At 38.4% G+C, this 57,671-nt stretch carries 55 protein-coding genes (2 of these 55 only partly in view); 34 read left to right on the top strand and 21 right to left on the bottom strand.

The annotated features are described in order from the left end of the window. Both DS737_RS08740 and gorA read left to right on the top strand, forming a co-directional pair. Window positions 1-22, top strand: the 3' end of a protein-coding gene (locus tag DS737_RS08740) for an alkane 1-monooxygenase (protein WP_113997337.1). It extends 1,217 nt beyond the left edge of the window; only the last 22 of its 1,239 coding nucleotides appear in the window; the start codon falls outside the window, past its left edge; the stop codon is at window positions 20-22. Between the two features lie 184 nt (window positions 23-206). Beyond that, entirely contained in the window at window positions 207-1,559 is a 1,353-nt protein-coding gene (gene gorA, locus DS737_RS08735) for a glutathione-disulfide reductase (protein WP_017394822.1), read from the top strand. 67 nt (window positions 1,560-1,626) lie between these two features. Here the strand turns inward: gorA and DS737_RS08730 are convergent, their stop codons facing one another. The 4 genes from DS737_RS08730 to DS737_RS08715 all read right to left on the bottom strand — a co-directional run bounded on the left by DS737_RS08730 (window position 1,627) and on the right by DS737_RS08715 (window position 6,235). Next, window positions 1,627-2,826, bottom strand: a complete 1,200-nt coding sequence (locus DS737_RS08730; RefSeq protein ID WP_113997336.1) for an acyl-CoA dehydrogenase family protein — start codon at window positions 2,824-2,826, stop codon at window positions 1,627-1,629. A 15-nt stretch (window positions 2,827-2,841) separates the two neighbouring features. Next, window positions 2,842-4,128: an acyl-CoA dehydrogenase family protein gene (locus DS737_RS08725; protein WP_171287611.1), complete on the bottom strand. Its 1,287-nt coding sequence runs from the start codon at window positions 4,126-4,128 to the stop codon at window positions 2,842-2,844. Window positions 4,129-4,364: 236 nt separating this feature from the next. After that, a complete protein-coding gene (locus DS737_RS08720) occupies window positions 4,365-5,738 on the bottom strand; it encodes an ABC1 kinase family protein (RefSeq protein ID WP_113997334.1) in 1,374 nt (457 codons plus the stop codon). A 191-nt stretch (window positions 5,739-5,929) separates the two neighbouring features. Next, window positions 5,930-6,235 (bottom strand): hypothetical protein, encoded by a 306-nt coding sequence (locus DS737_RS08715; protein WP_005080861.1) that lies wholly within the window; start codon window positions 6,233-6,235, stop codon window positions 5,930-5,932. Between the two features lie 166 nt (window positions 6,236-6,401). Here DS737_RS08715 and ybaK point away from each other — a divergent pair, with 166 nt between their 5' ends. From ybaK to DS737_RS08635, 16 genes are all read left to right on the top strand, one after another. Then, window positions 6,402-6,869: a Cys-tRNA(Pro) deacylase gene (gene ybaK, locus DS737_RS08710; protein WP_008941458.1), complete on the top strand. Its 468-nt coding sequence runs from the start codon at window positions 6,402-6,404 to the stop codon at window positions 6,867-6,869. 321 nt (window positions 6,870-7,190) lie between these two features. Further along, on the top strand, window positions 7,191-8,975 hold the full coding sequence (gene acbA, locus DS737_RS08705) for an acinetoferrin biosynthesis protein AcbA (RefSeq protein WP_113997333.1): 1,785 nt from the start codon (window positions 7,191-7,193) through the stop codon (window positions 8,973-8,975). Beyond that, on the top strand, window positions 8,968-10,449 hold the full coding sequence (gene acbB, locus DS737_RS08700; RefSeq protein WP_113997332.1) for an acinetoferrin biosynthesis monooxygenase AcbB: 1,482 nt from the start codon (window positions 8,968-8,970) through the stop codon (window positions 10,447-10,449). Before acbA ends, acbB begins: the two co-directional genes overlap by 8 nt. Next, the gene (gene acbC / locus DS737_RS08695; RefSeq protein WP_113997331.1) at window positions 10,446-12,263 is read left to right on the top strand and encodes an acinetoferrin biosynthesis protein AcbC; all 1,818 of its coding nucleotides are present in this window, start codon (window positions 10,446-10,448) and stop codon (window positions 12,261-12,263) included. Before acbB ends, acbC begins: the two co-directional genes overlap by 4 nt. A 27-nt stretch (window positions 12,264-12,290) precedes the next feature. Next, window positions 12,291-12,929, top strand: a complete 639-nt coding sequence (gene acbD / locus DS737_RS08690) for an acinetoferrin biosynthesis acetyltransferase AcbD (protein WP_113997330.1) — start codon at window positions 12,291-12,293, stop codon at window positions 12,927-12,929. Continuing rightward, entirely contained in the window at window positions 12,926-13,297 is a 372-nt protein-coding gene (gene actB / locus DS737_RS08685) for a protein ActB (RefSeq protein ID WP_113997329.1), read from the top strand. The genes acbD and actB overlap by 4 nt, the downstream gene beginning before the upstream one ends. After that, window positions 13,294-14,529, top strand: coding sequence for a putative ferric acinetoferrin MFS transporter permease subunit ActC (gene actC, locus DS737_RS08680; protein ID WP_005080844.1), 1,236 nt, complete (start codon window positions 13,294-13,296; stop codon window positions 14,527-14,529). Before actB ends, actC begins: the two co-directional genes overlap by 4 nt. A 9-nt stretch (window positions 14,530-14,538) precedes the next feature. Next, window positions 14,539-16,809, top strand: a complete 2,271-nt coding sequence (locus DS737_RS08675; protein ID WP_113997328.1) for a TonB-dependent receptor — start codon at window positions 14,539-14,541, stop codon at window positions 16,807-16,809. Between the two features lie 54 nt (window positions 16,810-16,863). Next, window positions 16,864-18,090 (top strand): putative acinetoferrin export transporter ActD, encoded by a 1,227-nt coding sequence (gene actD, locus DS737_RS08670; RefSeq protein WP_113997327.1) that lies wholly within the window; start codon window positions 16,864-16,866, stop codon window positions 18,088-18,090. A gap of 364 nt (window positions 18,091-18,454) precedes the next feature. Next, a complete protein-coding gene (mtlD, locus tag DS737_RS08665; protein WP_113997326.1) occupies window positions 18,455-20,587 on the top strand; it encodes a bifunctional mannitol-1-phosphate dehydrogenase/phosphatase in 2,133 nt (710 codons plus the stop codon). Window positions 20,588-20,668: 81 nt separating this feature from the next. Next, window positions 20,669-21,265, top strand: a complete 597-nt coding sequence (locus DS737_RS08660; RefSeq protein WP_113997981.1) for a 2'-5' RNA ligase family protein — start codon at window positions 20,669-20,671, stop codon at window positions 21,263-21,265. A gap of 2 nt (window positions 21,266-21,267) precedes the next feature. Then, window positions 21,268-21,786: a bifunctional adenosylcobinamide kinase/adenosylcobinamide-phosphate guanylyltransferase gene (gene cobU, locus DS737_RS08655; RefSeq protein ID WP_113997325.1), complete on the top strand. Its 519-nt coding sequence runs from the start codon at window positions 21,268-21,270 to the stop codon at window positions 21,784-21,786. Window position 21,787: 1 nt separating this feature from the next. Beyond that, a complete protein-coding gene (gene cobT, locus DS737_RS08650) occupies window positions 21,788-22,855 on the top strand; it encodes a nicotinate-nucleotide--dimethylbenzimidazole phosphoribosyltransferase (protein ID WP_113997324.1) in 1,068 nt (355 codons plus the stop codon). Beyond that, on the top strand, window positions 22,845-23,453 hold the full coding sequence (locus DS737_RS08645; protein ID WP_113997323.1) for a histidine phosphatase family protein: 609 nt from the start codon (window positions 22,845-22,847) through the stop codon (window positions 23,451-23,453). The genes cobT and DS737_RS08645 overlap by 11 nt, the downstream gene beginning before the upstream one ends. A gap of 106 nt (window positions 23,454-23,559) precedes the next feature. Next, the gene (locus DS737_RS08640) at window positions 23,560-25,146 is read left to right on the top strand and encodes a histidine-type phosphatase (protein ID WP_113997322.1); all 1,587 of its coding nucleotides are present in this window, start codon (window positions 23,560-23,562) and stop codon (window positions 25,144-25,146) included. Window positions 25,147-25,248: 102 nt separating this feature from the next. After that, window positions 25,249-25,992, top strand: coding sequence for an adenosylcobinamide-GDP ribazoletransferase (locus DS737_RS08635; protein ID WP_113997321.1), 744 nt, complete (start codon window positions 25,249-25,251; stop codon window positions 25,990-25,992). A 64-nt stretch (window positions 25,993-26,056) separates the two neighbouring features. Here the strand turns inward: DS737_RS08635 and DS737_RS08630 are convergent, their stop codons facing one another. The 8 genes from DS737_RS08630 to DS737_RS16280 form a co-directional block, all read right to left on the bottom strand. Next, window positions 26,057-27,520: a PepSY domain-containing protein gene (locus DS737_RS08630; protein ID WP_004639060.1), complete on the bottom strand. Its 1,464-nt coding sequence runs from the start codon at window positions 27,518-27,520 to the stop codon at window positions 26,057-26,059. 3 nt (window positions 27,521-27,523) lie between these two features. After that, the gene (locus DS737_RS08625; protein WP_113997320.1) at window positions 27,524-29,632 is read right to left on the bottom strand and encodes a TonB-dependent receptor; all 2,109 of its coding nucleotides are present in this window, start codon (window positions 29,630-29,632) and stop codon (window positions 27,524-27,526) included. Window positions 29,633-29,707: 75 nt separating this feature from the next. Next, window positions 29,708-30,223, bottom strand: coding sequence for a hypothetical protein (locus DS737_RS08620; protein ID WP_113997319.1), 516 nt, complete (start codon window positions 30,221-30,223; stop codon window positions 29,708-29,710). Between the two features lie 128 nt (window positions 30,224-30,351). Next, entirely contained in the window at window positions 30,352-31,443 is a 1,092-nt protein-coding gene (locus DS737_RS08615; protein ID WP_004639065.1) for a 3-deoxy-7-phosphoheptulonate synthase, read from the bottom strand. A gap of 118 nt (window positions 31,444-31,561) precedes the next feature. Beyond that, window positions 31,562-32,449 (bottom strand): sulfite exporter TauE/SafE family protein, encoded by an 888-nt coding sequence (locus tag DS737_RS08610; RefSeq protein WP_004639066.1) that lies wholly within the window; start codon window positions 32,447-32,449, stop codon window positions 31,562-31,564. Window positions 32,450-32,565: 116 nt separating this feature from the next. Continuing rightward, on the bottom strand, window positions 32,566-32,847 hold the full coding sequence (locus tag DS737_RS16285) for a hypothetical protein (protein ID WP_005080816.1): 282 nt from the start codon (window positions 32,845-32,847) through the stop codon (window positions 32,566-32,568). Next, window positions 32,844-34,400, bottom strand: a complete 1,557-nt coding sequence (locus DS737_RS08600) for a PepSY-associated TM helix domain-containing protein (RefSeq protein WP_113997318.1) — start codon at window positions 34,398-34,400, stop codon at window positions 32,844-32,846. The genes DS737_RS16285 and DS737_RS08600 overlap by 4 nt, the downstream gene beginning before the upstream one ends. Beyond that, the gene (locus DS737_RS16280; protein WP_080592148.1) at window positions 34,400-34,696 is read right to left on the bottom strand and encodes a hypothetical protein; all 297 of its coding nucleotides are present in this window, start codon (window positions 34,694-34,696) and stop codon (window positions 34,400-34,402) included. Before DS737_RS16280 ends, DS737_RS08600 begins: the two co-directional genes overlap by 1 nt. 249 nt (window positions 34,697-34,945) lie before the next feature. On the opposite strand from DS737_RS16280, the gene lpxB reads away from it, so the two are divergent. Then, window positions 34,946-36,130, top strand: coding sequence for a lipid-A-disaccharide synthase (gene lpxB / locus DS737_RS08590; protein ID WP_017396754.1), 1,185 nt, complete (start codon window positions 34,946-34,948; stop codon window positions 36,128-36,130). 32 nt (window positions 36,131-36,162) lie between these two features. Here the strand turns inward: lpxB and DS737_RS08585 are convergent, their stop codons facing one another. Continuing rightward, window positions 36,163-37,032, bottom strand: coding sequence for a DUF2797 domain-containing protein (locus DS737_RS08585; RefSeq protein ID WP_005090589.1), 870 nt, complete (start codon window positions 37,030-37,032; stop codon window positions 36,163-36,165). Between the two features lie 38 nt (window positions 37,033-37,070). On the opposite strand from DS737_RS08585, the gene DS737_RS08580 reads away from it, so the two are divergent. Then, on the top strand, window positions 37,071-37,532 hold the full coding sequence (locus tag DS737_RS08580) for a DUF6231 family protein (RefSeq protein ID WP_005080811.1): 462 nt from the start codon (window positions 37,071-37,073) through the stop codon (window positions 37,530-37,532). A 147-nt stretch (window positions 37,533-37,679) separates the two neighbouring features. Then, complete coding sequence (locus tag DS737_RS08575) at window positions 37,680-38,279, top strand: YidB family protein (protein ID WP_004639083.1); 600 nt, start codon at window positions 37,680-37,682, stop codon at window positions 38,277-38,279. A 505-nt stretch (window positions 38,280-38,784) separates the two neighbouring features. On the opposite strand, the gene DS737_RS08565 is transcribed toward DS737_RS08575, so the two are convergent. The 3 genes from DS737_RS08565 to DS737_RS08555 form a co-directional block, all read right to left on the bottom strand. Continuing rightward, window positions 38,785-39,879 carry a porin gene (locus tag DS737_RS08565; protein WP_113997317.1) on the bottom strand — a complete coding sequence of 365 codons (1,095 nt, stop codon included), beginning with the start codon at window positions 39,877-39,879 and terminating at the stop codon, window positions 38,785-38,787. 255 nt (window positions 39,880-40,134) lie between these two features. Further along, a complete protein-coding gene (locus DS737_RS08560) occupies window positions 40,135-40,548 on the bottom strand; it encodes an HIT family protein (protein ID WP_113997316.1) in 414 nt (137 codons plus the stop codon). Window positions 40,549-40,619: 71 nt separating this feature from the next. Continuing rightward, on the bottom strand, window positions 40,620-40,889 hold the full coding sequence (locus DS737_RS08555) for a YARHG domain-containing protein (protein ID WP_004639089.1): 270 nt from the start codon (window positions 40,887-40,889) through the stop codon (window positions 40,620-40,622). A 359-nt stretch (window positions 40,890-41,248) separates the two neighbouring features. On the opposite strand from DS737_RS08555, the gene DS737_RS16275 reads away from it, so the two are divergent. Next, a complete protein-coding gene (locus tag DS737_RS16275) occupies window positions 41,249-41,461 on the top strand; it encodes a hypothetical protein (RefSeq protein ID WP_075315572.1) in 213 nt (70 codons plus the stop codon). A gap of 207 nt (window positions 41,462-41,668) precedes the next feature. Then, window positions 41,669-41,950, top strand: coding sequence for a hypothetical protein (locus DS737_RS08545; protein WP_171287581.1), 282 nt, complete (start codon window positions 41,669-41,671; stop codon window positions 41,948-41,950). 78 nt (window positions 41,951-42,028) lie between these two features. Here DS737_RS08545 and DS737_RS08540 read toward each other — a convergent pair whose 3' ends face one another. The 3 genes from DS737_RS08540 to DS737_RS08530 all read right to left on the bottom strand — a co-directional run bounded on the left by DS737_RS08540 (window position 42,029) and on the right by DS737_RS08530 (window position 45,730). After that, on the bottom strand, window positions 42,029-43,438 hold the full coding sequence (locus tag DS737_RS08540; protein WP_113997315.1) for a molybdopterin-binding domain-containing protein: 1,410 nt from the start codon (window positions 43,436-43,438) through the stop codon (window positions 42,029-42,031). 330 nt (window positions 43,439-43,768) lie between these two features. Then, window positions 43,769-44,641 carry an NAD(P)-dependent oxidoreductase gene (locus DS737_RS08535; protein ID WP_113997314.1) on the bottom strand — a complete coding sequence of 291 codons (873 nt, stop codon included), beginning with the start codon at window positions 44,639-44,641 and terminating at the stop codon, window positions 43,769-43,771. A gap of 3 nt (window positions 44,642-44,644) precedes the next feature. Continuing rightward, window positions 44,645-45,730, bottom strand: a complete 1,086-nt coding sequence (locus tag DS737_RS08530) for an alpha/beta fold hydrolase (protein ID WP_113997313.1) — start codon at window positions 45,728-45,730, stop codon at window positions 44,645-44,647. Between the two features lie 190 nt (window positions 45,731-45,920). On the opposite strand from DS737_RS08530, the gene DS737_RS08525 reads away from it, so the two are divergent. From DS737_RS08525 to aroC, 10 genes are all read left to right on the top strand, one after another. Further along, window positions 45,921-47,108, top strand: a complete 1,188-nt coding sequence (locus DS737_RS08525; RefSeq protein ID WP_004639100.1) for an O-succinylhomoserine sulfhydrylase — start codon at window positions 45,921-45,923, stop codon at window positions 47,106-47,108. Window positions 47,109-47,120: 12 nt separating this feature from the next. Further along, window positions 47,121-47,450, top strand: a complete 330-nt coding sequence (locus DS737_RS08520; protein WP_004662103.1) for a YbaB/EbfC family nucleoid-associated protein — start codon at window positions 47,121-47,123, stop codon at window positions 47,448-47,450. A gap of 99 nt (window positions 47,451-47,549) precedes the next feature. Then, the gene (gene recR / locus DS737_RS08515; RefSeq protein ID WP_004639103.1) at window positions 47,550-48,146 is read left to right on the top strand and encodes a recombination mediator RecR; all 597 of its coding nucleotides are present in this window, start codon (window positions 47,550-47,552) and stop codon (window positions 48,144-48,146) included. A gap of 283 nt (window positions 48,147-48,429) precedes the next feature. Continuing rightward, window positions 48,430-49,572, top strand: coding sequence for a ribonuclease D (locus tag DS737_RS08510; protein ID WP_004639105.1), 1,143 nt, complete (start codon window positions 48,430-48,432; stop codon window positions 49,570-49,572). A 185-nt stretch (window positions 49,573-49,757) separates the two neighbouring features. After that, window positions 49,758-50,018, top strand: a complete 261-nt coding sequence (locus tag DS737_RS08505; RefSeq protein ID WP_017394735.1) for a YcgL domain-containing protein — start codon at window positions 49,758-49,760, stop codon at window positions 50,016-50,018. Continuing rightward, window positions 50,011-50,400 (top strand): hypothetical protein, encoded by a 390-nt coding sequence (locus DS737_RS08500; protein WP_004639110.1) that lies wholly within the window; start codon window positions 50,011-50,013, stop codon window positions 50,398-50,400. The genes DS737_RS08505 and DS737_RS08500 overlap by 8 nt, the downstream gene beginning before the upstream one ends. 42 nt (window positions 50,401-50,442) lie before the next feature. Further along, complete coding sequence (locus DS737_RS08495) at window positions 50,443-51,294, top strand: AAA family ATPase (RefSeq protein WP_004639112.1); 852 nt, start codon at window positions 50,443-50,445, stop codon at window positions 51,292-51,294. A gap of 12 nt (window positions 51,295-51,306) precedes the next feature. Next, window positions 51,307-52,494: a vWA domain-containing protein gene (locus DS737_RS08490; RefSeq protein ID WP_004639114.1), complete on the top strand. Its 1,188-nt coding sequence runs from the start codon at window positions 51,307-51,309 to the stop codon at window positions 52,492-52,494. A 162-nt stretch (window positions 52,495-52,656) separates the two neighbouring features. Beyond that, entirely contained in the window at window positions 52,657-53,667 is a 1,011-nt protein-coding gene (gene prmB, locus DS737_RS08485) for a 50S ribosomal protein L3 N(5)-glutamine methyltransferase (protein ID WP_113997312.1), read from the top strand. An 11-nt stretch (window positions 53,668-53,678) separates the two neighbouring features. Beyond that, window positions 53,679-54,770 (top strand): chorismate synthase, encoded by a 1,092-nt coding sequence (gene aroC, locus DS737_RS08480; RefSeq protein WP_113997311.1) that lies wholly within the window; start codon window positions 53,679-53,681, stop codon window positions 54,768-54,770. 95 nt (window positions 54,771-54,865) lie between these two features. On the opposite strand, the gene DS737_RS08475 is transcribed toward aroC, so the two are convergent. Further along, window positions 54,866-56,095, bottom strand: a complete 1,230-nt coding sequence (locus DS737_RS08475; protein ID WP_005080788.1) for a GGDEF domain-containing protein — start codon at window positions 56,093-56,095, stop codon at window positions 54,866-54,868. Window positions 56,096-56,441: 346 nt separating this feature from the next. Between DS737_RS08475 and DS737_RS08470 the strand changes: the two genes are divergently transcribed. Further along, the gene (locus DS737_RS08470; RefSeq protein WP_075315579.1) at window positions 56,442-57,191 is read left to right on the top strand and encodes a TenA family transcriptional regulator; all 750 of its coding nucleotides are present in this window, start codon (window positions 56,442-56,444) and stop codon (window positions 57,189-57,191) included. A 72-nt stretch (window positions 57,192-57,263) separates the two neighbouring features. Here DS737_RS08470 and DS737_RS08465 read toward each other — a convergent pair whose 3' ends face one another. Continuing rightward, window positions 57,264-57,671, bottom strand: partial view of an NAD(P)H-dependent oxidoreductase gene (locus DS737_RS08465; protein WP_113997310.1) — the 3' portion only. 294 nt of this gene lie beyond the right edge of the window; 408 of the gene's 702 nt are visible here — the last part of the coding sequence; its start codon lies off the right edge, out of view; the stop codon is at window positions 57,264-57,266.

Here is a 57,671-nt window from a genome sequence, read left to right as displayed (position 1 = left end):
GTCTACGAAAACTACAGACTAATACTAAAATTTGAGGTCTGTTAATATTTACAGACGCTCATCATGTTCCAAGCACTGTTCAGAAATGATCAGTGCTTTTTTCTTGTATTAAAAAATTAAAAAACCACGGTTTTTGCAAATTCTTATTGTATATCTATATAACCTAGAATCAAAACAGCACTTACAATCGATTTTACGAGGCGATGATGACAAAACATTATGATTATATTGCGATTGGCGGCGGTAGTGGCGGGATTGCATCAGTTAATCGTGCTGCAATGTATGGAAAGAAATGTGCATTGATTGAGAAAAGTGAAATTGGGGGGACGTGTGTAAACGTGGGATGTGTGCCTAAGAAAGTGATGTGGTATGCAGCACATGTTGCGGAGACGATACAGAAATATGCACCAGACTATGGATTTAATGCACATGTTGAATCATTTGATTGGCAGCATTTAATTAAAAATCGGCAAGCTTATATACAAAGAATTCATACGTCTTATCAAAATAGCCTAAGCAGTAATAAAGTGGATCTTATACAAGGTGAGGCGACCTTTATTGATACTCATACGATTGAGGTTAATGGTAATCGACTTACTGCGGATCATATTTTAATAGCTACAGGGACACAGCCATCATTACCTGATATTGAAGGGGTTGAATATGGGATTGACTCTAATGGCTTCTTTGAGTTATCTGATTTACCTAAAAGAGTAGCTGTTATAGGTTCTGGCTATATTGCGGTTGAACTTGCTGGGGTACTCAATACATTAGGCTCCGAGGTCGGGCTATTTATCCGTCAGAATCGACTAGTACGTCGTTTTGAATCATTTATTAGTGAAACACTTATGACTGTGATGCAAACAGATGGTATTACGGTACACACGCAAGCTGTTCCCAAAAAAGTCACAAAAAATGGGGATGGTTCGGTGGTGCTCCATTTAGAAAATGGTGAAAGTCATACGATCGATTGTCTTATCTGGGCAACAGGTCGAGAACCGAATACAGCAAGTTTAGCTCTAGAAAAAGCGAATATTGAGCTTGATGATAGGGGCTATATCTGCGTTGATAAATTCCAGAATACATTGCAAGCGGGCATTTATGCTGTAGGGGATATTACTGGAAAAATGGAACTTACACCTGTTGCTGTGGCGGCAGGACGTCGATTATCAGAACGGCTTTTTAATAATAAACCTGAAGAACATTTAGATTATGAAAATATTCCTACAGTGGTCTTTAGTCATCCGCCTATAGGTACTGTTGGGATCACCGAAGATGAAGCGGTAGATCAATATGGTCAGGAAGCTGTAAAGGTATACAACACCTCTTTTACGGCTATGTTTAGTGCAATTACTGAACATCGTCAACCTACGAAGATGAAGCTAGTTTGCGTGGGTAAGGATGAGAAAATTGTGGGGATTCATGGTATTGGATTTGGGATGGATGAAATTTTGCAAGGCTTCGCTGTTGCTCTAAAAATGGGAGCGACTAAGAAAGATTTTGATAATACCGTTGCGATTCATCCAACTTCTGCCGAAGAGTTTGTGACCATGAGATAAAGTATTAATGAAATGTAAAGGCTAAAGGACGTTATAAAAACGTCCTTTAGCCTGTCAGAAGAGGAAATTATTTTAATTCGCTCGATGATTTGCCCAATTCACGACGCGCGATGATCAATTGCTGAATCTGTTGTGTACCTTCAAAAATATCTAGAATTTTTGAGTCACGTGCCCATTTCTCCAGCAATTCATCTTCGCCATAACCTACACTTGCAGCTAACTCTACACATTTCAGTGTAATTTCATTGCCGACACGACCAGCTTTGGCTTTAGCAATTGAAGCTTCTTTAGAGTTCGGCTTTTTATTGTCTGCCATCCATGTCGCTTTAAGCATAAGTAAACGGGCAGCTTCCCACTCAGCCTCCATACGATAGATTTGTGCAGCCAGATTTGAACTTTGCAAATACGGTGTTTGATAGTCAGGATCAAGTTGGTCTTTGAAAATCTCTTTGATACGTTCTAAAGAGGCTTTTGCACAACCAATTGCCATCGCTGCAACAAGTGGGCGTGTATTATCAAACGTTTCCATCACTCCAGCAAAACCTTTCGCCACGTCGATATCAGGATTACCCAATAGGTTTGCAGCAGGCACACGACAGTCGATGAAACTAATGACTGCTGTATCAGATGCTTTGATTCCAAGTTTATGTTCGAGACGTTCGACTTTCATTCCTTGTGTGCCTTTAGTCACAACAAAAGATTTAATCGCAGCACGTCCAAGTTTCTTATCTAGAGTTGCCCAAACGACAACTGAATCAGCACGTTCACCTGAAGTAACAAAGATTTTTTCACCGTTTAGAATATAATCATCGCCATCTTTGGTTGCAGTCGTACGGATAGCTGCTGAGTCAGAGCCACAACCCGGTTCAGTGATTGCCATTGCAGCCCAAGTGCCTTTGAAACGTTCGAGTTGCTCATCATTGGCAACCGCAGCAATGGCAGAGTTCCCCAAGCCTTGGCGTGGCATACTGAGTAATAATCCAGTATCGCCATAACACATTTCAATAATGCCAAGTGCTGCTGACATATTACCGCCATTTACGATCGAATCTGGATTGGCTGTGCCGCGCTTGCTAGCATTTGCTGCACCTACGCCTTCGCCACTTTCATTCATCCCATCTAGTAAGGCAGCTAACATATCCAGTTCTTTTGGATAGGCATGTTCAGCTTTATCATATTTACGAGAAATTGGACGTAATACATTAATGGCAGTTTCGTGTGCTTGATCAACCAGCATTTTAAATTTTTTCGGATTCTGTAAATTCATTATTATTCTCCAAAATTAAGCGTGTAAGCCAGAATGCAAGATTGCGGTCGCACGTAAATCACGATACCAACGTTCAACAGGATGCTCTTTGGTAAAGCCATGCCCACCCAAGATTTGAACGCCATCCGTACCGATTTTCATTGATTTTTCAGCACAGAGTAGTCGTGCCAAATACGCTTCGCGGTGGAATGGTTGTCCAGCTTCCGCCAAACTTGCTGCGTTGAGTACCAACATGCGCATCGCGTCAATTTCAATGGCCATATCAGCAATCATGAATGCAACGCTTTGACGGTGTGAGATTGGCTCCCCAAAGGCAGTACGTTCGTTTGCATATTTGATGCAATACGCTTTTATGGCTTCACAAGTCCCGATAGCCATTGCACACCACATCAAATTACCTAAATCCACAAACGCAGTGTAATCGAAGTCTGTATCACCTAAGCGAAGAGCAGGAGTTTGATTGAATTGAAGTGTCGCAGTCTCTGCTGCTTTTAAACCCATCGCGGGATTTGCTTTGATTGCAATCGTTTCATCACACTGCACCACAAAGATATCGGGTTTTCCGTTCCATTCAGCACTGACAATAAAGACATCTGATGTATCACCTAAAACAACGAGAGTCTTTTCACCTGTGATATAGAACTGTCCATTTTGCTCAGTTGCTTTTGTTTTCAAATGGAATGGATTAAATGCCGGTGTTGCTTCTTGGAAGGCGAAAGTTGCAGTAACATCTGGATCTTCTGCAAACACAGGTAAATACATAGATTGAACTTGGGTTGAACCCCAACGAGTCATTGCATTGATCACACTAAAGGTACTTAATAGGCCTGCGGTTAAACTGAAATCACCTTTAGCAAGACTTTCTGCAATTAGAATATTACTGACAATATTTTGTTCAGCCGCAACACCGCCCAAAGCTTCGGGTAATGCGTAGTAATTTAAACCAAGATCAGTTAAATGCTGCCAAAGTTCTTCTGGAAATTGGGCATGATGATCTGCATCATGCGCTAAGGTATATAAAACCTCTTCAGCAAATTGTGACATGGCATCGCAGGTCATTTGCTGTTCTTCAGTTAAACTCAGATCAAATAGGTTTTTATTACTTTGATTTGGTAGACGCTGTTTATCTATTGGTTGCGGTTTAAAGGCCTTTTGTGTTTTTGTCAGCACCTTAAAGCCAGTCTTTGAACCTTGGTACAGCGATTTTTCAACAAATTTTCGTAGCTTGAGTTGATCAAGCATTTCGCTTCCTGCGATTTTTGTGATTAGAGATAGCCCGAAACCTTGAGCCTTATTCATCATATTAGACATGACTTTATCCTAGGGGATGATTGTAAATTCATGCTGACATGCCCCAGTTAAAAAAACTATGTCTTCTTTGACACGCTGAATTGAGAACGATAAAGCGTAATTTGAATACCTAAGTGGATTTATCTTATTGTTTTTTAAAATTTTAAAAAAATGATGAAAAATAAAAATTAAAAAAAATTGACCAATCTGACAAATTTGATTGGTCAAGATGACTTTGTATAGGCATGTTATGCAAATTGACGAATCATTTTACGAACGTTTGTCTTTGCATCAATGACGGTCATAAAGGTATATGCACCAATAAATTTACGACTAATAAACATAAATTCTTTTGGAGGAACCGAGAAGTAGCGAGAAGCCATTGATTGCGCTGCTTGTTGCATTACTCGACTATGAAGCTGACTTTTCTTCCAGTCATAGCGATCTTGATCATCCATAATACCAGTAGGCATGTCTGGATTGTTTTCAGGGCAACTAAATGCTTCAGTCGCAATTAAGAAAACATCTGCCATGCCTGGTTTAATACTTTCTGGCATACCATCAAAAAATTCGTAGCCTGTCATCGCTTTGACCATGGCTGCTTTGTCGTGATCATAGCCCGCTTGAATTAGGTTACGCGCAACAGACAGCAAATTCTCATCGAATTGACGTATCGCACCAAAATCAAGTAATACAATTTTATCGCGGACGTCAGTACCGTTCCCTAAACGGACTAAATAATTACCGAAGTTAGGATCGGTTTGCATTTCACCCCATTCAAATAATTCACGTACTGCGATCTCTAATGATGCTTCGCCCAATTGATTTCTACGTTCTTGTGGCAAAGAGAGCATGACAGGGCTGTTTACAGGAACACCACGCTCGAAAGTCATACAGAGCACTTTTTCAGCACAGAATTCATTGACAATCTGAGGGACAATATATCGAGGATCTTCTTTTAAACGTGCAGCAAAGCGACGTGTGGTCGCAGCTTCGATGCCATAATTAACTTCTCGATGCATCATTTCTCTAACTTCATCAAACCATTGATCAAATTCACGGGTCTGCGGAACCATGCGCGTGAGTTTAAGCATGTTTTTGAAAAGATTCATATCTGAATCAATCGCTTCAGCTACACCTGGATATTGGATTTTAAGCACTAATTCTAAACCATCCGATTTACGGATAGCACGATGTACTTGAGCTAATGAAGCTGTACCGATTGGCTCATGGTCGATGGTCAGATCGTCCATTCTAGAACCTAGTTGTTCTTGTAAATGTGCTTTAATAGCAGGCCAAGCCAAAGCAACAGTTTGGTTGTTCAGCGTGTTTAATGCTTGAGTAATTTCTTCAGGCAGGAAATGTTCGCCATATAAGGCCATCATTTGCCCGATTTTTACGATCGAGCCTTTTAACTTTCCAATTTCAGAAACCAAATAATGAGCTTGTTCAGCCATCGCTTTCTTACGTTTCTTTTCTTTATCTTCTTCACTTGAAAACATAGAAGTAGCACTTGCGGTTGCCCAACGTGTTCCAGCAAGTAATGAGGCTTTAGCGATAGATAAGCGACGATCCACAGATGAGGTTTTTAGGTTCTTGAGCTTATCGTTCTGATCTGACATGAAAGAAAAATCCTATGCTGAAATCGGAGGGTTGAAAGCTGAGCGTAAATTGTAGTGGATATTACAGCGTTTGAACGTATTAAAATAGTTCAATCTCTTGAATTATCAGTCTAAATTTGTGAAATAGATCAATATTTATAAAATAGCCTAAGCAGATAATGGAATTTTTTAGACGCTAATGGATCTCTACATTAAATTCTAAACTGAATTTTTAATTCAGATTTTTTCATCAAATAAGTACGGTTACTTTGGATGTGCTGCTTTAACATTTGTTTGACTGAATTATGGTGAAAACCTAATGCATGAGCTTTAACAATAATAATACTGGGCAGGGTAAAGAAAAAATATTTGGTATCTTCTAAAGTCGCGTCTTTAAAGATACCTTCTTCAATTAAGGTGTGTTTAAGCAATTGTTTTTCAGCCTGTACGATACTTGAAGACTCATCATTCCAGTAGTTTTGGCGCATTGCCATTAGATTATTATGTTTGTAGCTCATTTGATTGCAGGTCCTATTTTTGATCCACATTGAAGAATATATGCGGGTAGTTGAGTAATTATCAAGAATAGATTTATATCAAAAATAGCCTAAGTAAATTTAAACATTTAACCTAAAATGCTACACTATTCCCACTTTAAAATTTTTATAACATCACTGAGTAATCATGACGCCAGCTTGTAAATTGCTTGAAAAACACAAAATACCTTTTTCAATTCATGAATATGAGCATGATGTAAATGCTAAAAGTTTCGGTCTAGAAGCTGCTGAAAAACTAAATTTGAATGTTGAAGAAGTATTTAAAACGTTGATGGTTACTGATGAAAAAAACTTCTTTATTGCGATATTACCTGTGAATCATCAACTCAATCTAAAAAAAGTTGCGGCAGCAGTGGGGTGCAAGAAATTACAAATGGCAAACCCGAAAGACGCTGAGCGTTTGACTGGCTATCTGGTTGGAGGAATCAGCCCCTTGGGTCAAAAGAAACGCTTAAAAACTGTGATCGATAAAAGTGCACAAGCATTTGATAAAATTTACGTTAGTGGTGGAAAGCGTGGACTTGATATTGGACTAAAACCGCAAGATTTGGCAAGTTTATTAAATGCTTCATTTTTTGACATATTAGATTTTTGATGTGGGGAAATATTACATTTGAGACTATTTAAAAATTTTATACATCTATAAAAACTATTGATGGCTACAAGCTGATCATTTTATTTAATGAGAATTATTATTATCTTTTTGTATCTTTACTGAGCAATATTCCTTATTAAACAAAATAAATTCAATGATTTAGTGCTGTTTTTCTAGGTTCTTTTATAGAATTGAAATAGTAAATGATAATAATTATCATTAGTTCCATCTTAACTACAAACTCCCTTGTACTTAAGATGTGTTTCAGGCCTAAAACATTTCGAAAAACAAATTAACTCTTTTGAAAGAGGATATCGACAGATGCAATCACTTGCTAATCGGTTGGCGTTACAACATTTCGTCAATGCATATACGCAAGAAACTGGCAAAGGTCACTTGCTTCATAAAAGTCAGCAATCTCTTCAACTACAGACGTTTAGCCAAGGTTTGACGCTGTTATCAATACCGATTACCTCTATTCAAGCACGTTGCTTTTTCCCTTTATCTTATGTGAGCTGTGTGGGGCGACATCGCTTAGCAGATCTTCCGCAAATTATTATCGATGAAAAAATTAAGGTATTTAGTCCTGTAGCAATTGTTGGGTTGTTGCTAGAAGAACTTGTTCAAGAAGCCCCTGTTCATCTAGATGCTGCTTCATTAGTTGAAAAATGGATTCAAAGTCGAGATGCGCTACAACAGTTTTTACAAAATCGTGAATATGAATTTGATGATTTAGTAAAAGCAGGGCAAAGCTTTATTGAAACAGAGCAAGCTTTGATTTTAGGGCATAGTATGCATCCCGCGCCAAAAAGTAGAACAGGTTTTGTGCATGAGGATTGGTTAAACTTTTCTCCTGAAAATAAAGGTAAGACTCAACTTCATTATTGGCTAGTGCACCAAGATTATATTGCAGAAGGTAGTGCGACTGATGAACCTATTTCAGCGCAATTAAAAACCGCGTTACAGTGGTATTTATCTGAAAATGATCTCAATTTATTAAAGACACATGCGGAATATAAGTTACTTCCTTTACATCCATGGCAAGCGCGTTATTTACAGGGCAAAGCTTGGTTTGAACGATTAAAGCAAACAGGGCAACTGATTGATTTGGGCTTACGTGGTTGGCAATTCTCTCCAACCACTTCCATACGCACATTAGCGAGCTTCAATGCACCTTGGATGGTGAAGCCGTCACTTTCAGTGATGATTACCAATTCTATTCGAGTGAATTTGGCCAAAGAATGTCATCGTGGTGAATTGACACATCGTTTGTGGCATAGTGAGTTTGGGCAAAATATTCTTAAACAGTGTCCAAGTCTAAAAGCAGTCAATGATCCAGCTTGGATCGCTTTAAAAATCGATGATGAAGTGATCAATGACAGTATTTGTATTTTCCGAGATCAACCATTCCATCCACAACAACAAGTCACTTGTATCGCATCTTTGTGCCAAGATCATCCGATTAAGCCTTTAAATCGTTTTAATGCCTTATTTGCAAAAATTGCGAAAGCGCATCCTGATGCTGAAGTTTCAGAGATTGCTTCAGATTGGTTTAATCGTTTCCTCGAAGTCAGTTTGCAGCCTTTGATGTATCTATACCATCGTTATGGTATGGCATTTGAGTCACATCAACAGAATGTATTATTGGAACTCGAAAACCATTTTCCTAAAACTTTATGGTTACGTGATAACCAAGGTTTTTATTATATTGAAGAATTTGCCACTGAAATTCTGCAAGCACTGCCTGAACTAAAAGAAAAAGCCTTTGCGGTAGGTCCGAAAGATTTTGTTGATGAACGTTTTAGTTATTATTTCTTTGGCAATACTTTGTTCGGGATTATTAATGCCATCGGTGCAACAGGCTATATCACTGAAGATGAATTGTTAGCGCATCTAACTGGATTTTTAGAAGAGCAATTACAGCAATATCCTGAGAGTACCTTAATACAAGGACTACTGTTCAATTCAACGCTGCCTTATAAAGGCAACTTGCTGACACGTTTGCATGAATTAGACGAGTTGATCGCACCTGTAGAAAATCAATCTGTTTACGTGCAACTGCCAAATCCACTGCGTATTTCACAGAAGGATGTCAGTTATGCTTGATTTTATTGGAATTGGTCTAGGACCTTTTAATTTAAGTCTTGCTAGTTTGCTACAAAACAAAAGCTCACTCGATTACGTATTTTTTGAGCAAAAGGCGCAATTTGATTGGCATGCAGGTATGCAACTACCTAATACGGTATTACAAGTGCCATTTATGGCAGATTTGGTCTCGATGGTTGATCCAACTAGTCCATTTAGTTTTTTGAATTATCTGCGTCATCAGCAACGTTTGTATAAGTTTTACTTTTTAGAGCAGCCACATATTCCACGTTGTGAATACAACCATTATTGCCAATGGGTTGCAGAACAACTCGATTGTATCCAATATCAATCTCGTGTCTTGAAGATTGAACCTCAAGCGATTGGTTTTAAGGTAGTCGTTGAATCAAACGGTGTTCAGCAAAGTTATTTATGCCGTCATTTGGTGGTTGGTAGTGGCAATGTGCCTTATTTGCCTGAATGTTTGGCAAAAATTCAGAAAATCCGTCCACAACAATGTCTGCATTCAGCACAGTATATGACGCATGCCGACACAGATTTACATGGCGATGTGGTCGTACTTGGTTCTGGACAATCTGCAGCTGAAGTGTTTATCGACTTATTTGATGAACAGCAAGATACTATCAATCATCAGTTTGATTTGCATTGGTTTACTCGTTCTCAAGGTTTCTTCCCGATGGAGTATGCACCATTAGGTTTGGAACATTTTAGTCCAGATTATGCACAGCATTTTTATGATTTGACTGCGCAGCAAAAGGAACAGCAGTTAAAGCAACAAGCCTTGTTATACAAGGGAATTAGTGCAAAAACCATTCGGGAAATTTATCAAAGACTTTATCACCGCAGTATTGCAGGTCAAAGCTTACAGACACATTTACATAGTCAATGTGATTTGAAAGATGCAGAAGCATTGGATACACAAAAAATCCGACTGCATTTCCAGCATCGTGCTACAGCTCAGTCTTTTCATCTCGACTGTGATTTTCTTGTAGCCGCAACGGGTTATTTCACGCCTGATTTTGGTTTTATGCAGTTGCTCAAGCCATACATCGAGTTTGATCATAAACAGCGTTGGCAGATTACAGACGACTATCGTGTTGTACATCGGCTGAATGGTTATATTTTTGTTCAAAATCAGGAAATGCATAGCCATGGTGTCGGCACGCCTGATTTAGGTCTTGGTGCTTATCGTGCAGCAACGATCATTAATCAATTGCTTGCTGAGCCTCTTTATGAATTAGGCAATCAAGCGCAGACATTCCAACACTTTAATCTCTCTCAAAATCCAAAAATTTGTATGGCAGATGACAAAGCACAATCAAACGAGTGCCTTTGCGAAAATTCTCCCAATAAAAACCATTCAATTTTCAAGAAAACAGAACAGAACGTGATGACGGCGCATCCTAATCGTCGTGGTGCAAACACACGCACACAAACTGCTTCTGTACATTCAACATATGAGAAACTGATATGAACTTTGCAACTTTAAAAATTAATCAGCAGCAATGGCGTGCCGCAGGACAACGTCTTATTGAAATGGCGATTGCAGAGTTTCTATACGAAGAAATTATTGAAGTTAAAGCATTGTCAGCAGGGCGTTATCGTTTAGATTTAGGCAATCGTCAGTATGAGTTTCAAGGAAATCAATATCTACTCGGACACTGGAATATTCAGGAAGCTTCGGTACGTGATGTGACTCATAGTCAGGAAAATGATCAACCTGCTTGGAACTTACATGAGTTCATTGTCGCAATGTCTGACAGTTCTAATGTTAAGCCATTTACCAAAGCGTATTTGATCAAAGAAATGAATAATACTTGGCTTGCAGAAGCACATTTGTTCAATGAAACACGTTTGCCAAGTATAGCGGTTTTGACAGAGCCACATTACAAAGTTGAAGGCATGCTACGTGGTCATCCTTGGCTCATCATGAGTAAAGGGCGTATGGGTTTTGGTTATGATGATTATTTAAGCGCTGCACCAGAGCTTTCACCTGAAGTTAAAGTATTGTGGTTAGCCGTACATCGTGATTTGGCAGAGTATCGAAGTACTGAAGATTGGAGTGCCTGCGGTTTATATCAACATGAATTTGATGCCAATGAACTACAGCAGTTCATCAATATTCTCCAAGAAAAAAACCTAGATCCACAAAATTACTTTTTGATTCCCGTACATGCTTGGCAATGGCATCAATGGCTTGTTCCGACTTATGCCAATGAGATTGTGGATCAGAAAATTATTGAGTTAAATATCAGCCAAGATAGCTATGTGCCGATGCAATCAATCCGCACATTATGCAATACGTCAAACCTACAACGCCATTACATTAAGTTGCCTGTCAGTATTTTTAATACCGCTGTTTATCGTGGATTACCCTCAAAACGTAATCTTGCAGCACCCGCAGTGACCGCATGGTTGAAACAGATTCATCAACAAGATCAAGACTTACAAAATACAGGTGTGATTTTCTTAGGTGAAGTTGCGACTTTAACTATCCATCAGCCGTGTTTTGACCGCATTGAAGGTGCACCGTATCAATTTAAAGAGCTGTTCGGTTGTTTATGGCGTGAAAGTGTTGATCGTTATGTTGATCCGTCTCATCAAGTGTTATCTCAAGCAGCATTGTTACACCGTGATATTTCAGGTCAATCGATCTTGAGCGTGTTGATCCAGGCATCAGGTTTAAGCCCTTTGGCTTGGTTAGCACAATTTGCTCAAGTAAGTATGAGTCCATTATTACTTTGCTTATACCGCTATGGTTTGGCATTTTCACCACACGGTGAGAACACGATGTTGGTACATGAAAATGGAGTACCAAAAGCTATGGTATTAAAAGATTTCATTGATGACATTAATTTGGTGGATGAGGATTTCCCTGAGTTAGCTCAGTTACCACCTGAAGCGGCTTTGTTATTACGACATGAGGCGACCGATCTAAGTCATTTTATCTTCACTGGTCTGTTCATGGTGCATTACCGCTATATCTGTAATGTGTTCTTGCAAGACTATCCTGAATATTCAGAGCTTGATTTCTGGCAGACCATTTCCAACACAATTGTTGAATTGAACCAAAAACACCCAGAACTGGCTGAACGTGCTGATAAATTCGCCATGCTGCGTCCAAGTTACACCAAAATTTGTCTAAACCGTGTACGTCTATTTACCACAAGTTATAACGATGAAGCAGAGCGTCCTGTGCCTGTCTTTCTTGATCCCATTGCAAATCCAGTTAGCCCAGAAACATTGAAAACGTGGGCACAGCAACCTCGCCAAGCGAAAGTGGGCTAATTTTATTCGTCATTTTATAGGTTCGATATGAAAACAATCTCTCAGCAATTACCAGATTATTTTGAATACTTTGAAGATGGTACACAGTACTACTTACGCCAAGTGCAATATCCGCAGGATATTCCTTTATTACATCAATGGATGCATGAGCCACATGTAATTCCTCAGTGGCAGTTAAATAAATCGGAACTAGAGTTACAAGTTTACTTCGACAAAATGTTAGCAGATGACCATCACCGCTTATTAATCGTCGGAATTGATGGCAAAGATGTGGGCTATACCGAAATTTATGAGGGTAAACGAGATCGTTTAGGCCGTTATTACGATGGTGATGACAATGATCTCGGTTGGCATTTGCTATTTGGTGACAAATCCGTGTTCGGTAAAGGTTTTTTACGCCCAACTATTCGTTTACTCAGCTTCTATATTTTTGAGCACTCTAAAGCGAAAAAAATTGTGGGTGAGCCAGATCATACCGTCAAACCTTATGCAGCAGTGGTGGCAGAGCTTTGCTATGAAAGTCAACGTTTAATACCGATGCCTGAAAAAACTGCAATGTTGTACTACTGCTTTAGAGAAACTTTTTATCACAAGTTTGGGGAATATTACCAAACATCACAACAACAGCTAGCAGATCGGCCAGCCAAATTCCTGAGTGTTACATGAGCTTATATATCAATGAAATGCATATCCTAGACATGCGCTTTGCAGCGCATGTATCGGTAGCAGAATTTGAACAATGGTTAGCACGAATTCAGCACTATTTCGAACATCAGCGAAATTTTGTGTTGATCATGCAAACCGATGCAAATACAGAATTTCCGGAGGAATATAGAGCAGTCCAAGGCAAGTGGTATAAACAATATAAACAAGATTTTTACCAATATTGCTTAGGTTTTGCGCGTATTGCTCAGGATGACGAAGATCGTATTCGATTGGATACACCAGCACTACACAAAGCTTGGCACGTCCCATATTTTGTCAGCGTAGATAAAACTGAAGCCATGCAATGGGCGATGCAGAGGTATTTATGAATCAAAATTCATTAAATATTCAGAAAGTCTCAGCTTTGAGCCTGAGTGTCGTGGTGGTTTTATACCTTGCTCATGCTTTACCACTGTATTTTTATAACGTCGCATTACCTGCGATTCTGCGCCATCAAGGTGTAGATTTACGTTGGATTGGCATGTTGTCGTTGCTTTATATTCCTTGGGCATTCAAATTCTTTTGGGCGCCTTTAATTGATCGTTTCTACTTAAAAAAACTAGGAAAGCGTAAGACTTGGTTGCTATTTACACAAATTGCACTAGTGCTAGGTGTTGTTGCTTTGGCATTAACACAGTTTGATTATGGTCTCGGTGTATTTGTCATTGTTGGTTTATGGATTTCAACTTTTGCAGCAACTCAAGATATTGCCATTGATGGCTATACCGTCGAAACCTTTTCAGAGTCTGAATATCGCTTAGGAAGCATGGCACAAAGCATCGGCGTTGCGCTCGGTAGTATGGTGGGTGGAGCAGCAACTTTATGGCTTTACCAGCTTTATGGCTGGCAAACTGCATTGATTTCCTTAGCCGCAATGACGGCACTGACTATGTTTGCGATTTTCCAAATCAAAGAAAAATCAATTTCTGAGAAAATCGCTAAACATCCACCAAGTCTGATTCGTGCGTTTAAACGTCCAGAAATGTTATGGGCTTTAGCTTTGATCGTGTGTTATCGCTTCGTTGAAGCACCTGCAATGGCAATGCTGAATCCGATGCTAATTGATCAAAAGTGGTCTTTGGCAGAGATTGGAGTGTTGATGTCTGTGATCGGTGCGGGTATTGGATTATTAGCTGCTGTATCTGCTGCATTTCTCTTGAAAAAAATAGCAGCTACACAATTACTGATCTGGGCAGGCTGGGCACGTACTTTGATTTATGCCTTGTTGGGTGCAGCTGTTCTACTCAGTTGGTTTGATCAATGGCACAGATTACTTGGTGTATTTGTAGTTGTCATTCTTGCAATTCGTTATATCGCGATGACGGCGTTATATGCACATTTCATGCAGACCAGCTCTAAAGATCAAGCAGGAACGGATTTTACGATTTTGGTCTGTTTTGAATTATTGGTTTATTTCATTGGTGGTGCGATGTCAGGTTTCTTAGCTAAAGCGTTTGGCTATGGAAATTTTTATTTAATTCTCGCCGCTGCATCCATTTTAAGCGTTTTACTCAGTCAAGTTTTGATTTCTAAAGCAAAACAATCGAAACAACTTATCTAGGGGCTACTTATGAAAGTTCATACACTTTCGACAACACTAACACTTCTAAGCTTGGCAGTAAGTGCCCAGCTTTATGCTCAAACAACTGAGATCGATACCACGATTCAAAATAATGTTGCAGCAGAAGTTCAAAAACCAACACAACTTGCGCCAATTGTTGTAACAGCAACTCGTTCAGCACAAAGTATCGCTGAAATTGCAGGGACTGTTTACAGTATTAGCCAAGAAGATATTGCCAAACAAGCTGCTGCTGGGAAAAGTACCGCCGATATTTTAGGTTTGTTAGTTCCATCTTTAACTCCAAGTTCGGGTACGACCAGTAACTATGGTATGACCATGCGTGGTCGTACTGTGCAATATATGATTGATGGTGTTCCTCAAACAGGATCACGTGATAGTTCACGTCAGCTAAATAGTATTAGCCCAGACATGATTGAACGAGTTGAAGTTGTATCTGGTGCGAGCAGTATCTATGGTGCTGGCGCTACTGGGGGGATTATCAACATTATCACCAAAAGAGGTTCGGGTGATGGTGTAAACTTTGAAACCAAACTCGGTGTGACTTCTGGTGATAATTTTAAAAGTGATGCTTTAGCTTATGAAGCGTTTCAGTCTGCATCATTTAATCAAGGTGATTGGAGTGGTTTTTTAGGAGCAAGCTATACCAAACGTGGTGAAACCCAAGACAGCCATGGTAATCGCATTGGACCAGAAATTGCACAAACGGATCGCCAAGATACAAAAACGGTTGATGTAAATGGACGTCTAAGCTGGCAGTTTGCTGACAAACAAAAATTAAGTATTGGTGCACAGTACTATAACGATGAACAAGACAGTGAGTATGGTGCTGACTATGGTCCTGGTTTGGCTGTTTTATTAGTTAAAGGTACAAAACCAAGCCAGAAAGCGGTTAAAGGTTTAGAACTTGATACTCAACCACGAACAAAGCGTGGTGCGGTAAATGCCCAATACGAAAATCAAGATTTTTGGGGACAGACTTTAAATGCAGAAGCTTACTATCGTTCTGAAAAAGGCAGATTCTATCCAAGTGCAAATGCTTTAGTACATTCATCTATTTCAGGAGGCGGAACACATATTGTTACCCAATCTGAAACAGATATTGATGTATTTGGTGCACGAGTGGCACTGCAAAGTAAGTTAAATGTTGCTGAACGTGCGCTAAACTTAACTTATGGTGTAGATTATGACCAAGAAAAAGGAAGTGCAACCGCACAACTATATGATTTAACAGCCTTTATGGTAAGTAATGGCCTGAAATTTAAGCCTTTAAATAATTATGCTTTTGGTCCAGATGTAGATACTGAAAAGTTGGGTTTCTTCTTACAAAGCCAATTTGAAGCAACAGATCGCTTAAATCTACAAGCTGGTATTCGTCATGAGCGTATCGATAGTGATGTTAAAGACTCAGTTCCTTATTCTGAAGCAATGGTTGCCGACTTTGTTCCAACTTATCAAGCTAAAACTTTAAAAGGAGGTTCAGTTAAGCATGATGCAACACTTTTCAATGTGGGTGCGCTTTATCATTTAACTGATGCACAACAGGTGTTTGCAAACTTCTCGCAAGGTGCGAATTTACCTGATGTACAACGCATGTTGAGAGATGTTCCAGCAAACTTTGTTGTAAGCAATCAAACGATTGATCCAATCAAAGTAAATAGTTTTGAGTTGGGCTGGCGTCTACAAGATGACACATTAAGTACAGGTATTACGGCGTTCTATAACAAATCTGACAAATCTTTGAAATTTGGTCCGCCAAGTTTTGCGATTGAGGTTATTGATACTGATGAACGTGTGTATGGCGTTGAAGGTAATGTGAAATATACCGTTTCAGATGATTGGAATGTCGGAGGGACTTTAGCTTATACGCGTGGTCAGTTCAAAAACTCAAATGGTAAATGGCAAGAGCTAGATGCAATTCGAGTAGCGCCTTTAAAAGCAACTGTTTATTCAGACTGGCAATTTAATGATGGTTTAGGTTTACGAGTACAAGCTTTGGCTATCGACGGTACTGATAAAGCACGTAAGGATGCAATTGCGAATGGTAGTAATCCAACAGCAGAAATCAAAGGTTTTGCAGTGATGGATGTGATTGCCAATGCAAAAGCAGGACCAGGTACATTAGGCTTTGGTGTTTATAACGTTTGGAATACAGATTACAAGTCTGTATATAGCCAAGCAGTTTCGACTGTTTATGGTCCAATTTCTAGTCTACCAGCTCAAGGTCGTACTTATGGCTTAAGCTACACTCTCAAATATTAATCCAATCATAAAGGCATCTGATTAAGATGCCTTTTCTTTTGATGAATACATATTATGCAGCAAAATTTTAAATTACTGGCTTGGGCAACTCTAGCCAACGGTACTTGTTTCTCGATGATTTTGCCTTTACTTGCCCCATTAATTCGTGAGCTGGGTTTAACAGAAGTACAGGGCGGAGTAATTGTTTCAGCGGGTGCAATTTGTATGGCGATTGCATCTATTCTGATAGCCCGAGGGAAAAAAATACAGACTCCTTATCAATTAATGAATTATGGTTTCTGGGGCATGACCATTACTTGGGCTATATTTACAGCGATTCTTTATTGGGGAATACAACAAACATTACCCGTAATGATAGTTTTTGCTTTGTTGGTGATTAGTCGAGCGAGTACTGGTGGTTTTATGGCTATGCCACAAATTGGCCTACAAAGTTATGTCATGCAACATGTCACAGAGGAACAACAACGCAGTCAAAAAATGGCAATGTATGGTGCGATGAATAGTTTAGGTATGATCGTCGGTCCATTTCTGACGTCCGTGTTATTGTTCGGTGGAATTTTATTGCCAATGTGGATTGCGGTTATTTTATTGGTGATTTTTAGTTTGATTATCACAATGTATTTTAAAAATGATGAGGGTAAACAAAACACAATATTGGATCAAAAACAGCCTGTAAAAATAGAGCGTTCATTTTCATTAAAATCAGCTATGCCTTGGCTTATTTTAGGATTTACTACCTATATGGCTATCGTGACACTCAATATGACGGCAGGTTTTTATATACAAGACCATTTTCATTTAAGCTCACAACAAAGTGCTATTTATTTTTCCCAATGTATGCTCATTGTTGGTTTTAGCTTAGTGATTACTCAGATCCTTATTGTAAAAGTACTTCATTTAAAACTGAAAGCTTTGGTATTGGTGGGTACGTTTAGCATGGTTATTGGACTCATCCTATCTTTAAGTGCAAGCCATATTTGGATGTTTCAAATAAGTTATTTATTTTATGGGGTCGGGGTGGCAAGCCTTTTGCCTGCATTTACCACAGGGGCGGCTCAATCTGTTCCGCAAACTGCTCAAGTCAAAATGGCAAGTATTTGTACAGCTACTCAAGCGATTGGTCTCATTGTGGCGCCTTTACTGAGCACTTTTCTATATCAGTTCGGCATTCACTTACCTTTTTATTTACTCTTAATATTGATGGTCACAGTGGCGGTCTACTTGTTGATCATATCCTATTCAAATCAGAATACGATGATAGGTAATAAAGTTGAATCCTAAATCCAATATGCTTGAAAGACAGAGAATATTAAATTTTTATGATTGCAGTCTCGTAATCGATTCTTAGATGATTATTTTTAGTTGGACGTTTGATCTAGGCGTATGGATATTCATTCTGCAGTTTATTCACATTTTCTATCCAAAGGGATTTGCTAAGACAGAAAAACATAAAACCCATATATAAAAAATGTCAATCACAATATCTATCACAATGCAAGTTTTTTGATCAATACTGATAGTATTGAGAGAATCCTTTAGATTTTTGATTAAAATTTAATCATTTTCATTTCATTTATTTACAACTTGAATTATCGCAAATTTTATTCGGTATGCTAAAGATCGTGATAACAATCAAGGAGTAATAATGCTGATTTTTCATGATTATCCTGTCCATGGGGCGATCTTTGATATGGATGGCACAATGTTTGATACTGAGCGATTACGCTTTCAAACATTAAAACAAGCCTCTCAAGAACTCATTGGACAGGAATTCTCTGATGATTATTTGATGCAATGTCTAGGATTAAGTGCAAAAACAGCAGAACAACTCGCACAAAAAACTTATGGAACAGAAGTTCCTTATCAAACAATTCGTAAACGTGCAGACGAATTAGAGCTTGAGTTTGTACGAAATCAGGGGGTACCGATTAAAAAAGGATTGGTACAAGTGCTAGAACGACTGAGAAAGTCTGGACTTAGAATGGCTGTGGCAACATCAAGTCGCAGAGCGATCGCTGAAGAGTATTTGATTAATGCGAATGTATACAAGTTCTTTGATTTGCTTGTATGTGGCGATGAGGTAGAAAAAGGAAAGCCTCATCCTGAGATTTTTTTACAGGCAGCAGAAAAAATTAATTTAAAGCCTGAACAATGTTTAATGTTTGAAGATTCTGAAAATGGTATTCGGTCTGCATTTGATGCAGGAGGCATTACTGTTTTATTCAAAGATATTAAAGAACCGAATGATGCCATGCTGGCAAAAGCAAATTTCTATTATCCTGATATGTATGAATATTTGATTGCATTGGATCAACATATTCCTGAAATGCTTATGCCGCAGTTGCAAGAAGCATTTCCACAAAGTTTAAATCAGCTCACAGTCGGGATTCATGGTTTTGGTGCAATTGGCGGTGGTTATATTGCCCAAATATTATCGCATTGGGATGGTTTTACCCGTCCAAAACGTATTTTAGCATCGACCCGAAATCGTCTATATCGCGAAGCGGTAAATAGTTTTGGTAGTTATAGTATCCGCTATCCACAGTGTTCTTATGATGAACGAATTGAAAATCTAACAGTGATTGATGCTGATAATGAACAGCAGATGTTAGAAATGTATATGCAGTCGAGTCTAATCGCATTGTGTTTACCTGAACAAGCAATTGAGTCTGAATCGAAGATTATTGCCAAAGGTTTGTTAGCACGTTTTATGTCTCAAGACGCTCAGAATAATGAGCCGATTACATTCCTCATTATTTTAAATAAAGTCTGTGCAAAATATCTGGTGTTAAAATATATTCGTGATGCATTATTGGAAATCACCGATGAGGACATTGCTGAGCATATTCTGAGTGAGCATTACTTCTGTGATACCGTTGTAAACAGGATGGTTTCAAAGTTAACTGATCAGGATTTATATCGTCAATTAAAGATCAAGCATCGTTTATACCAACAATATCAATCTGATTTGAATGATGAGACGATTGAGCTTTCGGATGAAACGGCGCTGAGTGAAAAACAAGAGCAGCAATTGACACAATGTTTAGAAGACATGCGGGAGCAATTTCAAGCAGGTCAGTTCTTGCAAAATATGGATTTGATTTTATTTCATGGAGAAGCTGATATGCCGATCTATGTCGAAAATCGAAGTCCATTACTTGTCAAAATGCGTCAAATGGTTTTAGTGGATCAAATTTCTGATATCCAGATCATTAAGAATCGCTTATGGAATGGTTGCCATGCCATCCTCGCTTGGAATGCAAGTTTAAATGGGCATGAAACGATTGGGATCGCGATGGCTGACCCACAGATGCAGGTTTTTGTCGAAAGATTAGTGGATGAGGTGAAATTAGGTTTAACCAACTTAGTGCCAAATCAAGCGAAACAATTAGATCGTATGGCAAATAGTTTTCTCAACTCATGTCGTTATGCCTACAAAGATCCATGTGAGCGTGTAGCAAGAGATCCATTACGGAAATTAAGCTTTAATGAGCGTGTCTTTGGAAGTATTGAAACGCATATACAGCAACAGATTCCATATCAGAAGCTTGTTGAAGGTGCTGTGTTTGGCTATATCTATGCGATAAAATTTTTAGATTTAGATGAAATGAAGATTGTGCAGCATCTACAAAAGCACGTTAAACAGTTGGATATATCAGAAAGCCAATATAAAGATTTATTGGCTGATATTTACGATGGAATTACCGCATATTTAAAGAAGGATCAGGATGTACTAAATCTTAAGCATTTTTCTGAGATTCAAACAGAAACTGTTTAAAGTTTAGAGCAATCTATGCTTGAATAACACAACTTTAACTATGTTCAAAATGTTGTGTTATTACAAGCATCAACGAAACTGATGGCAACCGCAAACAACGATTATCCTGAATGGCATCGTGGACGCTGTAATTATGGTGTGTGGTATATCCAAATCAATCAACCTGATTTGATCCAACATTTAGACCAATTACAACAACATTTTGCGGATTTATTGATAACGCCTAATCTACGTCAATACCATATCACTTTGTTTGTTGCTGGTTTTTTGACAGAGCAACCAGCTCAGCATAATGATGATTTTGAAATTATTCAGCTCAATCAACAAATCAACATATTAGAAGCATTAGAATTAGATGATTTTGAGCTGGAACTGTCACATATTGATAGTTTTAGTAGCGCTTTATTTGTACAGATTCTGGACTCTCAAAATACATTAGATAAGATACGAAAGAGTTTGTATCAAGTTAAGGACGAAATTGCTGCGCCGATCTATTGCCCACATATCACCTTGGGGCTTTATCGCGAGGCTTGGTCAAGCGAATTAGTCCTAGAGCGTATTCAAGCCCTAACAATCCAAAAAATTAAAGTTCAGGTCAATCAGTTGACTTTCGGTTATTATAACGCTCAGATTTTACAAGGATTACTGTATCCTTATCATCAAGTCAAATTGGGTTGAATATGTTGCAATTAATTCTAGGTGGTGCGCGTTCAGGTAAAAGCCGTTTAGCTGAGAAAATTGCGACAGAAAGTGGTCTAGTGGTGGCCTATGTTGCAACGGCACAGCCTTTAGATGAGGAAATGCAACAGCGTATTCAGCACCATCAACAGCAACGACCGCAGCATTGGAAATTAAGTGAAGAGCCAATATTTCTGGCAGATCAGCTTTTACAAATAGATCAAGAGAATCAAATTATTTTGGTTGATTGTCTCACTTTGTGGTTAACCAATCTCTTGTTAGCTGAAGATTCTAACTTATATTTACAACAAATAGATCAGCTATTCAATGTGCTGCCCAAACTTAAATCACAAATTATTTTAGTGAGCAATGAAACAGGGCTTGGTGTAGTTCCAATGGGGGAAATCAGTCGTCGATTTGTCGATGAAGCAGGGCGCTTACATCAAGCTTTGGGGCAATTAGCAAACAAAGTGATGTTTTGTGTGGCGGGATTTCCTATGATTTTAAAAGATGAGCAATAAAATGTCAGAACAAGCTTGGTGGTTAGAAACAATTAAACATCCAGATTTAGCAGCAAAATCACAAGCTGAGTATCGTCAGTCGCAATTGACTAAGCCAACAGGTGCATTAGGTCAGTTGGAGCAAATTGCGATTCAACTTGCGAGTTTACAAGGAACTATTCAACCTCAGATTCAGAAGCCGTGGATTACGATCTTTGCTGGTGATCATGGTGTAGTTGAAGAAAATATTTCTGCTTATCCTCAAGCGGTTACACGGCAAATGCTTCAAAACTTTGCTTCTGGTGGCGCTGCGATTAGCGTAATTGCCCAATATCATCAAGCACACTTGCAAGTGATTGATTGCGGTACGGTGGGCGATGTTTATGATTATGTTGGTGTTGAACGACATTGTATTCGAGCTGGTACGGCGAACTTCACTAAACACGCTGCAATGACTGAGCAAGAATGCATTACAGCAATGGAATTAGGTAAACAAAGTGTTGATTTGGCACAATCTCAATCAGCAGATATCTTTATTGCTGGTGAGATGGGTATTGGAAATACCTGTTCCGCATCTGCAATGGCAAGTTTATTAATAAATGAAAGTGCTGAGCAATTAACCGGTGTCGGTACAGGAATTAACAATCAACAACTGCAGCACAAAATTGCAGTCATTCATCAAGCTATAAAACTTCATGCACCAAATACTGGCAATAATGCTTTAAAAATACTTGCAGCGGTTGGCGGTCTAGAAATTGCCGCAATGACTGGCGCCTATCTTCGTTGTGCTCAGATAGGTATGCCGATTATTGTTGATGGCTTTATTAGTTCTGTGGCGGCTTTATGTGCAGTGCGTATTCAACCTAGTGTGAGAGATTGGATGCTGTTTGGTCATCAATCTGCTGAGTATGGGCATCAACGAATCCTAAAAGAACTTCAAGCTCAACCTATTTTAAATATGAATTTACGATTAGGTGAAGGCAGTGGTGCGGGTGCAGCGTTGTCAATGATTCAACTTGCTTGTGTGCTACATAATCAGATGGCAACCTTTGCAGAAGCAGCCGTCACAGGTGATAAAGTTGCAGATTGATCTATTGCGTCATGGTGAAACAACGCAAAGTCATACTTTACGTGGACACCTTGATGATAAATTGACCGAGCAGGGCTGGTTGCAGATGCAAACAACCGTTCGAGGTTATCTTGACACTCAGCAGTATTGGGATGTCATCATTAGTTCCCCTCTGCAACGTTGCCGTCTTTTTGCTGAAAATTTGGCTAATCAATTACAACGCCCGCTATTGATCAATGAAAATATCAAAGAAATGTATTTTGGTGATTGGGAAGGTGTTTCAACTCAAAGGATTTATGAAACGACTCCTGAGTTACTGGCAAATTTTTGGCAATTCCCGACTCAATATCAAGCACCAAATGGTGAGCCTTTAGCGCGATTCCAACAACGACTTTTGATTGGTTTTAAACAAATTCATCAGCAAATGCAGGAGAACAGTTGGGAAACAGCGCTGATTGTTACACACGGAGGGGTAATAAAGTTACTAACCTGTTTAGCAAGACAACATAACTTAGATGAGTTATTAAAAATGCCAGCAGAACTGGGAAAACTGTATCAGTTAGAGTTGCTTGACACTGATAGTGGGATTTGTTTTATGGAAAAGACACTTGCTCCTTAGCGTCTAAATACAACTGTATTTAAAATTTTTACTGAATGGTTTAATAGAACTGTCATTGCTCCTGTCTATGATACATGGCACTTCTTTATCTATAAGCAAATAATTCATGAATATATTATTTAAAAGCAGTGTGTTATGCGCAAGTGTATTGTTGGCCGCATGTAATAATGATGATCATCAACAATCACAAACAACGCCTGAAAATAATACGCCATCAAAATATTATCAAACTAAAACACCTTATCAGCCCTTACAAGATCTAAAAAAATATGAGCCAACTCCACAAGGATTTGAACCAGTTTTTACTGAATTAGTTGCACGTCATGGTTCCCGAGGCCTGTCCAGTATCAAATATGATTTAGCACTTTATAATCTATGGAAACAGGCAAAGGCTGAAAATGCGCTGACACCATTGGGTGAAAAACTCGGTGCAGATCTAGAAAGCATGATGAAAGCAAATATTCTGTTAGGCTATGGTGTAGAAGGTATTCGCCAATATGGTTATGGTAATGAAAGTCTGACAGGGATATTAGAACATAGGGGAATTGCTGATCGATTATTACAACGTCTACCGAGTTTATTTAAAGCAGCAGAAAACCAACAGTCATCTATTTTGGTGCAGAGCTCAGGTGTTGACCGTGCCGTGGATAGTGCTAAGTTTTTTACTGATGAACTTATTCAACAAAACCATAAACTTAAAGATAAAATTACACCAATTTCTTATACTAGCCTAGCCAGTGAAAGTGTGCCAACAGTTGAAGATGGTGGCGTAGATCGCTTCAAGCTTTATTTCCATAAGTTAACGGCAGATCAAGATTTAACTCAATCTTTATCTGAGCAAGAAAAAGCCGTTTATGATGTGAGCCGGGCTTACCAGAAATTTGCCGAAGAAGATCATGATTTAGCTCAAAAACTGAAAGAGCTGGCAGGTGATATACGGGCTGAAACGGTTGCAATGCAAGTGCTTAAACCAATTTTCAAAACTGAGTTTATTCAAAAACTAGGGACGAATGAGACTTATACCTTTAGCAATAATGGTTCATATAGCGTAGTCGCACCGAAAGGTGAAACCATTACTGAAAAAGGTAAGGGTAAAAATAGCATTACTAGTGCTGTGCATGCAGCCGCGTATTTATATGAGCTTTATTCAATCATGGGAGGTATGCAGAGTGAACTCAAAGGTGTCGATTTTGATAAATATATGCCTGAAGATGCAGCAAAGTTCTATGCAGAATTCAATGATGCCAATGATTTCTATGAAAAAGGGCCAAGTTTTAGCGAGTCCAATCAAGTCACCAGTGCGATTGCACAGGGATTGAAACAAGATCTGTTTAAGCAGGTCGACGCGGTTGTAGATAAACAACAATCACATCGTGCAGTTTTACGTTTTGCGCATGCTGAAATCATTATTCCACTTGCGACGACTTTAGAGTTGTATAACATGATGCAAACTTTGCCATTACGCCAAACCTATAACTATACAAATAGTGCATGGAGAGGTGAGTTGGTATCGCCTATGGCAGCAAATTTACAGTGGGATATTTATCAAAATGCTCAAGGAGCTACCTTAGTCAAAATGCTCTACAATGAAAAAGAAACCTTATTTAAACCCGCTTGTGATTATGCAAGATACCGTACAAATAGCTTTTATTATGACTATTTGAAGCTTAAACAATGCTATCAAATTCAATAATCTAATTTAATAATTTTTTAGGATGGGAATAGAGTTGCTATTCCCATTTTTATTTCTTCATAATGGGTGAATAAAAGATATAGCTTGGCTGAGATTTCTAGCATGACACCTTTTTGGATTGCCTTGCAATTTTTAACTGTTTTACCGATTCAATTAAAAAATATGCCAACCGCAAAGCAAAATGCACAAGCCATTTTGTTTTATCCTTTCATTGGACTATTGATCGGTTTAGTTTTATTTGCATGTTCAATATTGCTATTCAAACTGCCAGCCTTATTGCTGGCAAGTATTATCCTCGTATTATGGATTTGGCTGACTGGTGGATTACATTTAGATGGATTAGCAGATACTGCAGATGCATGGGTCGGTGGTTTCGGCGATCCTGAACGTACACTTAAAATTATGAAAGATCCAGCATGCGGGCCTATCGGTGCTTTAAGTTTGATCATGCTTTGCTTGCTGAAATTTGTCGCTATTTATGTGTTATTAGAACAACAATTATCAGTATTTCTGATTGTAGTACCTGCAATTGGCAGAAGTTCAGCTTTATTTCTTTTTCTCACTACAAGCTATGTGCGAAAACAAGGTTTAGGACGTTCTATTGCTGATTTGATACCGAAGGTATGCTCGTGGACTGTATTTGTCATTACATTATCATTTCTTTGTGTGTTTGAGGGGGCTGGTATTTTCTGTTTAGCAATATTTTTAATGCTGCTGTTTTATCTACGTACGAAGTTCATTGAAAGAATTGGTGGGATTACTGGTGATATGATTGGTGCTTCAATTGAGTTATCAGAGGTATGTGTACTGATGAGTTTCTTGATAGCATTTTATTATCTGCCCTAGACTCAAGAAATTGAATCTCGATAGATATTGATCCTCTCATTGTTTGTGAGAGGATCAAAAAACATTATCTTTTTTTACGGTAGGTACAGAAGCCTAGTATCACCAAAACAGCAATCAATGCAGCGATCAGACCCAATAAAATATCACGAACAATTTTATCAATCGGTAACCAACTCCACTTATGCAAATAAGTAAAACTTTTGCCTTCCAGCGCATCCTGTGCAGTAACTTTTGCAGCAATAACACCACTACTTGGTTCTATATAGAGTCGCAATTGGTTCTTTAAATGAGTGTCAACTCTAACTACAGGTAGGCGTTTATTAATAAAGCCATATTCTCCGCCAAAACTTGTGACCCAAGTACTTTGTCCGATTTTCTCGATCGGTAGATTGAGATAATCAGCAACAAAAAATCTACTTTGCTCAAGTACGTCAATGGGTTTGGCTTTTTCAGCATCAATCCATTGGATCGCAGGCGTCTGATTTTTACTGTGCCCATGATGATCATGTTCTTTAACTGCAGTCATACTGCCTTGAAGGTCCTTTTTACCGATGAGTTGAATCATCCACGCAGCTCGTGTTTGCTCGCGACTATATGAAATAGGTACGAGGTGTAATCGTTGTATCGACTGAGCTGTTGCTAGTTGCCACGACGTTTGATCTAAATCTTGTGTCTTGAAAATAGGCTGAATATTTTTGATCTCAGGCTTCTTTTGCCAAAGATGGTAAAAACCACTGACCACCCAAAGTAAAATAAAGACACTCAGACTGATGCCCAAATAGCGATGCAGGAATCGAGTTGGTTTTTCACGTAAACGATGGTTTTTTCGATTATGAATTTTGAAAAATAATCCAATTCCCATACATGTGATGACGAGTATGCCAATCAGAGCAAACTGCATCAAAAGTGTTTGACCAAACCATTGTTGATTGTTCCATGTCCATGTGTGACCCAAACGGAAAATCCGTGCCATCCACATCTTTTGATCATTTGAAATCGTAGCAAGCCGTGAATGGCTAGGATCTACATAAGCACGTAAACCTTGATCAAAATCGACACGCCAAATTGGCAATAAGCGATTTACACTCGGATAATCATCACTAAACTCTGTAACCAGTTGCGCGAAAACAATACGTTCCTCTGTAAGACCTGTATACCAAACAGCCAAGCGTTTAGCATATTGTAGCTCTGCATTTTCAATACGATGACCCGAATGCACATCGTAGTATTCAGCCATATTTTGGTTTATGCCTAATACACGGTATGCCGTCTGATTGGCATTCACTTGAATCACTTGAAGAGCAGAAAATTGCTCAATCTGATTTTGCTCTAAGACCATTTTTGCTGGTAAAGCATTGTTTAAATCTAGTTGTTGTGGTGGAGGCATTCGTTTCAAAGGCTGCGGTTGTGTTGCACTCATAATTGGATGCAACACACCAGTTAAAGCCCAAAATAAAACCAAAATGCCCAACACCATCCCAAAGCTACGATGAAACTTGAGTAACTTTTTGAGTTGATTGGCATTCATGGCTTATTTTCCAAAATGATAGCGTAAACCTAACAAATAGGTACGCGGTGCCGCAGGCGTAAAGCTCGCTTGATTATTACTAAATGAGGTACTTTCAGCATAATGTACATCTGCAGCATTGATGATATGACCATAGATTTCATAAGCATTACGGCGATAGGTTGCACGTAGGTTTAATACTGTATGCCCATCATATTTTTCGGTATTGGCATCATTGATCCAGTATGAGCCGACATAAACTCCTTCTGCTGATAATAACAACTCAGGAATGGGTTTAATCTGATATTCAACAGTACCGAAAGCTTTTGGAGAGCTCGGCATACGATTGCCATTATAATTTAAGCTCGCTGATGGCTGAAATTGCTTAAATTCATGTTTCGCCCAACTTCCAGATAGTTTCAAGCGTTGATCGTATTGATCAGAAATATTCCAAGTACCACCAATCTCGATCCCTTGATGTCTTGTTTTACCTGCATTACGAGGTTCGCGGGTGTTATCAGGTTTAGTATAATTAATGACTTCATCCTCTCCATCTAAGCGATACAGAGTAACCTCACCATCTAAACGCTCATCGAAAAGTTTAAAGCGTATGCCAAGATCAATATTGTTAAATGTTGCTTCTGACAAATTTGGTGTAACCAGATTTGCACCGTATAAACTGCTTACTTCTGGTGGTACAAAACCTTGTGACCAGTTGCTATAGATATCCAATAGGGGATGTGCATTCCAAATAAAGCCAAGTTGTGGGCTGGCTTTATGGAAGCTACGTGTTTCGTTCGGTGCACCTGTAACATTTGATGGCGTTAAATTATTCTGATAGTCATATTTAATCCAGTCGTAGCGAGCACCAGCGACTAAGTTTAAGTTATCGAATGTTTGCCAATTTAGTTGGGTGTAAATGGCTTGATTGTCAACGTCTACATTGAAGTCGCGTAGCAATTTTCTTGGTTGAAAACCAGTATAAATACGTGTTTCTGGGTCACGAAATACTTCAATATCATTAGTTTTGGCTTTATTTGGCGTATGTTCTGCCATCGTACCAACAATCCATTTCAACTGATCGAAGCTTGTAGCGTGCTGCAAATTTAAACCATACGATTTGAACTGATTATATGTAGTTTGACCCGTGTAAGTCCCTGTAGGCACACCATTTCGCATATCAGTACGAATGCTATAACTTGGGTTCTGTTCAGTGGTGTTATCACGATAATACAGTGTAGCTTGAGTTTGATTGAGCTCATTCCACGCATGGCTAATCTGTGAAGACAGGCGAGTAGAGTCTACTTCACGATAGGTAAATGTCTGATAACTGTAGCCGGGACGCTCACTAAAATCCTTGCCGTTTAGACTTCCTGTCATGTCTGCTTTTAGGTGGTTATAGCTCGCGATATTTTTGATTTGTGTGGCATCAGAAATACGCCAGTCATGTCGAAGCGTGAGACTTTGCTTATTGCTTTCAGCATGATCTTGCCAACTATCGCCACGATCACTTGCGTATCCAGATAAACGTAGACCATGTTCACCAAATTCAGTCGCAAAGGTGTTTGATGCACCTAGATCCAGACGGCGATAACCTTCCGTACTTGAAAGTATACCGATCTCAGCAGTCGGCGTTAGACTTGGCGCTTTAGTTAAAAAGTTTATCGTACCGCCGATGGCATTACTTCCATATAAGCTACTCGCTGGACCACGTAAGATCTCAATTCGATCAATCCCTGCAAGATTAAGTTCATAAAGCGCATTGTGGTTAAATACACCGACGGGACGAACTGAAATACCATCTTCAAGATATTGATAAACTGCTGCAGTCGTGATTGGTTGTCGGATCGACATCATATGTTGTTCATTACCCAAGTCATTCATCAAAACGCCAGGGGTTTGGTTGACTAATTGCCCAATAAAAGTGGCATTTTTGTCTGCCAAAGTTTGATTATTAATTTGGCTAATTGCAGCAGGGGTATTGCTGATAGATTCACCCTCACGACTTGCTGTAACAACGATAGTCGCTAGGGTTTTGGTGTGTTGTGTCGGTACTTCGGCAATCGCCAATGCACTGTAAGTAGCAGATAGACACGCAGCCGTTAAGACTGACAAACGAAAAGAAGTCGTCATTTTGAAAACTCTATAAAAGCATTAAACGAGCCGTATCGCAGCAATGAACTGGATACGAATGTAAAAGTTTGCGATTTATAGAGCGATTGGCGGAGCTTGTTTAAGGGGGGAAATATAGAAAATACGTGGTATGTGCAGATCTTTTGTCCACGCATGGCATAGGCAGCGTACACGACTAAACCAAGCCAATAAGAAAATAAGTATCAAGCCAAGCAATGGAATAATTGCGGCTGCATCTAAACCATAGGTGCACAGTGGACAATGTTTCATGATCTGGCTAGCCAGTGCATAAACTTGTTGTGCATATTCACTGAGTTGCGAACCATGTTGAGCATGCTCAAGGTGATGTTTATGCTGCTCCATCGTATGGTGATGATGTTCACTATGATGGTTGCTGTGCACTTGTACTGATAGCAGCGTGGCTTTTTGAATCTCTGTGACTTGGCAATGCGATGGCATTGCATAAAGTGCGGGTACGACGCCAGTATGTACCATGGTTGGTAATAAGATATGCCAGAGTAAACAAAGCAATGTTACCGCGCCGATCAAGGCACGCCACTTTTGCAAATGTTGACGAAAACTGGAGTTCATATCAACGAGACGTCGTAGGGGGAAATGTGGCAGCAGTATAAATAAAAAAATGTTACAGTTCAAAACATACTTGATTTATCAATAAAAAAAACAGGCCCATGAGAGCCTGTTTTACATCTATTTAAAGATTAACGATTTGGTAAAACATCTTTTAATGCTTCATGCATTTCTAATAATGCTTTTTCAGTGGTTTCCCAATCAATACAACCATCGGTTACAGATTTGCCGTATTCTAGGTCGCATAAATTTTCAGGAATATCCTGACGACCACCTTTTAAGTGACTTTCAACCATGATACCCACGATTGATTTGTTGCCATCAAGAATTTGCTCTGTGATGTTTTTCAAAACTAATGGTTGTAGGTATGGGTCTTTGTTTGAGTTGGCATGACTGGTGTCGATCATGATTTTGGTGCTGACTTTAGCTTTGGCTAAAGCTGCTTCCGCTTCTGCAACTGAGGTTGCATCATAGTTTGGTTTGCCATTACCGCCACGTAAAACTACATGTGCGTATGGATTACCTTTGGTATTGATGATCGCTACCTGACCACTTTCGTTTAAACCCAAGAAGCTGTGTCCATGCTTTACGGATTGCATTGCATTGGTTGCAACTGTTAAGCCACCATCTGTACCATTTTTAAAACCGACAGGTGAAGATAAACCTGAAGACATTTCACGATGTGTTTGGCTTTCTGTAGTACGTGCACCAATCGCTGACCAAGAAATCAAGTCTTGATAGTATTGCGGTGAGTTAGGATCAAGTGCTTCAGTTGCACATGGTAAGCCTTTTTCATTCAATTCGAGCAGCAATCCACGACCAATATGTAGACCTTTTTCGATATTGAAAGAGTCATTCATATCAGGATCGTTAATTAAACCTTTCCAACCAACAGTCGTACGTGGTTTCTCAAAATACACACGCATGATGATGTAAAGTGTATCTTTTACTTTTTCGCTTAATACTTTTAAACGGTCAGCATACTCATGAGCAGCTTTAGGATCATGAATCGAACATGGTCCAATCACAACAAACAGGCGCTTGTCATTACCATCCAAAATATTACGAACGGTATTACGTCCTTTAAGTACAGTTTGAGAGGCGATTTCTGATAAAGGAAGATCGCGTTTGAGTTCTGCAGGCGTAATCAAAGTCTGAATGCTTTTAATGTTAACGTCGTCGATATCTGGCTGAGAAACTGGATTTGACTGTAGAGTATTCATTGCTGTCACAAATTCAATCGAAAGAAGAGGTTAATTTGTCTACGAATATAGCACGAAAAAGCGATTGATTAACTAGCGATTCAAACAAATTGTGTATAAACAATCGGCTATTTGGGGCTTAAACTATTGTCGTAGAATGAGTTGTGTGTTGATTCATGACCACTTGAGCTGTTTCAACAGGTTTCGGTTTTGCTTTCACAGGATTCACAATAAAGTTTAAACCGAGTGCGAAGAGAGTAATACCTAATATTTTTCTGATAAATCTTTCAGGCAATCGTGAGCTAATCAGTGTACCCACAACAATAGCAGGAATTGAGCCAACCAATAGCCACATCAGTAAGCTGAAATCAACATTGCCAGAAGACATGTGGCCTAGACCCGCAACAGCAGTTAATAAAACAGCATGCACGACATCCGAGCCAATAATGCGAATCATAGGTAAATTGGGGAACATGAGTACCAATGCCATGATACCAAATGCACCTGCACCAACAGAGGAGAGGGTTACTAATACACCTAAAACAACCCCCATAATCAAAATATAGCGGCGTTTGTGTTGGAGAGCATGTTGTTCACTTTCCATGTCGGCTTGTTCACGATTTCTAAAGCGATCAAAAAATTTCTCAATCTGAGCACGAAAGATAATTGAAATACCTGTCAAAGTCAGCATCACACCTAATACCATCGTGAGTACCGATTTATAGTGGGTAGATTGACTCAGATGATGCTCAAGTACCCATGTTGTAGCGAAGGAAGCAGGGATACTACCCAATGCAAGCCATATGACAATCGGCCAGACAATATTAAGTTTTTTTGCATGAACCAAAGAACCGCAAAATTTAGAGATCGAGGCATACAGCAGATCAGTACCAATCGCAATATGAGGTTCAATTTTGAATAAGCTAATCAAGATTGGAGTCATCAAAGAACCACCGCCGACACCTGTGATTCCTACGCAGAAACCAACCAATACGCCAGCTAAAATAAATTCAATGGGACCAAACATTGCTGATATGCCTAACTTATACAGAAAACAGCATATCTTATGCTTGTTTTGTATAAGGTGTTGTGATGAAAAATGATTTGCTTATACAAAAAAAAGATAAAGAAGCTATCCTAGACTCAGCCTTTTAATGGTGGTTTGCTGACATCGTTGACCCATAAAATTAACAAGAAAGTAATAGGCGTGGCGAAGATCCACCAACTAATAAAACCTATAGAGCGGCCATATTTCCAACATAACAAAGCACCAGCGATGAACAAACTGAAGAAAGCAATAAGTCTCAAGATCAATCTAAATTGTTTGATGCGATGCTGATATGGGGATTTATTGATTCGTTTATCACTACATTCATAGAGGATGAACATACCGATCAAGATGAGAAATAAACCCATAACAATCATATTGCCACCTTTGATTTAGCTAATTTTGTTTTGATCTTTTGTGTTGCTTTCATTTGAATAGGTTGGATATTGCGATATATAAATAAGGCGAACAATGCGCAAAAAATGAAAAATAGATCTATTCGTAAAAACAGCCAATAACTATTAAAATCAGAAATCAGTTGATTTTGAATAAGATAAATAAAGTCGTAAATTGGCAAGCTGATCGCGAGTATGCCGAAAACAGCAATTTGAGATTTCCATAAATACTGTTTCTTTGTGAATAAAGCCACGATAAAGCTGAAGAGCCAAACGCTAAAAAACGTATAGATTTCATAATTTGGCGTGTTTCCTGAGATATGTACGAAACGATTTGCAAATAAATAGCTCAGCATAGCGATAGGTAAGCCGATAAAAGTTGCAATATTCAAACGGTCAACCAAGTAGTAACCAAAATGGAACTGATTTGACTTATTTTGAATCTGACGTTTTAAGCTCCATAACAACAAACCTGAAGCAATCATTAAACAGCCTAGAATTCCAGAAAGGAAAAAAGCCAGTCTAAGTATTGGTTGAGCGAAAGTCGCCATATGCAGGCTATAAACGCCAAAATTCAAAGTTGCAATAGGACTGTTATTTCTCGTATTCGTTAGAATTTTACCCGTATGGTTAAAACTGATTTGGGCTTGATCAAGCGTAATTGAGCGATCTTCAAGTTGCTTAAAGGTAATGATTGCTTGATCTGTATTGGGATTTTTTGCCTCAATGGTGGCTAGTGCTTGATCTCCCCATTGCTGGCGGACTTGTTTCAATAATTCAGCTACGGTTACCGCTTCTAATGGCTGAGGTGCTGCATTGGATTTCTGTGTTTCGGTAATGGTTCGAATTTCTGTAAAATATTGATAAGGATTATCTGGGTAGAGTTTTTTCATCCCTAAGGGGAGATACAGATAAAAGAATATCGCCAAACCTGTAAAGGTAATGGTCAGGAAAAAAGGTAGTGCTACAACCGAAGATACGTTATGGAAATCAAGCCATGAACGTTGTGACTTGAATGTTCTTAAAGTAAAAAAATCAGTAATTATTTTTTTGTGAGTAATAATCCCTGAAATTAAAACAATGAGCATTACAAAAGCCGCTAAACTTGCAATTAATCGCCCAATCAAAACAGGCATTCCATACAATTGATAATGGAAACGATAGAAAAACTCTCCGCCTTGCGTTGCTGAAAGCTGTAATTCTTGTCCTGTATTTGCATCTAAAGTACGACTTTCATAAGCACCGTCGGCTTTTTCCCAATAAATTTTATTTACGGGTTGTTCCTGATTGGCGACGCTGAAAAACCATGATTTCGCATCGGAAGCATTTTTTTCCAAATACTGCGTTGCAGTTTGAATAGCTGTGTCTTGATTAATTTGATATTCAGCCAGTTGTGGTTGCATCCACAAGTTTATATGGTGGCGATAGTAGGAACTCGTTCCCATTAAAAAAATGGCAAATAATAACCATCCGAAAATTAATCCAGTCCATGCGTGCAACCATGCCATTGATTGGCGAACACCTTTATTTCCCATTAACTTAGACCTACTGATAAGCCAAACAATACGGCCAATAAAATTGAGCTAATCAAAGTAAGTTTAATTAAAGAATTGGTACAGAAGCCGATGAGGACGAAACAAACATAAAATAGGATAGAGATAAACGCTGCCAAAAAGATAGATTCTGCTTTGGCGAATAATAAGGATGTAAATAATTCGGTAAGACTTAAACTCAGATACAGCGTACACAAATAGCCCAGTACAAATACCAAAGCGAAACGATAGAAAATACTTATTCGATAGACGAATGAAAGGGAAGCTGACTTGGCCATAAGTATACTTGTAAAGCAAAAGGGAGAGATAAAGAATCACATGTGAAAATGATTCTTGTTTATATTAATGTTTCATGTATGCACACGCAATCTGTAATTCATCGCAATTCTAGATAATTTTTTTGCTATAAAATGGTTTATTAGATTGAGATCATTTTCACCAATCGTGAACAAATTACAGTATTTACAGTGATTCGATGTAAAATCATTCTGTTAGAATCTTTTAAACTTTTGAATGGGGCGCAGGTCTTGTTAAAGCAAAAACTAAAAATTGGCATCGTTGTCGGGGAAGTTTCAGGAGATACGCTAGGGGTAAAACTCATGCGAAGTTTTCGCGAACAAGGAATTGATGCTGAATTTGAGGGGATTGGCGGTCCACAAATGATCGCAGAGGGTTTTCATAGCTATTATCCTATGGAAATTTTATCTGTTATGGGGATTGTAGAAGTTTTAAAAGATCTGAAAAAGTTGTTTGCAGTACGCGATGGTTTGGTTGAACGTTGGACAGAGCATCCAGTTGATATTTTTATTGGTATTGACGCGCCTGATTTCAATTTGCGTTTATCGAAAACGATCAAGGAAAAGAATCTACCGATCAAAACAGTACAATACGTAAGCCCATCAGTATGGGCATGGCGTCAGGGTCGTGTTCATGGCATCAAACGTAGTATTGACCTTGTATTATGTCTATTTCCTTTTGAAAAAACATTCTATGAAAATTATGAGGTTGCGGCTGCATTCGTTGGACATCCGCTCGCCAAGCAATTGCCATTAAAAAATCCAATTATTGAAGCAAAACATCAACTCGGCTTATCTGCGGATAAAATACATATTGCTTTATTACCTGGTAGTCGTCGTGGTGAAATTGAACGTTTACTACCTTTACTCACTGGTGCTGCCGAGATTTTACATCGTAAATATCCTGAGTTAGAGTTTTTGATCCCAGCGATTAATGAAGCACGTAAGCATCAAATTGAACAGGGTATTTTAAATCTAGACATCACACTCAAGTCGAAAATTCATATCCTGGAAAACATTGATTCAGAATCAAAAATTGGCCGTATGGTGATGAGTGCCAGTGATATTGTGGCACTTGCATCGGGTACAGCAACGCTGGAAGCCATGCTATTACATCGACCGATGGTAACTTTTTATAAGTTGAATTGGTTAACGTATCTTATTGCAAAATTCTTGGTCAAAATTCCATATTATTCATTACCTAATATTATTGCAGGTAAGAAAGTAATCGAAGAACTTATTCAAGCCGACGCCACGCCACAAAATTTAGCTGCTGAAATTGAAAGATTGATGGATCATGAAACAGCGCACATTCAAATGATGCAACATTTGAGTATGCATAAACGATTGATTTCCGGAGATACTGAAGATCCAGTTCAAGCGATTTTGCATTGTCTGGAAACAGAGTCGAATTAAAAAAAGGTGGCTTATAAATGCCACCTTTTTACTTACGCACGTAGAATTAACTCATAACCAGTGTATTTACGAATATTAATGACACCAATGTCCAATAATAAATACTGACCTTTAATACCCTGTAATACACCACGGATTTTTGGGGTTTTATCTAAATTCAAGGATTTAATTTTTTCAGGATAATGTTCAACAGGGTAAATGAATTCATGTGGCAATTCATTGTCTAAGAACTCTAAACCCTCATCAAACTCAAGATTTTGACTGAACTCCTCACGAATGCTTTGAATTTTTGGAGCAAACTCCTCGATGATTTGATCACGTTGTTCAACCAAGTTCAGTGGTTCTGCTTCACCTTTAAGGAGTTTTCGCCAGTCAGTCTTGTCTGCAATCTGTGTCCCGAACATGGTTTCCAAATGCCCAGACAATCGACGTGAACCCACTTTCATGATCGGCAGTGCTTGAGTCGCACCTTGATCTAACCAACGTGTGGGCATATTTACGATACGTGTAATTCCGATTTTGAGCGCACTTGAATTTGCTAAATACACGATATGAGGCTGGAAGCAGACCTGATGTGCAAAATCATCTTCACGGCAAGTACCGAGATGATAATGGCAGGTTTCAGGCTTCATAATACACAAATCACATTCAGCCTTGGTTTTAAAGCATTTGAAGCAGTGTCCTTGTGAATATGACTTTGGTGTTTTCGCACCACAAGATGTACAGAAAATATTTCCTGTCCATTCGATCTCTATTTCTTGTCCCAGATTAAACGGTAGATCAGTTTCTGAACGATCTAATATAAATTTATATTCAACATTTGCCTTGCGCGTTGATTGATCAGTTACACTATGCGCTGTGAGTGCTGCATGCATTTTATGACAAATGCCTTGTAGTTCCATGAATAAACTCTCATCTTTCTCAATCAAGGGTTGCAGTTATGGCTGAACAAAATGTCATCACTTCTATGCTAGACGATTTATCTCAGGAACAGCCCATACATACTGCACTTTGTATCGGTCAACAGATTGACCAAAATGCTTCAATTCAATGGCATCATTTTAACGTAACTGACTTTTTAAATCTGCCTTTTACTCAGCGTTATGATTTAGGTTTTGTATTATTTGACACCGAAGAAATGCAAAATATTACAGAAACACAAAAAGCACAGTTATTGGTAAGGTTACGTGACCTTATGGCAAAACGAATTGTGGTCGTGAGTAAAATTGATGACGAAAAGTTATTACGTTCACTTGGTTTCACTCAATTAATTGATAAAACAACACATGAAAGCAATTTTGCCTTGTGGCAGTTTAATATTTTGACCTATAAGCATGTGCCAGATTGGTTCAATTCCAAGTTTTGGGCAAACCCAGAAAACTGGGATAAATTCCGTTGGTAAATATCATGAACTGTTGAACTATTTGATCGCTATCATCTGATTGAGTGTGTGTTCAAGTTCTTGCAAAATTTAACAATTCAATTTTGTTCTATACTTTCAAAGCAGCGTATGCTTTTTGGATAAATATTCCAAAGGAACATATGCGTCATGACAGATTTAAGCAATATTGTTGAAATGTTAGCAAAACAAGCTTTAGGCGGTCAGCAACAATCGAGTAGTGGGCTAGGTGGTATTCTTGGTTCTGTATTAGGACAAATGGGTGGACAACAGGGCAACTCCAATCAACAAGGCGGTTTGGGCGGAATACTTGGTTCTGTGCTGGGTCAATTGAATGGTGGTAATCAACAAAGTAGCGCCAAAGGTGGAAATTCAGCCCAAACTTTGCTTATAGCCGTTTTGCCCCTAATTTTGGCTTGGATTCAAAAACAAGGCGGTTTGCAAGGTGCGTTGGACAAATTAAAAAATGCAGGTTTGGCGAACCAAGTACAAAGTTGGGTTGATCCTAATCAGCCAAATAATACAGATATACCAACTCAAAACATGCAAAGTTTATTTGATGACCAAGATGTTGAGCAAGTTGCACAGCAAACTCAGGCGCCTAAACAAGCCATTTATGGCGCAATTGCATCGGTTTTACCGCAGGTGATCGACTCTTTAACGCCACAAGGGAGTGGTACTAATCCACAAGAAGCGAATAATGATATTCAAAATGTTTTGAATCTAGTGAGTGGTTTTTTGAAGAAGTAAATATTAAACGTAATAGATTTATAAGATAAAGCTCATTTGAATATGGGCTTTGTTTTTTTAGAGTTTAAATTTAGGAGATAGAATGACTGTAGCAGGTTCTGGAGTGGGCTTCTTTTTAATATTTTTTATCTATTTCGTCATCACTTTACCGATGTTGATACTTGTTGCTTTTTTTATTAAAGAATTCCGACAAAAGTTATTTATCTTTTCATCTCTCTTATCGATTTTATTTATACCATCTTTATACAAAGACGTTTATTTTGTAGTAGAAAAAAATATTTGGGAAAGCTCCCAATTACTTGGAATAATTTGGCTGTTTTTCTCCACGATACTGCTGATCATACTTTTAATTTATTATGTTTTAAGAAAGGATCATTTTTTTAAAATTTTATGGTATTCATTTATTTCAATTGTTTTCATGAATGTAGTGGCAACGATTTATCTATTCTCTAAATGAAAAAAGGGCATAAAGCCCTTTTTTACTGATTAGGAAATAAGCTTCAAATTAGAAGTTATATTCCATACCTAAACCAATAGTTGTTTTCTTATCATCTTTCACTAACCAATCACGTTTTTGCTGACCAACTACGCCATAGAAACGTGCTTGTTTATTGATTTGATAATCAGCACCTAGACCATAAAGATCTTGTTTACGATCATCACGACCATTCGACTCTGTCGTAGCAGAAATATACTGTGCTTTTAACTTAATCGGAGTAGAAGGGATTTTGTATGCTGCTGTTACACCATATGCATCTTCTTGTAGGCCTTTATAAGAGGTTACATCAGAACCACTGGTTGTCGTCACAGTATCGTCTGTAGGTTGAGCAGTTTGCCATAAAGCGCCCAAAACAAAACCATCAAAACCTAATTTCGTGAAATCAAGTGAACCTGTTACACGGATTGCATCTGTATAAATACCAGATAATCCATATGCGCCATATTTAGAAGCAATACCATAGTTTCCAGCTACTGCAGCAGCTAAACCATAATCTTTGTTGTCATAAGTGATCGAAGCAGAAACACCGTCTCCAAAACCATCACGACTGCCTTTGTAACCATTAGCTGCATTTTCTTTAGTAGAAGACTCTTCACCTTGTTGGAACATGATGTTGAAAGCCAAACCACCTAATAATTTTTTATCTGTTTCAAAACCGATCACATTATTCAAACGATCTTCACCAGCTAGGACAGCAGTCATATCAAGTTCATTGTGATCGTTATAAATATCTTGGTTATTACCAGCTGCTGTTTTGAAATAAGAGTCGTATTTACCAACTTTTAATGTACCAACGCCATCAGATTTAAGACCAATAAAGCGATTGCGTTGAGTTAATTCTCTGCCATCTTTATCTTCACTGTCTGCATTAACTTGCCATTCGATTAAGTAAACAGCAGAAAGGTTTTCAGTTAATTTTTCTTCGCCTTTTACACCAATACGAGATGCATTTGAGTTTACTTTTGTTACGCTTTCGTCTTTAAAGCCATTCTTATCAATTTGATCGAGCGTCACATTGAGCTTACCATACAATGTTGGTGCTGCTTGCGCTGCATTCATGGCTAATGTTGCTACAGTAGCAGCAAGAAGCAATTTTTTCATTGAGATTTCTCCAAAACACTTTTTTGTAAATGGCTGTTGCCTTAGTTACTGTTATAAGTTTGCTTATGTACAAAAAGTTACATAGCTCACTAACTTGTATGCAGTATCGGTAAACTTTGTGACAAAGAAGTGAAGGAAAAATGACAGTTTTATGACGGTTAAGTTCGGATTAAAGCTAGATTTATTGTTGATTTTTATACAAATAGTCAAAAATAAAAAACGGAGCAGAAGCTCCGTTTTTAATGATTACAAAACTTAAAGAGCAGCTTTGATCTTTTCAGCCAGCATTTTAATCTTTTCTTGATCACCCATTTGAGCTGCATGGCGACCAAGCTCATGGATTGAACTTGGAATCAGATGAAAATGTATATGCGGTACAGTTTGACCAGCAGTAGAACCGTTTAGTTGCATTAATACAATCCCTTTTACGTCTAGCGCCTTTTCCATCGCTTGAGCAATTTTCTGCACGATTTGAATCGTATAAGCAGCGGCATCGGCAGGAAGGTCTAGCAGGGTAACGGCTGGGGTCTTTGGAATCACTAAAGTGTGACCATCGGCTTGAGGCATGATATCCATAAAAGCAAGAACTTGTTCATCTTCATAAACTTTTATCGCTGGTAATTCACCACGCAGGATTCTTGCAAAAATATTTTGGTCATCGTATGCCATGATTAGTCCTTTAAAATAATTCTCATGGAGCGAATCGATAATTTTTATCGACATTAGCCTAGAGAATATGCTTATTTACAATTCAATTCTTTTTGACGCGCTTTAATTTCATCTAAGCGTTGTTGTTCTTTTTCAGAAAACTTAGGCTTAGTTGTGTGGCAGTTTTCATTACCGTATTTTGCTTTTGCATCAGCATCTTTGAAGCAGAAGCCTTTAGAGGCATAGATAAGGTTATAGTTATCTTGTAACTTTTTACATTCTTGCTCTGAAGCGGAAGCTTGCATACTGAAACTTGTCAGTGCGGCGAAACTTGCAAAAACTGCAACTGTAAACTTCTTCATGAGGTATTCCTCTCGTTATGAATAAGCACTAAGTTGAACCTAGTGCATGTACTAATATAAGGTTTATTGATGAAATTTCAATAAAACTATATTATTTGAGTGTAATTTTACTCCATAATTTATTCTTAATTATAGTAAAAATTGTTTTATATCAATATCTTTTGAGAAATTTTGACATAGTAGACTCTTTGGTTTTTTTAGACAGATTTGTCTGATCTGTTTTCTGGTTTTTAAATTTAATTCAAGCGATTTTGCATTTTTAGTTAACGTTTTGATGTTATAACTCATAAATTTTAGTCATAAGACATTCACGGAATAGTTTGTTAGATTATGTGACTTTTATAGTAATCAATGGAATTATGAAGACATTTTTAATTGCGTTTACACTGGGGTTAGGGCTTGTTGGCTGTGTATCTTCGAATTATGAAAGTATAAATAAAGCTCCAGTTGTTCCTAAGAACGAAGCTTACAATACCTTTAAAATGCCTGAGCATGGGGTTATTACGGATCAGGATGTACATAACTTACCTGAACATGCCAATCTGAATACGAAATACACGATAAGCTTCTGAGTAAAAAATTAGTTAGAGATTTTACATAACTAAGTCCTTGAACTTTAGGGTTCAAGGTCAGATAAATACTAAATTTAGTTACCTAGACCAACGGATGATAAGTCCGCTGCTCTATGCAACGATAAAGTAAAGCATCAGTTTTTTTGTAATGACTTTGTTTTTACTGTTTGGTAAATTATGTGAATTAAATAATAAGAGTTTTATAGAATGAAATACTTAATACTCGCAATAATTTCAATTTTAATGTCAGTCACTACTTTTGCCAGAGAAACAAATTCAATGCGTTCCGCCTATGAGCTTGTTAGCATTGGAGATAGTGAAAGCGATTTAATTAGAAAGATGGGGAAGTCTTATCCAAGATATTTCAAACATAGAGATGGCCGATCTTTTTGCAGTGCAACAGAATATATTTATGAGATTGATATGCAGGTTTATACAGTTTGGGTATGTAATGGGAAGATATTTAAAATTGATGTGAATAATAAATAATTTTGCTAATAAAAAACCATGACAAAAATTAAGTTATGGTTTTTTATGCGATGTATAACCTTTGTTATAAATTTACATTTAATCAATCTTCATAAAATAAATCATTTCATTTGCTTGAATTGGCTGTTCAGAAAAAGGGATGATTGCAATACAGTTCGCGGTAAGAAATGGTTGGATTTGATACGAATTCTGCTGTTCAATCATTTCTAAGGAATATTCGCCATCATTGTGTAGTTGATATTTGCCCCATAACAATTTCTTTTGACTGGAATCTGTTTCAATTTTTTGTTTGGTGAAACCCTTTATAAATGTTTTGTTGAAAAAATCGACGTCATGTTTATTTAAGATATACTTCACCATGAAATGCATGAGTAAGGCAATGTCTTGCATATCACCGGGTAGATTAATGATCGTCGCTTTATCTTCGGTGATAACGGTTTTAGAGCCTCTCGGATTACCTTGATCATCAAAGAGCGGTACGATTTCACGTACTTGAGGAGTTCTAGGCATGCTTCTAATAATGCCCATTTCTGCAGCAGGGATAGAGCGTGTTTGGAAATTTGAGGGCATACTGCCAGGATCAAAAGTCGTAAGTCTACCGATTGAAAATACAGAACCACCAACATTCTTATGTGTACATAGAATCATGACATCAAAATTAGGAATATGTTCTTCAAAAAAAAGATTATAACTTTCCCAATCTGTTGTTAATGTTTCATCTAAAGTAAGGTCTTTTTCTTTCTTAAGGCTATTGAACGCTGAATCATAACGCTGTGGTTTAAGCAGTTTTATCTCGACATGATCGTAACCCCACGTTTTTAAAACGTCTTTAACGTACACGCTTTCTTCACAAAGTGAATGCTCCTCATCAAAACTATGCATACTCACAACTAGTATTCGTGGATTTCTATAAATTGTGAGTTCTTTAACCCCAGCTCGTCTGAGTGCAATCAATTTTTCTGGTGAGACTTTTTCATTTTTGGCTAAGATTAGATCACCTCGTTTAATTACACTGCCTTGCTGAATAACGCCTTGCATTGTAGAGACAGGTGCTATAATTTTTTTATTATCATAATCAGAAATATCTAAACGATTATCATCTTCTGCAATAACAGCATCAACAGATTCAGGTAATTTCGTATATTGTGGAATCCTGAGTAGATTTTTACCACTCAGATCTAGTTTATATGGGTTCACTGAACGATAGAGTTGTGATCCCCAGCAGTACAGGTTATCGATTAATACTGGCCGTTGTTTACTTGCAGCTTGAGTTAATTCTGAACTAATAGCCCAACCGGTGTAAGCAGATAGGTTATGTGTTGGATAGTCCTGTAAAGCATAAATATCAGCTGCGTTTACTTGATTAAGCGCCATTTGTAAGTCTACAGTATCCTTTAGTTCCCCTAGAGGAAGCTGCATAAAAAGGCGATAATAAATTGTAGTCAGATCATATGGAAGATCTTCAGGTACAGGAAATTTATTAAGCATGAATGTAAACCCAAGATACATCTAAAATTAGTAGCTGTGATTAGCTGTTAAGGTAAATACTACACAACTAAACCCAATATGAATTATGTTATATTTAACATGAAATTTAATATATTTAAGTGGAAAAATTCCAAAATAAATTATTCAACTATTTTGAAGTTAAGAGAAATAATAAACTAAAAAATATAAAAAATTAATTGCTTAAATATATTGGTTTTTTGTGATTAATAAATAGTTTATTATTCTATTTTTCTGAATTACGTTAAAAAAACCGCTCAAAATAGCTGTTTCTTTAACGTAATAATTAAATGGAATTTTTAAGTTATAGATTTATTCCAATGTGATTTTACTCCAAGACTCATACATTTTTACAGCAGCCGAAAAGTCACTATTAGGCTCAGCCGTTAAACTTGCCGCTTGGATTAGACTTTGTGTCAAAGAGAGGATTGGTGCAGGTAGTTTTGCATCATGAACTAAATCTAAAGCAATTCCAGTATCTTTCGCTAGCAATGGTAGAGCAAAGGTCACAGGAAATTCACGGCTTAACACACGTTGCGGAAAAATATTTTCTGTGACAAGACTTTTACCACTCGATGCATTGATACAATTTAATGCTGCATCGAGATTTACACCATGTGCTTTTAGAGTAGAAAAGCCTTCTGCGACTGACCATAAGTTTACCGCGAGTAGCATATTATTAATTGCTTTTACTGCAAAACCAGCGCCAGAATCGCCAACATGTTGAATCAACTTACCTAATGCCGCCATCGCTGGGTATGCACGTTCAAATGCATTAACATCGCCACCCACCATAAAAGTTAAAGTTGCATTTTCAGCACCAATCGTTTGACCACTTACAGGAGCGTCAAGAAAATCGATATTTTGAGGCTTTAACTTTTCAGCTAACCGCTGAGCAGCCTCTGGCACTCCACTGGTACAGTCGATCCAAATCGCACCTGATTTAATTTCAACACTGTCAATTAATGTTTCAACATCTTGGCTGGTCGGTAAACAAGAAAAAATAATATCTGCTTGTACAGCTTCGGATAGTTCAACTGCTGTGGTGCCATATTCTGTTGCATGTTGTTCAGCTTTACTGAAATTTCGATTCCAAACCAAGACCGTATCGAAATGCTTTGGTAAATGTGCCGCCATGCGAAAACCCATAGCGCCTAAACCGATAAATGCAACAGATTGAATCATTGTCTACCTTCTTATTAGCGTTGATCGTTCTGACAGCCAATTTGTAAGTGTTGGCCAGAACTCAATTGAACTATTTTGACTAGACATTAAACCTAAATGTCCGCCCGGTATCAAGGTAAACGTCACATCTTGGCTACTGGTCAGTTGAGTTAAAGGAAAAGCGGCATCTGCTGTAACCAATTGATCACTTTTCCCTGCACCGACCAAAAGTGAACAATTAATATTTTTCAATTCAATGGTTTTGTTCTTGAGGGTAATTGCACCATTCTTCAGAGGGTTCTGCATCCAAACATTAAACAGCATGTCTTGGTTAATACCACCCGGATAATCAATCATGTTGTTTAAGAAATGGCTCAGTGTCGCATCTTCTTGTACAAGTTTAAGATTATCCAAGTTTTTTAATAATTGGATATTTCCATCAATCCAGCCTTTAGGATCAAGAAGTTTAAATCCAAGGGAGTTTAAAAAACCCGGAGAATGAATCATTACTTTGGGTAAGCGGTTATAAATGTAATTTTTAATTTTTTCATTTCGTGAAGTCACATAAGCAAGTGTTTTATAGAGTTTGCCGATATAACCAGATGCATAACTATCAATTGGGCTACCAAGCACCACGAGATTTTTGACAGCATTAGGTTGATGTCGTGCGGTATAAAGTGTGACAAAGATGCCAGCCATACTCCAACCATGTAGTGAAATTTTTTCAGATTTAGAATGCTTTTGAATTGCTTCAATACACCGTGGAATAAACTTATCAAGAAAGGAAAGAAAGTTAATTTGATAATTTTTATAGGTGAGTTTACCCCAATCAATCAGATAGACATCAAAACCAGCCTCTTGGAAATGTTTGACTAAAGAGCGATAAGGATAGAGGTCATAGATATCCATGTTGATGGCGAGTGGAGCAACAAAAACCAGTGGCTCTTTGTAGCGTTTATTCTCAGATGCATAAAAGCGCACACGGGTTTGTTTAAATTGAGCGATGACTTGATAGGGTGTTGATTGGGACAGCACGAGTTTGTCAGATTCAAATACGCGCATAGCGAGATGTTTAAAATTTATTTTTTGCTGTTCCACAAGCGATTTCATCTATGAAAGTCTCATCATGAGTCAAGATTGCACGAAGTCTAAGCGATAATTTCATCTTATGCCTTGACCTTAAATACATTAGGCGATCAAAATGTTGGCATATTTAGACAGGATTTGATAACCCTTTATAAAAATTATTACTTTTTTATAAAGGAAGATTGAGACCATTGATCATAAGGCATACAAAACGATGAATCCAAGCGATGATTTAGAATACCAACTTGAAACACTGGCCATTCGTACTGGGCATGATCGTACCTTTGAAGGTGAACACAGTGAACCTATCTTTTTAACGTCATCGTTTGTCTGTGAGAGTGCTGCCGATGCTGCTGCCAAGTTTTCTGGGCAAATCGCGGGGAATACATATTCACGGTATACCAATCCGACTGTACAGGCATTTGAGAAGCGTTTAGCGGTGCTTGATGGCGCAGAACGTGCTGTAGCGACCAGTTCAGGTATGGCGGCAGTGCATGCGATCTGTATGGCGTATCTGAAAGCAGGCGATCATGTGATTTGCTCACGCGCTGTATTTGGTTCAATCATCGCTTTGTTTGAAAAATACGTTGCTAAATTCGCAGTTGAAGTGACTTTTGTTGATTTGGGTGATCTTGAGGGATGGAAACAAGCGATTCGTCCAAATACGCGTTTACTCTTTATCGAAACACCATCTAATCCATTGGCGCAAGTGGGTGATATGCAGGCAATTGCAGATATTGCACATGCACATGGTGCTTTGTTTGCAGTAGATAACTGTTTCTGTACGCCAGTATTACAGCAACCAATTAAGTTTGGTGCAGATTTAGTTTTATACTCAGCAACGAAGTATATCGATGGTCAAGGTCGTGCTTTGGGGGGTGCAGTAGTTGGAAAGCATGACCTGCTTGAAGAGATTAATGGGGTTATTCGTACCCTAGGTAACTCAATGAGTCCATTCAATGCTTGGATTTTCTTAAAAGGCTTAGAAACGCTGAGCATTCGAATGAAAGCCCATTGTGAAAATGCGCAGAAATTGGCTGAGTGGTTACAACAGCATGATAAAGTGGAAAAAGTTTATTATGCGGGTTTACCAAATCATCCAGGCCATGAGCTTGCCAAGAAACAGCAAAAAGGTTTTGGTGGCGTGGTATCGTTTGTAGTGAAAGGTGAGCGTCAAGCTGCTTGGACGGTGATTGATAATACTCGTTTCTTGTCCATTACCAGTAATCTAGGTGACGTTAAGTCAACAATTACCCATCCAGCAACCACCTCACATGGTAGAATGTCGGCTGAAGCTAAACAAGCCGCAGGAATTGAAGAAGGCTTAATTCGTGTGTCTGTCGGTTTAGAGGACATTAATGATATTATTCGTGATTTATCACGCGGTTTAGATTTAATTTAACGAGAGAAACTTATGAACATTAATATGCTCATGCAGCAAGCTCAACGCATGCAAAAGGATATGGAATCGAACCTTAAAAAAGCCAAAGAAGAGCTTGCGAACACCGAAGTTCATGCTGAAGCGGGTGGTGGTTTAGTTAAAGTAACGATGACTTGTCGTAATGTCGTTAAACGTATTGAGATTAGTCCAGATCTTTTACAAGATGAAGCCGATATGATTGAAGATCTAATTGCAGCGGCAATGAATGATGCGGCGCGTCAAGCTGAAGCGATTTCTGAAGAGAAGTTGCAAGGTGCAAATTCTGGTATGGGCTTACCGCCAGGTCTATCTGGTTTATTTTAAATCCCTCCGAGCCTCCCTTTCTTGCGATACTCTAATCGCATTTTGGGGAGGGGCTGCCTTCATTAAAGAGGGATTGGCGGAGATTCTGAGAGTTAATTTGTGTTTAGTGAAAGATTTGAACAATTAGTTCAAGCATTGCGTATCCTACCGAGTGTTGGTCCAAAGTCTGCGCAGCGTATGGCATTACATTTATTGATGAAAAACCGTGAAGGAGCATTTGCTTTGTCACATGCTTTGCATGAGGCTTCTAGTCATATTCATGAATGTCATATTTGTCATTCTCTAACCGAAAATGAAATCTGTGATATTTGTGCATCGACTGAGCGTGATGAGCAGTTACTTTGTGTGGTTGAGTCGCCTGCAGATGTGATGGCGATTGAACAAAGTGGTAGTTTTAGAGGTAAATATCATGTCTTGGGTGGACACTTATCACCTTTAGACGGAATTGGCCCTGAAGAAATTGGTATTCCCTATTTGATTCAGCGTTTGAGTGAAGGGAAGGTCCAAGAGGTGATTTTGGCAACCAATGCAACAGTAGAAGGCCAAGCGACAGCGCATTATTTGGTAGAGGCAACCAAGCATTTACCGATTCATATGACACGCATTGCACAGGGCGTACCACAAGGCGGTGAGTTGGAATATGTTGATAGTCATACTTTAAGTCAAGCTGTACATAACCGAATGCGGATGAAATAACAGTAAAATAATCATTTGTGGATATTTATTTTAAATTCATGCTGTTAATTTAAACAAATAATTAACTTTTACATTTTGTCTAACATTATTCTAGATCTATTTAGCGCAATGTATGGCACTATTAGCAGGCGAAAAGGATTTTCGTTTTTTTGATTATAGGGAAGAGGAGTAATTTCATGTGCAAGTGGAATACTGATTGAGTTTTGCGTTTATTTTGTTTGAGTAATCACTGTGTTTTTGCAGTTTGATTGCAAATGGTTCTTTTTATTGTATTTGAGCAAATATGTTTCAGTTTATCCAGCAGCAAGAAGATTTAGCTGTTCTCCTCCACAAAATGGAACATTGTTCCACCTATGCACTTGATACTGAGTTTATTAAGGTTGATACCTTATATCCAAAACTCGGGGTGTGCCAAATTAATCTAGACGGTCAGGTTGCATTGCTTGATGGTACGGTATTAGATCTCACACATTTTTGGGACAAAGTGTTCAATGCACAGCAGAATATCTTTCATGCATGTAGTGAAGATATTGATTTAATTTATCATTATGCTGATCAAAAACCATTGCATAATATTTTTGATACACAAGTCGCGATGGCTTTTCTTGGGAATGGTTTGCAGGTTAGCTATCAAAACGCACTCAAGACTTATTTAGATATTGAGATAGAGAAAGATCAAACACGCTCAGATTGGTTGGCACGTCCGCTAACACCACAACAAATCAGTTATGCTGCGAATGATGTACTTTATTTACCTAGACTTGCTGAAGCATTAAAACGCGATTTGCAGAGCAAAGGGATATATCACTATGTGTTGGAAGACTGTCAGAATCTCACCAAAGAAATTGGAACAGATACTCCACTCGCCGAGCTGTATACCGATATCGGTAATTATCGCCATTCACGCCGTGAGTTAATGCAATTACAACAATTAAGCATCTGGCGTGAGCAAATTACCAAAGCGATGAATCAACCGCGTAGTTTTATTCTTAAAAACGCAACGATGATTGATTTGGTAGAGAAAAATCCGCGCAATACATTTCAACTTGCTCAAGTTAAAGATATTCGACCTAATGTTGTGCGTGAGCACGGCAAAATGATTTTAGAACTTTTGAAATTTTTGCCGCCAGAAGATGAGTGGCCGCTTAGAATTGCACGTCCGATTAAGAATAATTCGAAAGAGTTAGCCCCGAAAGTTGATCAGTTGATTGATGGTATTGTTAATCAAACATCTATACCTAAAGAGGTGTTGTTACGAAAGAAATGGCTTCATGCGATTTATGAGCATGTCGTATTTGGTTTGGACGAACAAGTTTTACCAGATTATTTATTAGGCTGGCGTTATGAGCTTTTAACTAAGCCTCTGATCGCACTTTTGCATCAAGATAGTGAATATTTAGCAATGCAAATGAAAGTCACTCGGTAAAAATACGGTTGCTAAAAAATACGACTCTAGCGTTAACATTCCTTAATGTACCTGTGGTTTTTTTCATGTATCCTGTTTAGTGTCTATTGAGGTCTAATTGGCTTGATAGTCACTAAAATTGACAAAAGTTGTGAGTAAACATGCACTGCGATATTTATAGATCGAGCAAAAAAGACGAAATGTATATGTATATTGCTCGTCCGAACTCTTCTGAGAATAATGAGTCTGAGAACCCTTTTGACGGTATTCCAGAAACTGTTTTACAAGCATTTGGAAAAGCCACTTTTGTTATGCGTTTAGAACTTCATGCTGAGCGTAAACTTGCACGTGCAAATGTGTTGCATGTTATGGATTCGTTAGAAACCAAAGGCTTTTTTATTCAAATGCCACCAGAAGGATTAATCAATCCGAATGCGGTAGAACCTGAGGGCTTACGAGGTGCTTGAGACATTAACAGCGGTATGGGCAAATATTCTTTCAGTACTGGATCAGTTTCCTGAGGAAAATGTTGCGATCATAGTCTATGTTACTGGAACAATCATTGCCTTGTGGTGTTGGTATCGTTTAATGACGCGTTTACCGAGTCCCATCGGTGGCATCTTGTGGATTATCGCTTTTGCAGTCCTTGCAACACCAACAATTTCTGAAGGTCCGAATTCTGGAATCGCACCTGCAATTTTTGGATTGATTTTTGGTGTATTAACCAAAGAACATGTGTTGGTGTGGGCCAATTTATCCTTGATCCTCTTTGTCATAGGGATTGGTTTATCGATTGGTTTTTGCTGGTCAAAATATACCGCCAATAAGAAAGCTGCTCGTTCAGTTTAAATATTTACACAAAGTTAGATACAGAAAAATAAGGTTTTTTAAATGTCTGCTGATAATCAACACTTTACTGGTACAGATCAATATATTGCAACTGATAGCCTAAAGCTTGCTGTAAAAGCGGCGCGTGCTCTACAAAAACCATTATTGGTAAAAGGTGAGCCGGGTACAGGTAAAACGTTACTGGCTGAACAGGTTGCTGAAAGTCTTGGGTTAAAACTGATCACTTGGCATATCAAATCAACAACCAAAGCACAGCAAGGTTTGTATGAATATGATGCTGTTTCGCGTTTACGTGATAGCCAGCTAGGTGATGACCGTGTCTATGACATTAAAAACTATATTAAGCCTGGTAAATTGTGGGAAGCATTTACTAGCGATGAGCGCTGTGTATTATTAATTGATGAGATTGATAAAGCAGATATTGAATTTCCAAATGACTTGTTGCATGAGCTCGACAAAATGTCGTTCTATGTGTATGAGACAGGTGAGACGATTACTGCAACTCAGCGTCCAATCGTGATTATTACTTCAAATAATGAAAAAGAACTTCCAGATGCGTTCTTGCGCCGTTGTTTCTTCCATTATATTGAGTTCCCTGATGAAGCAACGATGCGTGACATCATTGCAGTTCATTTCCCAAGTATTTCGAACACTTTGGTGAGTGAGGCTTTACAGATCTTCTTCAAATTACGTCAAGTACCAAGTTTGAAAAAGCCACCTTCAACGTCTGAATTAATTGATTGGTTAAGCTTATTGATGGCAGATGATATGCCAGAAGATGTGTTGCGTAATCATGATAAATCAAAAGCGATTCCACCGTTGTATGGTGCGCTAATCAAGAATGAACAAGATGTACAGTTGCTAGAACGTTTAGCCTTTATGTCACGTCGTTAAGAGTGCTCGTATATGTTTGTACGACTGTTCTACACTTTACGCAAATATGGCGTACCTGTTACGACACGTGAATTGATTGATCTGAATCAAGCGGTGGCTTCAGGTCTAGTTTTTGCAGATCAAGAAGAGTTTTATCAATTGGCTAAAACGGTTTTAGTCAAAGATGAGCGCTTCTTTGATAAGTTTGATCGTGCCATGAAAGATTATTTTGATGGTATTGAAACCTTTGACTTAGATGAGCTACTCAAACACGTTCATAAATTGCCAAAAGACTGGTTTGATCTTGAGCTACTAGAAAAGCATTTAACTCCAGAGCAACGTGCTGAATTGCAAAAGGCGGGTTCTCTCGAAGAACTGATGAAAATGTTGGAAGAGCGTTTGCGCGAACAACATAAAAAACATCAGGGCGGCAACCGGATGATTGGTACAGGTGGAACTTCACCTTTTGGTGCTTTTGGTGATCATCCTGAAGGTGTACGTATTGGTGGGCCGGGCCGTAAACGTTCAGCGGTAAAAGTATGGGAACAACGTAAATACCAAAATCTTGACGACGATCAGGTTTTAGGAACACGCCAGATGCAAATCGCCTTACGTCGTTTGCGTAAATTTGCGCGTCAAGGGGCTGCCGAAGAGCTAGATGTTGATAGCACGATTCGTGAAACTGCGAAACAAGGTATCTTGGATGTGCAACTTGTTCCAGAACGCCGTAATCGAATCAAAGTATTGATGTTGTTTGATGTAGGTGGTTCTATGGATGCCTATATCGCTGAATGTGAAAAACTGTTTAGTGCTGCAAAATCTGAGTTCAAGACTTTAGAATATTTTTATTTCCATAATTGTCTTTATGATTATGTTTGGAAAGACAATCACCGTCGTAGCTCGACACGTATGAACACATGGGATCTATTGCATACTTATGGACGTGATTATCGGGTTATCATTGTAGGCGATGCTAGTATGGCGCCTTATGAACTCAAGTCTGCTGGTGGTTCAGTTGAATATATGAATGACGAGGCTGGGGAAGTGTGGTTAAGACGTTTACGTCAGCACTTTGATAAAACAGCTTGGCTCAATCCTGAAGTGGAGGGTTATTGGCATTACACCCAAACTATTCAGTGGATTAAAGAAACATTTGAAGATCATATGTATCCAATGACTTTGAAAGGGATCGAGGATATGACCCGTTATTTGTCTCGTTAAAATTTAAATAAATCCGATATAAAACCGTTTCTTTGATCTGAAGCGGTTTTTTCTTATTAAATAAGCTTCAAGAGAGCTAGAAACTGGTTAAAGCGTTGCTTTGCTTTTCTTGGCTCAGGTAAAATAAACCGTTTTGCAATTAGCACTTTTGGAGACGCCTAAGTGGAGCGACCAACGATCAGCCCTGAACATTTACAAGAAGCGGCTGAAAACTTAGTAAACATAAGAGATTTTATCCGTTTTGGTGTCACCGCACTTCGCCAATACGACGCGCACTTAGGTCAAGGCACAGAAGATTATTTCGCTGAAAGTTCTGCATTGGTTTTGCAAACACTTTCTCTTGAGTGGAAGGCTGATGCGGAAATCCTAGATGCGAAACTATTACCAAGTGAAAAAGCAGAATTTCTAAGCTTATTGGAACGTCGTATTAATGAGCGTGTCCCAACTTCATACTTATTAAATCTTGCATATTTCTTTAATAAACCATTTTATGTTGATGAACGTGTCTTAATCCCACGTTCACCGATTGCTGAGTTAATTGAACAGCGTTTTGCACCATATTGTTTAGATGAAAATGGTCAAATGCTTGAAGCGTTAAACAGCCTACCAGAAAATCCTAAACCGAAAAAACCACAACGTATCTTGGATATGTGCACGGGTTCAGGCTGTATTGCAATTGCATTGGCGTATGCATATCCAGAATCAGAGGTTGATGCTACAGATATTTCTAAAGAAGCTTTAGAAGTTGCTTCGATCAATACAGAACATCACAATAAACAGTATCAAGTTGCACTACTTGAATCTGATCTATTTGCAAAAATACCTGCTGAAAATCAATATGACTTGATCGTAAGTAATCCGCCTTATGTAGATGCTGAAGATATGGCAGATTTACCTGAAGAATTCTTACATGAGCCAGAACTTGCGCTTGCTGCGGGACAAGATGGTTTGGACTTGGTGCGTAAAATGTTGGCTCAAGCTGCTGATTATTTAACTGAAGATGGTCTGATCGTTATCGAAGTGGGTAATTCAGAATGGGCGATGCGTCAAAATTTCAATACGGTTGACTTTCACTGGCTAACTTTCCAAAAAGGTGGTTCTGGTATTTTTGCTTTGACTGCTGAACAATGCCGTCGTTATAAAGAAATATTTCAGCAATCCATTCAGAATTAAGGGGATAGAACATGGCAGGGAATAGTATTGGTCAACTTTTTCAAGTCACGACATGTGGAGAGTCTCATGGTGTCGGTTTGATGGCAATTGTTGATGGCGTGCCGCCGGGTCTTGAACTTTGTGAAGCTGATTTGCAGAAAGATTTGGATCGCCGCAAGCCTGGTACATCTAAATTTGCAACGCAACGTAAAGAGCCAGATGAAGTCGAGATTATTTCCGGTATTTTCGAAGGGAAAACAACTGGAACTTCGATTGGTTTATTGATTCGTAATACAGATCAAAAATCTAAAGATTACGGCAATATTGCTCAAACTTTCCGTCCTGGTCATGCTGATTATACCTATACACAAAAGTACGGATTCCGTGATTATCGTGGTGGCGGACGTTCAAGTGCACGTGAAACTGCGATGCGTGTTGCAGCGGGTGCGATTGCAAAAAAGTATCTAGCTGAAAAATTTGGGATTGATATTCGTGGACATGTCACTCAAATTGGTAACGAAGTTGCAGAGAAATTAGATTGGAACGAAGTACCTAACAATCCATTTTTCTGTGGTGATGCTGACGCGGTGCCACGTTTTGAAAAATTGGTTACGTCTTTGCGTGAACAAGGAACAAGTTGTGGTGCAAAACTAGAGATCATTGCCGAGAATGTTCCTGTTGGTTGGGGTGAACCTGTATTTGATCGTTTAGATGCTGATATTGCACATGCAATGATGAGTATTAACGCGGTTAAAGGGATTGAGATCGGTGATGGCTTTGCTGTAGCGGGTCAATTTGGTCATGAAACTCGTGATGAACTCACCACAGATGGTTTCCTTGCTAATCATGCTGGCGGAATTTTAGGTGGGATTTCGAGTGGTCAAACTATTCGTGTTGCAATTGCATTGAAACCAACAGCTAGTATTACAACACCAGGTAAGACGATTACGATTAACCGTGAAAATACCGATGTCTTAACCAAAGGTCGTCATGACCCTTGTGTGGGCGTACGTGCAACACCAATTGCAGAAGCGATGTTGGCGATCGTATTAATGGATCATTTTTTAAGACATCGTGCACAAAATGCAGATGTCGTACCTCCATTTAAACCAATCGAAGCATAATCATATTTAGTCACACTTTTAATTTATTATAAGTGTGACTTTTATTTAATGTAATATTCAATTAATTTACTGAATAATAATCTTCTGTATATTTATTATAAAGCTTCAGAAATCATATTTTCAGAAGAGGCGATGTGATATTGATTTCTACCATTACTTTTCGCAATATAAAGGGCATGGTCGGCACGAGAAATAAATTCTGAAAGACTATCACCTAAACTTGGTACCATCGTCGCAACACCAACACTTATCGTTACATGTTTAGAAATTTGGCTTTTAGGATGATTGATGCCAATATTACTCACCAACTCCATTAACCGTTTAACTTGGATGAGTGCTTGATCTTGATCTGTCATTGAAAATAGTAACAAGAATTCTTCCCCACCATAACGCGCTGCTAGATCACCACTGCGTGAAGTTATTGACCCCAATAAAATAGCGATACGTCTTAAGCATTGATCACCTTGAATATGACCAAGTGTGTCGTTATAGAGTTTAAAGAAATCAATATCAATCATCATAATCGTGATGGGCATTTCATGGCGCATGGCTCGTTTCCATTCATTTTCAAGTACTTCATCGAGATAACGACGATTCGCTAAACCCGTTAGAGCATCTTGTTGTGAAAGAATTGAGAGTTGTTGTGCCTGTCGCATGAGCTCTAATCGGTTAAGTTCGATCATGCAGTTTTGCAAGTAATTTTCGCGGTGCTGTCGATCCGTCGCATACGCTAATGCCATCCCCAAAAAACTACTAAATGTGTATGTTCTATGTAAAAAAGTCCAATCAATAGAACCACTTAACCAGGTGCTTGCTGCAATACCAATTAAACCTCCCATCCATCCTGCAAACATTGCGGTATAAAAACGCATACCAACAAAGCCATAAATAATGACAACCGCATACATCATTGCAGCATGGAATAAAATGTTATGTTGGCCTTGTGCAAGAACGTTAATGAGGGTGAAAGTAATGGCTACAGCACCCATTGATCCTATACAAACGTAATGATCGAACCACCGATTCATGATCGGAACAAAAGACAATAACCATGCGAGAAGGATAATAATCCCAACCCAGCCATAGTAAGCAATCCACTCAAGACGCATATCTGGTGGTAGGACTTGATAAATACCAAAGCTCAGAAATAAATATAGGCCCAAGATGATTGGCGCACGATAACGGAATTCGTGTGCGGCCTCATTTCTATACTGATCTCGGTAGATCGCTTCTAACTCTTTAGGAAACCAAACTAAATTTAGTCCGCGAGAAATTAGCAAGTCGATTTGATCTTGTCCCAATATATTGGAAGCTTTCAACTTCATCTTATCGCTTACCACTCCCTAATGTTTTTATGTAAGTCATCTAATATTGGAATTGTTTTTTACTACGTTACACTGAATTAAATAAAATGTGTATTAGATAATCAAAAAATCCCATTTTTTTGTGATAATCATCTTTTTGTTGTTCAAAACTTATGCTGATTAAAGGTTTATATCGCTTTTAATGCTGATAATATATGGATTAAATGAGGATGATATTCAATAAATAACTCAGTAGTACAAACCGAGGAATGGTAATTGTATATTTGCTGCAATAAGATACAATCTAGAAAAAGCAGCAATCATGGAATATGATTGGATTAAGTCATACGAAATAGGATGCATCGCAATGACTGCTATGAATCAATACGAAAAAAAATTGGAAATTACGGCTCATTCTGAGTGGTCACAACGGTTCTGGGATGAACTTTTGCCAGCAAAAGAACGAGTTAGCAAACACCCTTTATTCTTGGATATGGCAAGTGGTTCATTAAGCTTGGAGTGTTTTCGCTCAGCCTTATTGAATTTTTATCCTTTAGTCGCTCATTTTCCTTCTTATATGGCTGGAACACTAGCCAAAGCTACTGCGTTTTCCTTATCTGGTGTAACCGAAACACGAGATTGGCTGATTCAAAATATTAAAGTTGAGGAGCGCCATCTTACTTGGTATCAGGATTGGGCAGGTGGTTTTGGACTTACGGTCGACATGCTAAATAATGTTCGGCCGCCAGCAGCGATGAATGCAGTTAATCATTTCTTATGGGATGTGAATTACCGAGGTAGCTTAGCTGAGAGTATTGCAGCCACAAATCTTGCAATCGAGTGGGCGACAGGGGACTGGAGTATACAAGTTTACAAGGGGGTGCAAAGTTATACTCAAAACCCAGAAGTAACGATTAATAAACGGTCATTGGCTTGGTTGAGAGCACATGCGCATTATGATGATCTGCATCCGTATGAAGCGATGGAACTTATCAAACGGTTATGTGATCAAGATCCTGTGATGCAGAAAAAAGCATTTTTGGCTGCACAAGAAGGTTTAGCGTATTATGAACTTGCATTGGATGAGTGTTACAAAATTCAGCAAGCGAATCGATAATACAAAGAATAAAACTGCGATCTAGCTTGGGGACGGATCGCAGTTTTTTTATAATTTTTTTACATTTGTTGGTTAGGTTTTAGGATTCATTTTTTCATCAAAATTTTCAAGATGAGGAAATTCTAGAGGGCTAAGATTATCCAGATTTTGAAGGTATTGTTCCAAGTTGGTTAAAATGTCTTGTCGGCTTTCATTGCTAATATATGGAACATGATATGCAATAAATGGCGGTATAACTTCAAAACCAACATAAGCCAAAGAACCACGTTGAATTGAAGATAAATATTGTTCAATTGGACCATGAACTGAGTTCTCTCCAAACATATGATCTCGTCCACCAAGACTAAAACAAAGCATTGCTTTTTTGCCAGTCATACCACCATGATTATAAAAACGTTTACCGCCATAAAATAGTCCTGAGACAAATACTCGATCTATCCAGCCTTTGAGGATCGCTGGTACAGATGTCCAATATAAAGG

The organism is Acinetobacter haemolyticus (genome assembly GCF_003323815.1).
In the GTDB taxonomy this organism is placed as follows: Bacteria; Pseudomonadota; Gammaproteobacteria; order Pseudomonadales; family Moraxellaceae; genus Acinetobacter; species Acinetobacter haemolyticus.
This window is presented reverse-complemented; position numbering and strand designations above follow the sequence as displayed.

Coding starts and splice junctions, on each gene's coding strand:
- gorA (WP_017394822.1), top strand. CDS start 207: ATGACAAAACATTATGATTATATTGCGATTGGCGGCGGTAGTGGCGGG.
- DS737_RS08730 (WP_113997336.1), bottom strand. CDS start 2,826: ATGAATTTACAGAATCCGAAAAAATTTAAAATGCTGGTTGATCAAGCA.
- DS737_RS08725 (WP_171287611.1), bottom strand. CDS start 4,128: ATGATGAATAAGGCTCAAGGTTTCGGGCTATCTCTAATCACAAAAATC.
- DS737_RS08720 (WP_113997334.1), bottom strand. CDS start 5,738: ATGTCAGATCAGAACGATAAGCTCAAGAACCTAAAAACCTCATCTGTG.
- DS737_RS08715 (WP_005080861.1), bottom strand. CDS start 6,235: ATGAGCTACAAACATAATAATCTAATGGCAATGCGCCAAAACTACTGG.
- ybaK (WP_008941458.1), top strand. CDS start 6,402: ATGACGCCAGCTTGTAAATTGCTTGAAAAACACAAAATACCTTTTTCA.
- acbA (WP_113997333.1), top strand. CDS start 7,191: ATGCAATCACTTGCTAATCGGTTGGCGTTACAACATTTCGTCAATGCA.
- acbB (WP_113997332.1), top strand. CDS start 8,968: ATGCTTGATTTTATTGGAATTGGTCTAGGACCTTTTAATTTAAGTCTT.
- acbC (WP_113997331.1), top strand. CDS start 10,446: ATGAACTTTGCAACTTTAAAAATTAATCAGCAGCAATGGCGTGCCGCA.
- acbD (WP_113997330.1), top strand. CDS start 12,291: ATGAAAACAATCTCTCAGCAATTACCAGATTATTTTGAATACTTTGAA.
- actB (WP_113997329.1), top strand. CDS start 12,926: ATGAGCTTATATATCAATGAAATGCATATCCTAGACATGCGCTTTGCA.
- actC (WP_005080844.1), top strand. CDS start 13,294: ATGAATCAAAATTCATTAAATATTCAGAAAGTCTCAGCTTTGAGCCTG.
- DS737_RS08675 (WP_113997328.1), top strand. CDS start 14,539: ATGAAAGTTCATACACTTTCGACAACACTAACACTTCTAAGCTTGGCA.
- actD (WP_113997327.1), top strand. CDS start 16,864: ATGCAGCAAAATTTTAAATTACTGGCTTGGGCAACTCTAGCCAACGGT.
- mtlD (WP_113997326.1), top strand. CDS start 18,455: ATGCTGATTTTTCATGATTATCCTGTCCATGGGGCGATCTTTGATATG.
- DS737_RS08660 (WP_113997981.1), top strand. CDS start 20,669: ATGGCAACCGCAAACAACGATTATCCTGAATGGCATCGTGGACGCTGT.
- cobU (WP_113997325.1), top strand. CDS start 21,268: ATGTTGCAATTAATTCTAGGTGGTGCGCGTTCAGGTAAAAGCCGTTTA.
- cobT (WP_113997324.1), top strand. CDS start 21,788: ATGTCAGAACAAGCTTGGTGGTTAGAAACAATTAAACATCCAGATTTA.
- DS737_RS08640 (WP_113997322.1), top strand. CDS start 23,560: ATGAATATATTATTTAAAAGCAGTGTGTTATGCGCAAGTGTATTGTTG.
- DS737_RS08635 (WP_113997321.1), top strand. CDS start 25,249: ATGACACCTTTTTGGATTGCCTTGCAATTTTTAACTGTTTTACCGATT.
- DS737_RS08630 (WP_004639060.1), bottom strand. CDS start 27,520: ATGAATGCCAATCAACTCAAAAAGTTACTCAAGTTTCATCGTAGCTTT.
- DS737_RS08625 (WP_113997320.1), bottom strand. CDS start 29,632: ATGACGACTTCTTTTCGTTTGTCAGTCTTAACGGCTGCGTGTCTATCT.
- DS737_RS08620 (WP_113997319.1), bottom strand. CDS start 30,223: ATGAACTCCAGTTTTCGTCAACATTTGCAAAAGTGGCGTGCCTTGATC.
- DS737_RS08615 (WP_004639065.1), bottom strand. CDS start 31,443: ATGAATACTCTACAGTCAAATCCAGTTTCTCAGCCAGATATCGACGAC.
- DS737_RS08610 (WP_004639066.1), bottom strand. CDS start 32,449: ATGTTTGGTCCCATTGAATTTATTTTAGCTGGCGTATTGGTTGGTTTC.
- DS737_RS16285 (WP_005080816.1), bottom strand. CDS start 32,847: ATGATTGTTATGGGTTTATTTCTCATCTTGATCGGTATGTTCATCCTC.
- DS737_RS08600 (WP_113997318.1), bottom strand. CDS start 34,400: ATGGGAAATAAAGGTGTTCGCCAATCAATGGCATGGTTGCACGCATGG.
- DS737_RS16280 (WP_080592148.1), bottom strand. CDS start 34,696: ATGGCCAAGTCAGCTTCCCTTTCATTCGTCTATCGAATAAGTATTTTC.
- DS737_RS08585 (WP_005090589.1), bottom strand. CDS start 37,032: ATGGAACTACAAGGCATTTGTCATAAAATGCATGCAGCACTCACAGCG.
- DS737_RS08580 (WP_005080811.1), top strand. CDS start 37,071: ATGGCTGAACAAAATGTCATCACTTCTATGCTAGACGATTTATCTCAG.
- DS737_RS08575 (WP_004639083.1), top strand. CDS start 37,680: ATGACAGATTTAAGCAATATTGTTGAAATGTTAGCAAAACAAGCTTTA.
- DS737_RS08565 (WP_113997317.1), bottom strand. CDS start 39,879: ATGAAAAAATTGCTTCTTGCTGCTACTGTAGCAACATTAGCCATGAAT.
- DS737_RS08560 (WP_113997316.1), bottom strand. CDS start 40,548: ATGGCATACGATGACCAAAATATTTTTGCAAGAATCCTGCGTGGTGAA.
- DS737_RS08555 (WP_004639089.1), bottom strand. CDS start 40,889: ATGAAGAAGTTTACAGTTGCAGTTTTTGCAAGTTTCGCCGCACTGACA.
- DS737_RS16275 (WP_075315572.1), top strand. CDS start 41,249: ATGAAGACATTTTTAATTGCGTTTACACTGGGGTTAGGGCTTGTTGGC.
- DS737_RS08545 (WP_171287581.1), top strand. CDS start 41,669: ATGAAATACTTAATACTCGCAATAATTTCAATTTTAATGTCAGTCACT.
- DS737_RS08540 (WP_113997315.1), bottom strand. CDS start 43,438: ATGCTTAATAAATTTCCTGTACCTGAAGATCTTCCATATGATCTGACT.
- DS737_RS08535 (WP_113997314.1), bottom strand. CDS start 44,641: ATGATTCAATCTGTTGCATTTATCGGTTTAGGCGCTATGGGTTTTCGC.
- DS737_RS08530 (WP_113997313.1), bottom strand. CDS start 45,730: ATGAAATCGCTTGTGGAACAGCAAAAAATAAATTTTAAACATCTCGCT.
- DS737_RS08525 (WP_004639100.1), top strand. CDS start 45,921: ATGAATCCAAGCGATGATTTAGAATACCAACTTGAAACACTGGCCATT.
- DS737_RS08520 (WP_004662103.1), top strand. CDS start 47,121: ATGAACATTAATATGCTCATGCAGCAAGCTCAACGCATGCAAAAGGAT.
- DS737_RS08510 (WP_004639105.1), top strand. CDS start 48,430: ATGTTTCAGTTTATCCAGCAGCAAGAAGATTTAGCTGTTCTCCTCCAC.
- DS737_RS08505 (WP_017394735.1), top strand. CDS start 49,758: ATGTATATTGCTCGTCCGAACTCTTCTGAGAATAATGAGTCTGAGAAC.
- DS737_RS08495 (WP_004639112.1), top strand. CDS start 50,443: ATGTCTGCTGATAATCAACACTTTACTGGTACAGATCAATATATTGCA.
- DS737_RS08490 (WP_004639114.1), top strand. CDS start 51,307: ATGTTTGTACGACTGTTCTACACTTTACGCAAATATGGCGTACCTGTT.
- aroC (WP_113997311.1), top strand. CDS start 53,679: ATGGCAGGGAATAGTATTGGTCAACTTTTTCAAGTCACGACATGTGGA.
- DS737_RS08475 (WP_005080788.1), bottom strand. CDS start 56,095: ATGAAGTTGAAAGCTTCCAATATATTGGGACAAGATCAAATCGACTTG.
- DS737_RS08470 (WP_075315579.1), top strand. CDS start 56,442: ATGACTGCTATGAATCAATACGAAAAAAAATTGGAAATTACGGCTCAT.